Below are 43,839 nucleotides of genomic sequence, written 5' to 3' on the forward strand. Positions count from 1 at the left end.
CCGTCGAAGAGCAGCGGGTTGTCGGTGCGCCAGGAGTACTTGTCGGTGACGCCCCAGACGGTGATGCCGGTGCAGCGGGCGACGGCCATGCAGGCGTTGGTGACGGTGCCGTAGGTGTTGGCCTGGCCGGAGCCCTGGCCGACGTCGAGCTCGGTGATCTCCACGTCGACGCCGAGGTCGGCGAAGCGCTGGAGGTTGGCCTGGTAGCTCGACAGGTTCTCGTTGTGGGCGATGTGGGTCTGGAAGCCGACGCAGTCGATGGGGACGCCGCGCGACTTGAAGTCGCGCACCATGTTGTAGATCGCGGTGCTCTTGGCGTTGATCGCGTCGGTGCCGTAGTCGTTGTAGCAGAGCCTGGCGGCCGGGTCGGCGGCGTCGGCGGCGCGGAACGCCTCCTCGATCCAGCCGTTGCCGAGCTGCTGCTGGAGGTTGGACTGGCGGCGGCTGCCGTCCCACTCGAACGCCTCATTCACCACGTCCCAGGCGAAGACCTTGCCCTCGTAGTGGTTCGCGACGCCCGCGATGTGGTTGTTCATCGCGTTGCGGAGGTTCTGGCCGGTCAGGCCCTGGACCCAGCCGGGTTGCTGGGCGTGCCAGACGAGGGTGTGGCCGCGGACCTTCATGCCGCGGGCCTGCGCCCAGTTGACGAGCTGGTCGCCGCCGGAGAAGTTGAACTGGCCCGGGTTGGGCTCGGTGGCGTCCCACTTCATGGCGTTCTCGGCGACCACGGAGTTGAACTCGGTGCCGAGGGTGTTGGCGTAGGCGGACTCGCTCAGGTACTGGGTGGAGACGGCGGCCCCGAAGTAGCGGCCGGACTCGGCCGCCGAGGCGCCGAGCGTGGTCGCGGCCTGTGCGGGGCTGGTGAAGATCAGCGCGCTCGCGGCGGCGATCCCCGCTGCGGCGACGGCGGCCGTCGCCAGTGCCAGGCGGCGTCGGACGCTGCGCGGCCTCGGTCGTGGTTCGGTCATTGCGACTCCTTACGTGCTGACGGTGAATCGGTTGACGGTGACGGCACCGCCGAGGGTCTGGGTGGCGTGGTTGAAGACGGCGAAGCGGTAGCCCATGAAGAAGGTCCAGTTGCTGTGCAGGGTGAACGCGGGCCCGAGCGGGGTGAAGGCCGTGCCGTCCTCGCTGTAGGAGAAGAGGGCCTGGCGGCCGGAGCCGGGGCGGATGTCGGCGGTGACGCGGAGCCAGACGCGGTTCGAGCAGAGTTCGGCGCTCGCGCGTTCGGTCCCGGTGCCGGTGGTGTTCCAGTTGGCGTCCATGGTGAGGCCGTCGGTCATCGAGAGGCGGGTGACGCCGTTGTCGCGGCGCAGGCCGATCCAGGCGGAGACGTCGCGGAGCATGGCGAGGCCCGCGCGGTCGCCGTTCGCCATCGCGGACGGGTCGAGCTCGACAGTGGCGGTGGAGGTCGGGCCCTGGATGCGGTGGGTGAGGGTGTTGCGGGCGTTGTAGAGGTCGCTTGTGACGGTGGCGGTCTGGAGGCGCAGGCCGTTGCCGGTGGTCCACTTGGTGTCGTCGGGGTTGTGGTTCCACTCCCACTTGGCGGCGAGGGTCGATGCGGTGAAGGCGTCGGTGCCGATGAGGGAGGGCACCGGGGCCGGGGTGAGGTTCGGGAACGGGTAGCTGCTCCCCCAGGCGCCGTTCACGGTGGTGACCTGCGGCCAGCCGTCCGCGGTCCAGGTGATCGGGGCGAGGGCGGGCATGCGGCCGCCGGGGTAGGCGTCGACGAAGGCCATGTAGTACCAGGCGCCGCCGGGGGTGGAGACGAGGCCGCCCTGGTGGGGGACGCCGCCGCCGCTGATCGGGCCGGGCATGTCGAGGAGCACTTGGCGGAGTGTGTAAGGGCCCCAAGGGGACGAGGCCTTGAGGATGTACTGGCCGTTGGCGGGGCGGGTCAGGAAGATGTAGTAGGAGCCGTTGATCTTGTAGAACCGGGACCCTTCGAGGGTGCCGATGTTCGACGGGGTGGAGAAGACCTGCTGGTTGCGGACCTCGGTCTTGCCGTCCGCCGAGAGCTGGGCGACCGAGATCTGGGTGTTGCCGTAGGCGACGTAGATGGTGTTGTCGGTGTCGACGAGCATCCCGGCGTCGTAGTAGGCGCGGGCGAGCTGGGCGTACTGGGTCCAGGGCCCGGCGGGGTTGGTCGCGGTGTACATGTAGGAGCGGGCGAAGTCGATCTGGCCGAGCCAGTAGTAGCGGTTCTCGCTGGGGCGGTGAGCGATCGTGGACGCCCAGATGCCGCGCACGTAGCCGCGGGCGCCGTTCAGGTCGTACTTGGCGCCGAAGTCGAGGCGCGGCACCGAGTGGCCGATGAACTCCCAGTTGACGAGGTCCCTCGAATGGAGCACGGGCGCGCCCGGCGAGTAGTGCATCGTCGAGGCGGTCATGTAGAAGTCGGACCCGACGCGGATGACCTCGACGTCGGCGAAGTCCTGCCACACCACCGGGTTCGCGTAGGTCTGCTGGGCCTCGGCGCCGGTGAAGGGGACGAGGGCGGTCGCGGCGGCGGCGCCGGCGAGCACTCCCGCCCCGCCGATGAGCAGCCGCCGGCGGCTGCCCGGGTGGTCGAGCCAGCGTTCGATCGGTTCGGTCATGAGAGATCGGCCTCCCAGACGATGCCGCCGCCCGTGGCGTCGGAGGCGAGCCGGTCGCGGGCGGCCGTGTCGCCGTAGAGGGCCCAGCGCATCCAGTCGAGGCTGGTCGCGACGGTCTGGGGGTAGGTGGGGCCGTTCCAGATGAACTCGTCGTGGCCCTGCCCGGTGTGGGTCATGAAGGCCTTCGGCGCGGGGAGTTCGGCGTGGGCCCGGCGGGCGAGGTCGTAGTCGCAGATGGGGTCCTGGTCGCCGTGGACGAACAGGACCTTCGCGTCCACGGTCCCGGTGGGGTTGCCCATGTCGACGCACGCGTACGGGATCGCGGCGGTGATGCGGGGGTCGGGCCAGGCGGTGAGGAGGCCGTGGGTGGTCATGCCGCCCAGGGAGTGTCCGGCGGCGCCGACGCCGAGGTCGGTGTCCATGCGGCCTTCGAAGGGGTCGCCGGAGCCGGGCTCGCCGAGGGCGAGGGTCTGCGTGAGGACCTCGGTGACGTCCATGGACTGGTTGCCGTTGTAGACGTCGCCGACGTTCCCCTCCGAACCTGTTGTGGTGGTCGGGAAGACGGGGGCGGGGACGATGAAGCCCGCGGCGGCGAGGGGCCGGATGAGCACGCCGTAGCTTTCGGGGTTGCCGCCGAGGCCGTGGCTCCACTCGACGACGGGGAACCGGCCGTCCGCGATGGGGGCGTTCGGGACCGGGTCGGCGCCGGGCGTGCCGGAGGCGGCCGGGTAGAAGATGCGGGTGACCAGGGTGCGCCCGGCGCGGCCCCAGGTGAACTCGCGGACGCCCAGCGGGAACGTCTGAGTCGGGGCGGGCCGCGCGAGGGCCGGTGCGGCGGCGCCGATGAGGGTGCTCGCGCCCGCGGCGGCGGCGAGGCCGATGACGGTTCGGCGGGGGACGGTCATGCTTGCTCCTTCGTTCGTGCGGAGGGGGACCGGGACGGGGCGGTCGCGGACCGGCGGGTGCGGCGCCCCGCCCCGGTCCCGGTCGGTCAGCTCCCGGCGATGTCGGCGAGGACGGTGTCCGCGCCGCAGGTGGCCCCCGCGGGGACCAGGGAGAACTGCTGGTTGTTGGCCCCGGTCGGGGTCCACTGGACGATCGAGGAGCCCGCGGTGGTCGAGAAGTTGTAGACGTCCAGCGCCTTGGCGGAGTGGCGGTTCACGAACGTGTAGTAGCCGGCCGAGTTCCTGGAGACCGTCCACTGCTGGTTGTTGCCGTTGAGGTTCGTGTACTGGGCGATCGTGCCGCCGTTCGCGGTGCTGAAGTTCCACACGTCGAGCACCTGCCCGGTGTGGCGCACCTGGATGCGGTAGTAGCCGTTCCCGGAGTCGATGAACCGGAACTGCTGGTTGTAGCCGTCGTGCTCGGTGTACTGGGTGAGGATCGCGCCGGTCGCGGTCGACGCCCCCTGGATGTCGAAGGCCAGACCGGAGTGCCGGGAGACGATCGTGTACCAGTCGCTGGTGTTCGGGGGCTGCGCGTCGGCCCGGTCGGCCTGGAAGGCGACCAGTCCGGCGGTGGCGACCACGACCGCGGCGACGAGCGCGGCGAGGCCGCGCACCCACCGGGTGAGGATCGAGAGATCGGGTGCGGCCGAGGCCATCGGGTACTCCTTCGCGGGTTCGGGGAACGGGGGGTTCACGGGGTTCAGCACGTGGAGCCTCCTCGCAGGGTCAGGAGGCCGAGCCGGTACGGCAGCTGCGAGTACTCGCCGCCGGAGTTCGGGTTCCGCCCCTGGTAGAGCATCTGGATGTTGTTGGTGTTCAACGTCATCGTCTGGTCGTTGCCGGCCCTGATCAGCTCGCCGTGGCTGATGTCGGCGGTCCACCGGCCGCCGGGGAACGTGACGTTCGCGGGCCCGGCGAACGGCGCGTTCTGGGTCGCCCGGTGCGGCTGCCACTGCCCGGTGAGCCCGTTGGCGGTGTAGGAGCGGTAGTACCTGACGCCATCGGAGCCGATCGACTCCCAGATGAGCAGGTACTGGTTGGTGTTGTCGAGCTTGTAGACCGCGCCGCCCTCGAAGAGGTTGAACTGCGAGTCCTGGAGGACGATCTGCGTGTTCCGGAAGCCGTTCGGGAACTCGCCGATCGTCGTCTCGGAGCGGTAGACGTGCCCGTTGTCGTCGCCGGCGAACAGGTAGCACATGGTCGCGTCGCAGATGTTGTAGAAGTCCAGCCAGAAGCCGTTGCTGTTCTGCTGCACGATCGGCGGCGTGCTGGAGATGAAGTTCCGCGGCGCCGACCAGCTGTTGGGGTTCGTCGGGTTCGTGCTGACGGAGTAGGACGGCGGCCCGGTCTGGTAGACGAGGTACCACTCGTTCCTGGGTGCGAAGTAGAAGATCTGCGGGGCGGCGGCGTACCGGCCGCCGATGTTCGGGTTGTTGTCCAGGAAGGTCAGCGGCGCGGCGGAGGCCTGGGACCAGTCCGAGAAGTGGGTGTAGGCCAGGCTCCAGTTCCCGGCCGTGTTCGCGGTGGTCATGTAGACCAGCCACTCGTTGCCGTGGCGCACCACCGTGGGGTCCTTGACCGACACGATGTTGTGCGCCGCATCGGGTTTGGGCGAGACGAGGATGCCGCTGGAGTCCCAGTTGTAGGACGTCGGCAGCGCCTGGGACCCGACCGGGCCGTCGTCGACCGTCGAGGCGCTCGCGGTGAGCGAGCTGGAGGCGAGGGCCGCGGCCGCCGCGAGGACGGCGAGCGCTCCCAGCACCCGGGTGCGAAGCGTTCGTTGCATGAATCGCCTTTCCATGTGAGGAACCGTGCCGGTGGTTACCGATCACAGGATGAAACCGGTACCGAAACGTTCGGTGCGGGTTTCGAAAATTAGATGCATCGAATCATAGAGAATCGTCGATATTGTGTCAACGGTGAGATCGAAGGCGGTGCGCATGGGGCGCAGGGCGCTAGACTGCCGCGATGGACCCCGCCCCCGCCGCTTCTGACGGCCCACTGACGATCGCTCAGCTCGCGGCGCTGGCCGGCGTCTCGACCGCGACGGTCTCGAAGGTCGTCAACGGCCGCTCGGACGTGGCCGCGACGACGCGCGGGCAGATCGAGGAGCTCATCCGGGCCCGCGGGTACCGGCGGCAGCGGCGCCCGGCGAAGGCGGCGGCGCTCGTCGACGTGCTCTTCCACGAGCTGCGCGGCTCGTACGCCATCGAGATCCTCAACGGCGTCCAGGCCGTCGCCCGCGAGCACCGGCTCGGCGTGGTCGTGTCCGAACTGGGCGGACGCCACGTCCCGGGCCATGACTGGGTCGAGGACGTCATGGCGCGCAGGCCCCTCGGCGTCATCTCCGTCTACTCGGGACTGAAGCCGGGCCAGAGCGACCGGCTCTACAGCCGCGACATCCCGCTGGTCCTGGTCGACCCCACCGGGGACCCCGACCACGACGCGCCCTCGGTGGGCGCGGGCAACTGGAACGGCGGGCTCTCGGCGGCTCGCCACCTGCTCGCGCTCGGGCACCGGCGCATCGCCGTGATCACCGGACCGGACGACATGGAGGCCGCCCGGGCGCGCCTCGACGGCTTCCGGTCCGGGCTCGACCTCGCGGGCGCGCCGCTCGACCCCGCGCTGGAGCGCCACGGCGACTTCGCGATCGCGACCGGCCGGGACCTGGCTTTGGACCTGCTGCGGGCCGAAGGCCGGCCGACAGCGGTCTTCGCGGCCAACGACGGCATGGCGATCGGGGTCTACCACGCGGCGGCGGCGCTGGGCCTGCGCATCCCCGCCGACCTCAGCGTCGTCGGCTTCGACGACCTGCCCAAGGCCCGCTGGTCGGTGCCGCCGATGACCACGGTCCGCCAGCCCCTCGCCGACATGGGCGCCGCCGCGGCCCGGATGGTCGTGGACCTCGCCGCGGGCGGGGCCCTGCCGCAGCAGCGCGTCGAACTCGCGACCGCCCTCGTGGTGCGCGAGAGCACCGCACCGCCGCGGGACTGATCAGGGCCGGTCGGTGCGCAGCGCCCGCGGCGAGCGGCCGAACTCGCGGCGGCAGGCCTTGTTGAACGCCTGGAGGTCGGGGATGCCGACCGAGGCGGCGACGGCCGGGATCGAGAGCGTGGACTCGCGCAGCAGGTGCGCGGCGCGTTCGAGGCGGCGGCGCCGGATGTGCGCGACCACGGTCGTGCCGGTCTCGGCGCGGAACAGGCGCGTGAGGTGGTTGTGCGAGAGGCCGACCGCCGCCGCGACGTCGGGGACCGAGATCGGTTTCGGCAGGCGCCCTTCGATGTAGGCCAGCGCGGCGGCCACGGCGGGTCGGCCGCCGGGCGCGGGCGGGCGCAGCTGGGTCAGGCGCCACAGGACGGCCCAGACCTCGGCGTTCGCGCGGGCGGGGGACGCGGCGGTGATGGCCTGGCGGAGCATGGCGTCGAGGACCGGGACGGCGGGCCCGGCGTCCTGCATGAGCGGGAACGTCTGCGCCGCTCCTCGGTCGGCGAGGCGCAGGTGGAAGTAGAGGTGCTCGGAGGGCCCGCGGTAGCGGTAGTGGACCTCGGCGTCGGCGGGGATGAGGCTCACGTGCCCGGGGCGGATGGGGTGGAGGGTGCCGCCGACTTCGAGTTCGCCTTCGTAGTTGTAGAGGTGGAGCTGCCACAGGTCGGGCAGGCGGAAGCTCTCGGAGGGCACGGTCCGGCCGTGGACCGCGACGCCCGCGTTGGAGACGGCGGGCGGTTGGTCGAGGGACGCCTTGACGGTCTGCACAGTGAAAACCAACCACTAGTCGGTGATTCGAACCCATTACAGCGGGCACGGTACTCCATACGCTCGTCGCATGACAACCACAGCACCACTCCTGTCGTCGGTCGAGGTCGCGCGATTCGTCGCGAACGGCTTCCACCGCATGGACGCCGTCGTCCCGGCAGAACTCAACGAGCAGGCGATCGGCGTCCTCGACGCCGGCATCCCCCACGTCCCGTACGGGACGCCGGTGGCGAAGGCGTTCGAGGAGGGGTCGTTCGCGCGGCGCCTCATCGAGGTCCCGGCGGTGGCCGGGGCGATCCGGAGCCTGGTCGGGCCCGACCCCACGGTGGACCACCACGCGGTGCACATCCGCGAGCCGCACGAGGGGTCGGCGCAGCCGCTGCACGGGGACGCGATCATCGACACGCGCGCCGACGCGTTCGACGTGCAGCTCATGTACTACCCGCAGGAGGTCACCGGGACGATGGGCGGGACGCTGTCGGTCCCGGGCTCGCATCTGCGGCGCACCAACGAGTCCGACACGGGCCGCTACCAGAACCTGCGCGGGCAGACCCGCCTGACGTGCCCGGCCGGGACGGTGGTGCTGCTGCACCACGGGATCTGGCACGGGGGGCGGCGCAACGACTCCGACATCCGGCGGTACATGTTCAAGATCCGCTTCAACCCGACGGTGCCGCAGGTGCGGCTGTGGGACGTCGCGGACCTGGACGATCCGCGCATCCCGCAGGAGCTGTCGCGGTACTTCCCGTGGTGCGAGCACGCGACGGCGCGCCTGGAGATCTTCAACCGCATCAAGCTGTGGCGGGCCCTGACCGGGGACGCCTCGTTCGACATCGACTACTGGGCGACCCGGGTCGCCAACCGCCCGGGGAGGGCCGCATGAAGCAGCAGGTTCTGGTTCTGTACTTGAACACTTCAGCGCTGGACTCGGAGGTGCTGGCCTGGGCGTTCTACGACGGCACGGGCAAGACCGACCCGACGACGGGCGACAGCGACCTGCCGCCGTACGACTCGGGGACGGAGGCGCTGCGCGACGGGTGGCGGCTGTTCCAGGCGTCGCAGCTGCTGCCGCCGTACCCGGGGCACGAGTACGACACCTCGTTCATGAAGCACGAGTTCTTCTTCGAGAAGCTGGAGTAGTCCGCGGGCCCTCGGGGCGGTGCGTTCGCCGCACCGCCCCGGGGGTCTGCGTTCGTCAGGCGGTGCCGGTGACGGCGGTGCCGGTGCGGGTGACGGTGTACTCCAGGGTCTTCCCGCTCCAGAAGTGGAACGTCAGGGTGACGGGGTCGCCGTCGCGGACGTTCTCGAAGAACCGCGCGGGCAGCTCGATCTCGCCGTCCTCGTGGTCGGGTCTGAAGGCGTCCCAGTACTCCTTGAAGGAGGTCCAGTCGTGCGGTCCGGCGAACGTGCCGTCGGCGTAGAAGGCCTCCATGGTGGCCACCCGGTCGCCGTTGAACTCGGCGGGGATGACGAGCGAGGCGGTCGTGCCGGCGGCGTCGGCCAGGACCGGGTCTTCGGCGGCGATGACGTTGAGGGTCCACGGGACGCCGGCGGAGAAGCGGACTTCGAGCCGCGCGGTGGTTCCGGGCTCGCAGCCGTCGCCGAGGATGCGCTTGAGGAGCTTCTTCTTGAGCGTCAGGGTGGTGCCGTCGAGGGTGTAGTCGCGGCCCTCCTTGAGCTTGGAGTTGCCGAAGTAGAGGTTGCGGAAGTCGAGGCCGTTGAGGTTGAGCTCGACCGACTGGTTGCGGACGCGGGAGGCGTCGACGAACACGAGGTCGGAGGAGGCGGTGCCCGAGCGGGTCTCCCAGCCGGAGGAGATGTAGTCGAACTGCTCCTCGTCGCGCCATTCGCGGACGAAGCGGTCGAAGTGGGTGCCGTTGTCCCACCACATGGTGGTGATGCCGGTGGTGCGGGCGAGGTAGGAGAAGTGCTCGAAGAACTTCATGGCCTCGCCGCGCTCGACCTTGACGTCGTAGCCGTCGAGGAGGCCGTACTCGCCGATGATGACCGGGATGCCCTTGGAGACGAAGGTGTCGACCTGGCTCTGGAAGTTCTCCTCCAGCATGGCCTGGACGGACTCGTCGTAGCGGATGACGCCGGCGATGTTGACGCTGAAGGGCCAGTAGCTGTAGTTGTGGGTGGTCGCGGCCAGCATCGGGTCGTCGAGGGCCTCGATCTCGGCGGCGAGGGCGTCCATGTGGACCTGGTCGGCGCCGGTGTGGAGCGTGGGCAGGACCAGGAGGCGGTCGGCGTTCTCGCTGCCGGAGGAGCGGACGATGTCGTGGAAGGAGCCGTTGAGCTCGGCCATGAACCGGTGGTCCTCTTCGGCGCCGGAGGAGCCGGTGAAGCCGACCTCGTTGACGGACTCGAAGACCAGCTCCTTCGGGTGGTCCTTGAACCGCTCGGCGATCTGGGTCCAGGTGGCGTCGTACTGGGCCATGACCGCGTCGTGCTGGGCGGGCATGTCGGTGATCCACTGCCACGAGTCGTGGTGGGTGTTGATCATGACGTAGAAGCCCTCGTCGAGGGCGAGGTCGACGACCTCTTCGACGCGGTCGAGGACCTCGGGGTCGATCGTGTAATCGGGGGCGGGGCCGGTGTGGTTGCCCCAGCTGACGGGGATGCGGATCGAGTTGAAGCCCTGCTCGCGGACGGCTTCGAGCAGGCCGGCGTCCGTCCGCGGGTTCCCCCAGGCGGTCTCGTCGTCGCCGCAGCACATGGAGTCGAAGGAGTTGCCGAGGTTCCAGCCCGGCTGCATGGCCGCGACGATCTCCTGCGCGGTCTGCGGTTCGGCGGCCGGCTCCTCGGATTGCGCGGCGGCCGGGAACGACAGCAGCGCGAGCGCGGTGGCGGCCGCGGTGAGCAGCCTGGACGTCTTGCGTATCAACGGATGTTGCCCCTTTCGGCGCACCTGGGGGTCCCGCGGTCGGCCGCGGTCGGTGCTCGGTGACCGGCGCCGTCCACAGGGTCCGGAGACCGCGCGGCGCCATCGACAGACTGCAATATTTCGACGGCCGTGTCAACTAAAGGTTCAATCTTTGACACGGATGCATGGAAGAACGGAGGTCGAATGACCGCTCATGACCGTTTTGACGGGAAGATTCATCGCATGACCGGCGGCGTGAGGTACGCCGTGGGAGCGGGGGCACCCCCTCACCGGCCCCTCGCGCCTCGGACATACTTGCTTCCATGTCACGCACCGATGACGTCGTCAACGGCATCAAACACATGATCCTCAGCGGCGAGCTGCACCCCGGCGAGCGGCTGCCGGTCGAGAAGGAGCTGGCCGAGACGCTCGGCGTCTCGCGCGGGTCGCTGCGCGAGGGCGTCCGGGCCCTGTCGATCCTCGGCGTGCTCGACACCCGCCAGGGGGACGGCACCTACGTGACCGGGCTCGACGTCTCGCGGCTGCTGGCGCCCATGGGGTTCGTGGTCGAGCTCCAGGGCGAGGGGCAGGCCCGCCACGTCCACGCCATCCGGCGCCTGCTGGAGGCCGAGGCCGTCCGCCTGGCGGCCTACAGCATCACCGACGAGGCCCTGGCCGAGGCCGAGGCGCTGCTGGCGGAGGCCGCGCACCTGCTCGACACCGCGCCCGAGGAGCACGAGCGGATCATCGAGATCGACATCGCCTTCCACCGCATCATCGCCGCGCACACCGGCAACCCGGTGCTGGCGGGGATGATCGAGGCCCTCGCCGGGCGCACCGTCCGCGAGCGGCTGTGGCGGAGCCTGCGCGAGGCCGGCGCCGACCGGCGCACCCATGAAGAGCACCTTGCGATCTGGCGCGCCCTGCGCGACCACGACCCCGACGGCGCCCGGGTGCGGATGGCCAATCACCTTCTGGGCGTTGAGGAGTCGCTGCCGAGCCTGGACGACGAGGCTCGGCCGGCGTCCGATCCGGCGGAGTGACCGGACGGCCCGGACGGCAGATTCATTCGATCAATCTGCGTCGCGGCCGAAACTTTTTTCGCGAGTTATGACGTTTGAACGGTATTTTCCGGACACCTTCGGCTTGACGAAGCCGTAACGAACGAGCGATGATCAGAAACATCTGACTTTTGGGGCCTTGGGCGCTTGCGACTTCGCCCCGTCGTGACTATCGTTTGTTTATCCAGACATCCAAATTTAGTGATGCCTCGTGCCGCCGCACCCTACGGCGGCCCGTTCGGAAGGACCGCACCGTGACAGACCCCTCCCCCTCGCCCCGCCTCCAGCGCCGCTCGATCTTCAAGGCCACCGGGCTCATCACCGCGGGGGCCGCGGGCCTCCCGGCCGTCGCCGCCTGCTCCGACATCGCCTCGCAGGAGGGCACCGCCCAGGTCACCGAGGGCTTCGACTTCCTGCCCACCTACAAGGAGTGGCCGCTGCCGGTGGAGCCCGACCTGGTCGGCGAGCCGCCGAACCACCCCTCGGCGTTCACCTCCTATCCGGAGCCGGCCCCGGCCGTCACCGAGCTGCCCTCGGGCAGCGGCACGTACGAGCTGACCGTGCCGATCTGGGGCGACACCCCGTCCTCGGACGACCCGTACTACGCCGCGGTCGCCGACGCCTGGGGCGGCACGAAGATCGACCTGCGGCACGCCGACGGCAACACGTACGCCGACACGTCCGTGCAGTGGCTCAAGGCGAACGAGTACGGCGACGCCATCCAGCTGTTCGGCTGGATGCTCGGCTCCCACTCGAACTTCCGCGAGACGGTCGTCAACAACTTCTACGACCTCACCGAGGTCCTCAAGGGCGACATCGCCGAGCGCTGGCCGCTCCTGGCCGGACTCCCCAGCGCCTCCTGGGGCCAGTCGGTGTGGTCGCGGGACCCCGATGACCCCGACACCGCCGGGATCTACGGCATCCCAATGAACTACAGCGGCGGCCAGGGCAACGGGATCCTGGCCCGCGTCGACCTCATGGAGGCCGCGAACCTCGCGATGCCGACCACCGTGGAGGAGCTGCTGGAGGTCTGCCGCGCCTGGTCCGACGACGCGAACGGCAAGTGGGCCTTCGCGGGCCTGGACTGGTTCGTCGGGCAGTGGTTCGGCCTCGGCGGGACCGACGGCTGGAACTGGGACCCCGAGCAGCAGAAGATGGTCAACAACGTCGAGCGTCCCGAGTTCACCGAGATGCTGACGTTCCGCCGCACCCTGTGGGACGAGCAGCTCCTTCATCCCGACGCTCCCACCGGCACCCTCGACCCCGGCGCGATGCAGGAGGCCGGGACCGTCCTGTTCACCCAGGACAACCTGGTGCGCTGGAACGACTTCAACCTCAAGGTCAAGCGCGGCGAGGCCGAGGGCGAGGTCGCCCCGCTCCCGGCCCTGGCCGCGAACGGCCGCGAGCCCCTGGTCTACATGAGCGCCGGCGTCGACGGATGGACGTTCCTCAACAAGGACCTCAGCCGCGAGCAGGTCGAGGAGTTCCTCGACGTCGCGAACTGGGCCGCGGCCCCCTACGGCACCACGGAATACCAGCTCCTCCAGTACGGCGTCGAAGGCGAGCACTTCACGATCGGCGCGGACGGCTCCCCGGTCTACACCGAGTTGGGCTCCAGCCTGATCCAGGCCCCCATCAACTACAAGCAGCTGTGCGGACAGGTCCAGACGTTCCTGACCGGCGACCCCGACATGGTCGCCAAGCGCTTCGAGTACAACGCCTCCATCAAGGACTACGCGGCCGAGAACGCCTTCGAGGGCATCCGGATCGAGGGACCGGCCGACTTCAAGGCCGCCGGTTCGACGCTCTGGGACCAGCAGCAGGACATCGCCTACGGGCGCGCCGAGCTCTCCTCGATCCCCGAGATGGTCGAGACGTTCATGTCCAACGGCGGCGAGAACGCCCGCCAGTACTACACCGACGCCTACCTGTCCGCCCACGGCGAGTAGCGGCCATGGCGACGCTTCAGACCACGGCGCCGACGGAAGCCGATCACGCACCCGACCGGCCCCGCGTGCGGCGCAAGCGCACCGTCGCGCAGCGGCTGCGCCACGACTGGCCGCTGCTCCTGCTCGCGCTGCCGGTGGTCGCGCACCTCATGGTGTTCCACTACTGGCCTTCGGCGTGGAACATCATCGCATTTCTCGACTACAGCCCGTACCGGCCGTTCTGGGAGAACCCGTTCGTCGGCTTCGCCTGGTTCGAACGGCTCTTCAACGACCCGTACTTCACGCCGGCGCTGCTGAACACGCTGAAGTTCTCGGCCGCGAACCTGCTGTTCATGTTCCCGCTGTCGATCGTGCTGGCGCTGGCGATGAACAGCATCGTCTCGATCCGGCTGCGCAGCGCGTTCCAGTCCGTCGTCTACCTGCCGCACTTCTTCTCGTGGGTCCTGGTCGTCACCGTGTTCGTCCAGGTCCTCGGCTCTGACGGGCTGATCAGCAACTGGCTCATGGGGATGGGCGGGGAGCGGCTGAACTTCACGTCCAATCCGGACACGTTCATGCTGCTGGTGTGGATGCAGTGGGCGTGGAAGGACGCCGGCTGGGGCATGATCATCTTCCTCGCGGCGCTCGCGTCGATCAACCCGAGCCTGTACGAGGCCGCGGCGGTGGACGGCGCGAACCGGTGGCGACGCATGTGGCACATCACCCTGCCGAGCATCCGGCCGGTCATCATCCTGCTGCTCATCCTCCAGATCGGCGGCATCCTCTCCGTCGGCTTCGAGCAGTACCAGCTGCAGCGCTCCTCGATCGGGTACCAGTCGACCGAGGTCCTCGACACCTTCGTGTACTACCAGTCGATCGTCGGCAACCAGGGCGAGTCGTTCGGCACCGCGGCGGGCCTGTTCAAGGGCGTCATCGGCCTGATCCTGATCCTCGTCGCCAACAACATCGCGCACCGCCTCGGAGAGCAAGGGATCTACCAGAAGTCATGACCGCCACCGACGTTCGCAAACCCCGCCGCCGCAGCGCCCGCCCCGTGTGGGACGAGGAGCCGTCGATCCTCGGCAAGCTCGTCAAGGCCGCGTTCCTGCTCTGCTACGCCGCCGCGATCGTCCTCCCGATCTGGGCCGTGGTCGCCACCAGCTTCGCGAGCGAGCGGGCACTGACGCGCGCCGGGGGCAACCTGCTGCTCCTGCCCACCGACGTCAGCCTCCAGGCCTACCGGGAGATCTTCTCCGGCGGCGCGCTCACCGACTCCCTGATCCTGACCGGCCTGCTCACCCTGTGCGGCACCGCCATCAGCATGGTCCTGACCATCTGCGGCGCGTACGCGCTCTCGCGGACCGGGTCACTCCTGCACCGCCCGATCCTGTGGCTGATCCTGCTGACGTTCCTGTTCGGACCGGGCATGTACCCGAGTTTCCTGGTCGTCCAGCAACTCGGCCTGTTCGACAGCTACTGGTCGCTCATCCTGCCGGGGGCGGTGGGGACGTTCAACATCATCATCCTGCGCGCGTTCTTCCAGAACTCGATCCCCGGGGAGCTGCTGGACGCGGCCAAGATGGACGGCGCCGGGGAGTTCCGCACCCTGTTCCTGATCGTCCTGCCGATGTCGAAGGCCATCCTCGCCGTCATCGCCCTGTTCTACGCGGTCGGCTACTGGAACCTGTACTTCCAGGCCGTGCTGTACACCCCGGGCCTGGACACGCAGCCGATCCAGGTCGTGCTCCAGCGGATGCTCATGTCCAGCCAGGGGCTGCCGGAGGGCGCGCAGGCCGCCGCCCAGTACCAGGCCCAAGGCGAAGCCGCCCCGACCGCCGCGCTCAAGATGGCCGTCGTCGTCTGCACCATCATCCCGATCGTGATCATGTACCCCTTCATCCAGAAGCACTTCACCAAAGCCGTCATCACCGGCGCCGTGAAGGGTTGAGAGGAATCCAGTCATGAACAGCGCCAACGAGTTCGAGTGGAGCCGACCCGGCCTGCACCTGCGGTTCGCCCACGGGGACGGACCGGTGCGGCTCGTCCGGCTCGCCACCGGGACCGAGGCGCCGTCCGCGGCGGCGCCGTGGCCGATCGTCGAACTCCACACCGCGGGCCGGGCCCGCGAGAACAACACCCAGGTCTACAAGCAGTCGGCGACCGGGGTGCGGCTGCGCCACGTCGACCACGAGTCCAAAGGGGACGAACTGCGGATCCGCCAGCGCGAGGAGGGGTCGGTGATCGAGGTCGTCAGCGTCTTCCGCGCGGCCGGGCCGGGACTCCAGATCACCCAGACCGTCCGCAACACGGGCGAGCGGGACCTGGTGCTGACCATGGTGACCTCCGCGGTGTTCTCGGTCGCGGGGACCGACTTCGACGTGCTGTGGGGCCGGGCCGAATGGCTCGGCGAAGGGCGCTGGGAGCAGCGGCCGCTCGCCGAGCTCCTGCCGGACCTCTCGTTCGGCAAGTACGGGTTCGCGAGCCGCGGGCACTTCCCGGTGACCAGCCACGGGTCCTGGTCGAGCGGCGAGGTGCTGCCCACGGGCATGCTCGCGTCGGCAGAGGGTCCCTCTGTGGCGTGGCAGGTGGAGACGAGCGCGGGCTGGCATTGGGAGCTGTCGCGCGACGCCGGGACGGTCACGGTCGGCGTCCTCGGCCCGACCGACCTGGAGCACCAGTTCGCCGAGCGCCTGGAGCCGGGACAGGAGTTCACGAGCGTGCCCGCGGGCCTGGTCGTGGCCGACGGCGGCAGGGATGCGGCGTTCGGGGCCCTGACGGCGTACCGGCGGGCGATCCGGGTGCCGCGGACCGCGCACGAGCGGTTCCCGGTGGTCTACAACGACTACATGAACACGCTCATGGGCGACCCGTCGACCGAGAAGCTGCTGCCGCTGATCGAGGCGGCGGCCGCGGCGGGCGCGGAGTACTTCTGCATCGACGCGGGCTGGTTCGGGGGCCCGGACGAGGGCTGGTGGGACCGCCCGGGCGAGTGGCGCGAGGGCGCCGGCCGGTTCACCGGCGGGCTGCGGTCGGTGACGGACGCGATCTTCAGTGCGGGGATGCGGCCGGGCCTGTGGCTCGAACCCGAAGCCGTCGGCACGCAGTCGCCGGTGGCCGGGCTGCTGCCCGACGAGGCGTTCTTCTGCCGCTTCGGCGAACGCGTCGTCGAGGGGAACCACTACCAGCTCGACCTGCGCCATCCGGCGGCCCGCGCGCACCTGGACGAGGCGGTGGACCGCCTCGTTGAGGAGTTCGGGGTCGGGTTCTTCAAACTCGACTACAACTCGAACATCGGGGCGGGGACGGACGTCGGCGTCGCGGCGCCGGGGGCCGGGCTCCTGGGGCACACGCGGGCGCTGCGGGACTGGCTGCTGGACGTGCAGGAGCGCCATCCGCGGCTGCTCCTGGAGAGCTGCTCGTCGGGGGGCATGCGCATGGACTACCACCTGCTCTCTGCGGTGCACCTGCAGTCCACGAGCGACCAGCAGGACTACCGGATGTACCCGGCGGTCGCGGCGACGGCGCCGGCGAGCGTCCTGCCCGAGCAGGCGGGCAACTGGGCGTACCCGGACACCTCGATGACGCCGGAGGAGACCGCGTTCGCGATGGCCTCGGGCGTCATGGGCCGGATGTACCTGTCGGGGTTCCTCAACGAGTTGAGCGAGGAGCAGACGGCCCTCGTGCACGAAGCCGTTGCGCTGCACCGAGACCGGCGCGACGCGATCGCGACCTCGGTGCCGGTGTGGCCGCTGGGCCTGCCGGGGTGGGACGACGAGGTGATCGCGGTGCTGCTGGAGTCCGGGGCCGGGTCGCTGCTGGCGGTGTGGTCGCGGGGCGACGGCGCCGAGCTGGCGCTGCCGGACCTGAAGGGGCGCAGCCTGACGCAGGTGTATCCCGCGGCGCTGCCGGAGTGGACGGTCCGGGACCGGGACGGCGTCCCGGTGGTCGACGTCCCGCCGGGCCTGAGCGCCCGGATCTTCGAGGTCGCCCCGCACTGAGTTCGCCGTAAGCACTGAACACTGAAGGAAACCGCATGTCCGACTGGCCCGAGCCGATCCTCTTCGGCGCCGCCTACTACTACGAGTACCAGCCCGACGTCCTGGGCGGCTTCGACTCCGAGGCGGCGAAGCGCCGCCTGGAGGAGGACCTCGACCTGATGGCCGAGGCCGGGTTCTCGGTGATCCGCGTCGGCGAATCCGTGTGGAGCACTTGGGAACCGGAGAACGGCCGGTTCGACCTCGACTGGCTGGGGCCGGTCCTGGACGGCGCGCTCGACCACGGCATCGGCGTGGTCCTGGGGACGCCGACGTACGCGGTGCCGCCGTGGCTGGCGCGCCTGTACCCCGAGATCGCGGCCGAGGACCGGACCGGGCACCGCGTGGGCTGGGGCGCTCGCCAAGAGGTCGACTACACGCATCCGGCGTTCCGCTTCCACGCCGAGCGGGTGATCCGCAAGATCCTGGCGCGGTACGCCGACCACCCGGCGGTCATCGGGTTCCAGGTGGACAACGAGCCGGGCGTGCAGCTGTACCACAACGAGGGCGTGTTCCAGCGATTCACCGACCACCTGCGGCACAAGTACGGCGACGTGGAGACGCTCAACCGCGAATGGGGCCTGGTGTACTGGTCGCACCGGCTGTCGACGTGGGCGGACCTGTGGCGGCCCGACGGGAACGCGCAGCCGCAGTACGAGCAGGCGTGGCGGCGGTTCCAGGCCGAGCAGACGACCGAGTTCATCGGCTGGCAGGTGGGGATCGCCTGCGAGTACGCGAACGTGGACCAGTTCGTGACGACCTGCATCTGCTACGGCAGGCCCGGGATTGACGAGCGCGCGGTGGCCGACGAGCTGTCCGTGACGGCCGGGAACCCGTACTACCGCATGCAGGACGGCCTCGCCCTGCCGCAGGATCCGAACCCGACGCCGCACTGGACGCTGCACGGGACCGCGGCGCTGTACCGGGCCGCGGACGCGATGTACGGGTCGCGGCAGGAGCCGTTCCTGGTCACCGAGACGAACGCGCAGGCCATCGGCGAGCCCTCGCACAACATGCCCGCCTACGACGGGCAGTGGCGCCAGGCGGGCTGGGCGCTGGTGTCTCGCGGGGCGCGGATGATCGAGTACTGGCACTGGCACACGCTCCACTTCGGAGCGGAGACGTACTGGGGCGGGGTCCTCCCCCACAGCAGAAAGCCGGGCCGGACCTACCGGGAGCTGGCGCGACTGGGCGCCGAGCTCCGCAAGGCGGGACCGGCGCTGGAAGGGCTGGTGCCGCACGCCGACGTCGCGATCCTGTACTCCAAGGAGAGCGAGTGGGCTTTGACGGCGCAGCCCGCCTTGGCGCACGCCGACGGCTCCCCCGACCGCGACTCGTTCCACTCGATCTCCGGGCCGTTCTACAAGGGCGCCTTCGACGCCGGGCTCCAGGTGCGCATCGTCCACACCGAGCAGCTCGGCACACCGGAGCAGGCGGTCGCCGACCTGCCGGTGCTCGTGGCGGCCGGGATCTACGCCGCCGACGACGACCTGCTCGATTGGCTGGGGCGGTACGCGGCCGCGGGCGGGCACCTGGTGCTGGGCCCGCGCACCGGGTACGGCGACCAGGAGGCGCGGGCGCGGCTGGAGTTCAAGCCCGCGCGCCTCGCCGAGGCCGCCGGGGTCTGGTACGACGAGTTCGCGAACCTGTCCGGGGAGGTCGCGGTGCGGGCGGCGAAGGACTCGCCGCTGGAGCCCGGACCCGATGCGGCGGCCGTGAAATGGGCCGACGGCCTGGTCCTGGACGGCTCGCAGGCGCTCGTCGAGTACGTGCACCCGCACTACGGGCGCTTCCCCGCCGTCGCCTCGAAGGCGCACGGGCAGGGCCGGGTGACCTATGTGGGCACCGTCCCCAACGACGCGCTCGCCGAGGCGCTGTTCGGCTGGATCGCACCAGAGGACCCCTGGCGGCCCGCGCACCCGAGCGTGACCGCGACGAGCGGCACCGCGGGCGACGGCCGCACGGTCCGGTTCGTGCACAACTGGTCCTGGGACGAGGTCGAGTTCGTCGTCCCGGCCGCGGCCGTCGATGCACTCGACGACACCGCGTACGAGGCCGGTGCTTCGCTGCGGCTGGGACCGTGGGACGTCAAGGTGCTCTTGGAAGTCCGCTGAGCGTGCGGCCCGCCGGTCCCCCGGCCGGCCGCACCGCCTCACAGCTGCGGGGTCACGCCGATGGTCAGCAGCAGGTTCGCGTAGGCGCGGCGGTCGCCCGAGGCGATGACCAGGGCGACGTCGCCGCCGCGGGACTCGGCGTAGAACGGCTCGCGGTCGAGCTGGACGATCTCCACGCCCGGCATCGCGGCCTGGAAGCCCGCATGCGCCGCGACGGGCCGCCGGTCGGGCGGCGACATGACCGCGGCGGACTCGATCACGACCGCCGTCAGCAGCGGATCCAGGATCTCGTCCACGGTCAGGACGCCGGGCCGCAGGTTCAGGTGCACCAGGGCCGCAAGGGGATTCCTCGCGGTGGCGGCCGGGTAGTTGCCGTCGGCGATGAGGACCCGCGAGCCGTGGCCGGCGGCGGCCAGCGCGGCGAGGATCGGAGGGTGGATGAGCTCGGTCGTCAGCATGGCGGAGGGTTCCCGTCTCTCGAATCGTTGAACAGCATTTCGTTTTTCCGTATGACAGCACTCGAAAGGGAGCCGACGTGACCGACCACCTGCCGCCGCTGGACCTTGGGGCCCTGCCCGACCCAGTCGACGTCTCCGACAACACCGAAGCGCTGGCGGCCGTGCGCGCCGTGATCGACGCCGGCCCCTACACCGACACCTGGGAGTCCTTGCGGGCGTACGAGCCTCCGCAGTGGTACCAGGACGCGAAGCTGGGGATCTTCATCCACTGGGGCGTCTACTCGGTGCCCGCGTTCGCCAACGAGTGGTACTCCCGCAACATGTACAAGGAGGGCACGGCCGAGCACGCCCACCACGTCGCGACCTACGGTCCGCACAAGGAGTTCGGGTACAAGGACTTCATCCCCTCGTTCACCATGGAGCGGTTCGACCCCGACGCGTGGGCGGCGCTGTTCAGGCGCGCGGGCGCCCAGTTCGTCGTGCCCGTAGCCGAGCACCACGACGGGTTCGCCATGTACGACACCGACCGCTCGCGCTGGAGCGCGGCGCGGATGGGCCCCGAGCGGGACGTGTTCGGCGACCTCGCCGCGGCCGTGGACAAGGCGTGGATGGTGCGGGGCGCCTCGACGCACCGCGCCGAGCACTGGTTCTTCATGAACGGCGGCGCGAAGTTCGACTCCGACGTGCTCGACCCCCGCACCCAGGACTTCTACGGACCCGCGCAACGCGAGGAGACCGCCCCGAACGAGCGGTTCATCGAGGACTGGCTGCTGCGCACCGTCGAGGTCATCGACAAGTACCGCCCGCAGGTGCTGTGGTTCGACTGGTGGATCGAGCAGCCGGTCTTCAAGCCGTACCTGGCGATGCTCGCGGCCTACTACTACAACCGGGCCGCGTCCTGGGGGCGCGGGGTCGTCATCAACTACAAGTGGGAGGCCTTCGCGGAGGGCTCGGCGGTGTACGACATCGAGCGGGGCACGACCGGGGACATCCGGCCCGCGGTGTGGCAGAACGACACCTCGGTGTCGAAGACGTCGTGGTGCTGGGTGCCCACGCACGAGTACAAGTCCGCCGAGGACCTGATCGCCGAGCTGGTCGACGTCGTGGCGAAGAACGGGGTGCTGCTGCTGAACGTCGGCCCGAAGCCGGACGGCACGATCCCCGAGGCCGAGCAGGAGCTGCTGCTGCGGCTCGGGCAGTGGCTGTCGGTCAACGGCGAGGCGGTCTACGGGACGCGGCCGTGGGCGATCGCGGTGGAGGGGCCGACCGCGGTGGCGGCCGGGTCGTTCGTCGACGGGGAGGCGCGCGAGTTCACCGGCGCCGACTTCCGGTTCACCGCGAAGTCGTACCCGGCCGGGGACTTCGTGTACGCGATCCCCCTCGGGGAGCCGGAGGACGGGGCGCTTCGCGTGCGCGCCTTCGGGAGCGGGGCCGGGCTGCTGACGCGCGCGGTCAAGGACGTGGCCCTGCTCGGGGAGAGCGGGCCGGTCGAGTGGGAGCAGACCGCGGGCGAACTGGTCGTCCGGACCGACCGGGCGGCGGTCGTCAGGATCGCCCTGGCGCCGGAGGCCGTGCAGCCGCGGCACGAGTTCCTCCACTAGGGACTGCGGTGGTGGCGCCCCGTGCCGGGTGGCGCCGCCGCCGCTCCTACCGGCCGAGCCAGCCGCCGTCGACGGGGATGACCGTGCCCGAGACGTAGTCGGCCGCGGCGCTGGCGAGGAAGACCGTGGCGCCGGCGAGGTCGCCGGGCCTGCCCCAGCGCCCGGCGGGGATGCGGTCGAGAATCGCCTTGGAGCGGTCCGGGTCGTCTTGCAGCGCTTGGGTGTTGTCGGTGGCGATGTAGCCGGGGGCGATGGCGTTGACGGTGACGCCGCGGGCGGTCCACTCGTTCGCGAGGGCCCGGGTGAGCCCGGCGATGCCGGACTTGGCGGCGGCGTAGCCGGGGACGTTGATGCCGCCCTGGAAGCTCAACAGCGAGGCGGTGAAGATGATCTTCCCATGCCCGCGTTCGAGCATGGTCCGGCCGACGGCGCGGGCGAGGGCGAACTGGCTGGTGAGGTTGACCTGGAGGACCTCGTCCCAGTAGGCGTCGGGGTGCTCGGCGGCGGGGGCGCGGCGGATGGTCCCGGCGTTGTTGACGAGGATGTCGACGTCGAGGCCCGCGAGGGTCTCGCCGAGGGCGGCGACGGCCTCGGGGTCGTTGAGGTCGGCGGGCAGGGCCCGGAAGGTGCGGCCGAGAGCGGTCACGCGCTGCTCGATCGCGGAGCCTTCGGGTTCGATGGTGGCGCTGACGCCGACGACGTCGGCCCCGGCTGCGGCGAGGGCCTCGGCCATCGCGAAGCCGATGCCGCGCTTGGCGCCGGTGACGACGGCGAGGCGGCCGGTGAGGTCGAAGGGGTTCACGCGTTCTCCTGGCCTGCTTGGACGTCGATGAGGATCTTCATGGCCTCGCCGGCGGTGAGGGCGTCGAACGCGGACTGGATCTCGCTCAGCGGCACCGTGGCGGTGATGAGGGCGTCGGCGGGGATGTCGCCGGCGTCGAGCAGCTCGATGGCCTTCTCGAAGTCCTCCCTCTGGTAGACGCGGGCGCCGAGGAGGCGCAGTTCGCGCCAGAAGACGCGCTGGAGGTTGACCGGGCGCGGCTCGGGGTGGATGGCGACGACGACGAGGGTGCCGCGGACCTTGGCGTAGTCGACGGCGCCGAGGACGGCCGCGGCGGCGCCGGAGACCTCGAAGACCACGTCGGCGCCGGCACCTTCGGTCCACTCCTCGACGTACGCGACAGTGCTCTTTTCAACGGCAGTGTCGTCGCGGGGGTCGAGGACGGTGAAGCCGAGGTCGGCGATGCGCTCGCGGCGCTTGTCGTCGAGTTCGATCACGACGACCTCGGCGCCGAAGGAGCGGGCGACGGCGGCGATGAGGACGCCGATGGGGCCGCCGCCGATGACGACGGCCTTGTCGCCGGGGGCGAGTTCGGCGCGGCGCACGTCGTGGACGGCGACCGCGGTCGGCTCGACGAGGGCGGCGTGCTGGAGGGAGAGGGTGCCGGGCAGGCGCACCAGGAGGTTCGCGTCGACGTTCCAGCGGCCCTGGAGGGCGCCGGGCGAGTCGATGCCGACGAAGTCGAGGTTCTGGCAGATGTGGCGGTTGCCCGCGAGGCAGGCGGGGCAGGTCCCGTCCCAGGCGAGCGGCATGACGGTGACCGGGTCGCCGACCGCCCAGCCCTCGACGCCCTCGCCGAGCGCGGCGACCGTGCCGCTCATCTCGTGGCCGATGATCGCGGGGACGTCGACGCGGGCGTCCATGTGCCCCGAGAGGATGTGCAGGTCGGTGCCGCAGATGCCGTTGTAGGCCACGGCGATCTGCACCTGCCCGGGACCGGGCGGGGCGGGCTCGGCCTCCCCCACGGTCATGGTCCGGTTTCCTGCGTAGTGCGCGGCGAGCACGGCTGCCTCCTCAGGGCGGGTACGGATCGATCGTTGGTGAGGATCGCACAGATTCCCCGTTTGCGCAATCGTTTGATCATCGGGTGGGCGCATAGGCGATACTGGACCGATGGCGAAACTCAGCGATGTGGCCGCCCGCGCGGGCGTCTCGGTGTCGGCGGTGTCCAGGGTGCTCTCGGGCGACCCCGCGGCGCGGGTCAGCGAGGCGACCAGGGCGCGGGTCCGCAAGGCGGCCCTGGAGGTCGGCTACCACCCGAACTTCGCCGGGCGGGCGCTCAAGCTCGCGCGCACCGACGTCATCGCGCTCATCGTGCCCGACGTGACGAACGCGCTGTTCGCCGAGCTCACCCGCGGCGTGGAGGACGAGGCGGTGGCCCGCGGCTGCGTGATGCTGCTGGCCCGCAGCGAGGACATGCAGCCGGGCGGGAAGATGTTCGACCGGCTCGTCGGCGAGGGCCGGGTGGACGGCATCGTGCTCCAGCCGCGCGACGGGTCCGACCCCGAGGAGCTGGCGCGGACCGTGGGGGTGCGCGCCCCCGTGGTCACCATCCACCAGCGCATTCCCGGCGCGAGCTCGGTGGTCGTCCCCGACGCGCTCGCCGCCCGGCGCGCCACGGAGCACCTGATCGCCTTGGGGCACCGCAGGATCGGCTTCGCCGGCGGCCTCGCCGCCTCCCCGGCCGCGCAGCGGCGGGCCGAGGGGCACCTGGCGGCGCTGCTGGAGGCGGGCCTGCCGGGCGAACCGGGCCTNTGGCGCGGCTTCCGCGAGTCGGACGGGCGCGCCTCGGCGGCCGAGCTGCTCGCACTCCCCCAGCGGCCCACCGCGATCGTGGCCGCCAACGTCAACGCCGCCGTCGGGGTCCTCGCCCAGGCGCGGGCCCAGGGCGTCGCCGTCCCGCAGGAATTGTCGGTGGTCGCCGTCCACGACGCGTGGACCGCCGAGCACACCTGGCCGCCGCTGACCTGCGTGCGCATGCCGCTGTACGAGCTCGGCCGGGCCGCGGTGGCCACGCTCGCGGAGGTCGTCGACGGCGGCCCGGTGGTGCACCGGGCGGTGGACGAGCCCGAACCGGTCGTGGTCGCGAGGGCCTCGACGGCGCCTCCGGCGGCCTGACGGCGGCGGCCCCTTGCGCCGGGCTGAGGGGGCGGCTATCGTCGTCGTTTGATCAAACGTTTGCGCAACCGGCGGCGCGCCCGCGTGCGCGGAACCGAGGAGACCCCCATGACCGTCATCGAAGCCGTCGAGGCCCACGACATCCGCTTCCCCACCTCGTCCACCCTGGACGGCTCCGACGCGATGAACAAGGACGGCGACTACTCCGCCGCCTACATCGCCGTCCGCACCGACGACCCCGGCCTGTCGGGGTACGGCTTCACCTTTACCATCGGGCGCGGCAACGACATCGTCACCGCGACCGCCCTCCAGTGGGCCGTCAAGCTCATCGGCCGCGACCTCGGCACCGTGCTGGCCGACCCCGGGGCCCTCTACCGCGAGCTCCAGTCCGACTCGCAGATGCGCTGGCTGGGACCGGAGAAAGGCGTCGTCCACATCGCACTCGCGGCGGTCATGAACGCCGTCTGGGACCTCGCGGCCCGCGCCGCCGGCAAGCCGCTGTGGCGCCTGCTCGCCGACATGACGCCCGAGCAGCTCGTGGACGCCGCCGACCTGCGCTACCTCTCCGACGCCCTCACCCGCGACGAGGCCCTGGCGATCCTGCGCGCCCAGGCGCCCACCCGCGCCGCGCGCATCGCCGAACTCGAAGCCCGGGGCGGCTATCCGTGCTACACCACCAGCGCCGGGTGGCTCGGCTACAGCGACGACAAGCTCCGCCGGCTCCTCCAGGAGGCGGTCGACCAGGGCTACCGGCACGTCAAGCTCAAGGTCGGGGCCGACCTGGAGGAGGACCGGCGGCGCCTGCGCATCGCCCGCGAGGTCATCGGCTGGGACGCGAAGCTCATGATCGACGCCAACCAGGTCTGGGACGTCCCGGAGGCGATCGAGTGGGTCAACGCGCTCGCCGAGTTCAAGCCGCACTGGATCGAGGAGCCCACCAGCCCCGACGACGTCCTCGGGCACGCGGCCGTGCGCCGCGCGGTGGCCCCGGTCCGCGTCGCCACCGGGGAGCACGGCATGAACCGGGTCCTGTTCAAGCAGTTCCTCCAGGCCGAGGCGATCGACTACCTCCAGCTCGACTCCGCGCGCCTGGCGAGCGTCAACGAGATCATCGCCGTCTACCTGCTGGCCGCGAAGTTCGGCGTGCCGGTGTGCCCGCACGCGGGCGGCGTGGGCCTGTGCGAGCTGGTGCAGCACCTCTCGGTCTTCGACTTCGTGGCCGTCTCGGGGTCCTTGGAGGACAGGGTGACCGAGTACGTCGACCACCTCCACGAGCACTTCACCGACCCGTGCCTGGTGGAGAACGGCAGCTACCTGCTGCCGTCGCAGCCCGGGTACTCCGCCGAGATGCACGCCGCCTCGATCGAGGAGTTCGCGTACCCCGACGGGACCTACTGGGCGCCCCGGGTCTGACCTCACCTCCAGGCGGCCGCCAACCGCTCGTACTCGGCGGCGGTCACGGGGAGGACCACGCCGTGGCAGGGGTCGTCCGGCAGCCGGGAACCGGCGGCGGGCGACCACTCCCCCGCGGCGAGGTCGGTCGTCTCGAACGGGACGTAGCGCCGCTCGGCCGTGAACTCGTCGATCCACAGGAACCACTTGTCCTCGGTGTTCGACTTGTAGACCAGCGGGCCCTCGCCCTGGCTGATCGCGCCCAGGCCGATGCCCTCGGCCAGCGGCTTCCAGTCGGCCGCGGTCAGTGAGGCCGCGGTCTCGGAGAACACCGTCTTGCCTTTGGGGACAACGGAAGTGCGGCTGCGCTCGTCCTTGAGGAAGCGGTAGTAGACGCCGCCGTGCTCGATGACGGTGGCATCGATGGTGTGCCAGCCGCGGTCGATCCACACCCGCGGTTCGGAGAAGGTGCGGAAGTCGCGGGTGGTCGCGCACAGGATCCGGTGGTACGCCTCACCGGTGTGCGCGGCGTCCTCGTAGAGGGTCGAAGACCAGTGGACGAGGTAGGCGTCCTGCTCGGGGTCCCAGACGGCCTCGGGCGCCCACGTGTCGCCGGCCTCGGGCGGGGCGACCTCGACCAGGCGGCCCTCGCCCCAGTCCACGAGGTCCGTCGACTCCCACACCATGATGGAGCGGCTGCCGTGCCGCTGGTGGCGGTCCCAGTCGAGGCTCTTGTACAGGCACAGGTCGGTGGCGACGAGGTAGAACCGGTCGCCTTCGGGCGAGCGGACGATGTGGGGGTCGCGGACGCCGCCCTCGCCGAGCGTCGAGCGCAGGACCGGCTTGCCGCCGTTGAGATCGGCGAAGCGGAGCGGGTCGTTCCCCTCGCTCAGGGCGAAGTGGATCTGCTCGCCGTCCTCGTCCTCGCGTTTGAAGTGCGCGTAGAGGTACCCGGCGTACTCGGGTTCAGTGGACACGGATCTCCTCGATGTCGATGGGCTGCTCGGGGAAGGACACGCGGACCGCCAGCGCGGTCCGCGTCGCGAACTCGATGCGGACGGAGCGCTCGCCGCCGGGCCCGGACCGGTGGACCTGCGTGAAGGTGCGGCCGTCCGCTGCGGTCTCGACGGTCCACGGGTGGGTCGGCGGCTCGGCGAAGTCGATCTCGATCCGGTTGACCGGGTACTGGTACTCCAGGCTCGGGGCGATCCATTCGCCGGGTTCGCGGCGTGCCGCGCGCCAGGTCGAGGCGCCCGGTTCGGTGGCGTTGCCGCCCGTGTGGCCGGGGGCGGTGCTGCTGGTCTTGACCGGGCGGTAGGCCGCGAGCGACATGAAGCCGGGGACGGACGGCGGCTCGGCCAGGAACGGGGCCGGGGGCGGCAGCCGCCGCTCCGGTCCCCGCCCGGGCGTCGCCGGGCCGGTCGCGGTGAGGACGATCTCGGCCGGGGGCAGGCCCTCGACCTCGGCGCGGATGCGCTGGGGCCCTGGGAGGTAGGAGCGCATCTCGATCGCGCCGGCGCCGTCCCAGACGCTGTTGGTCTCGGGGGACAGGGTGAAGCCCGGCCCGGAGGGGAACAGTCCCCCGCCTTCCACGACGCGGAGTTCGATGGTCCGGTCGTCGGCGACGCGGACGCCGCGCTCGTCGACCAGTTCGACCTCGATCCGCGCGTCGCCGGTGCCGTCGGTCGGGATCGTCGCGGTGTCGGCGCGCAGCCGGATCCCCGCGGCCGTGCCCGGCTGCGGGAACGCGGGCGGGGCGATGCCGCGCAGGAGTTCGCGGTACCAGTAGTAGGCGCGCTTGGGCCGGCGGAAGTAGTCGGCCAGGCCCATGAGCCCGGATCCGGGGGCGACGGTCTTGTAGTGGAAGGCGCACCAGAAGATCTTCCCTGCGCGCCACGGGTAGTCGACTTCGACGCCGTGCTCCCATGCCACTTCGTACTCGCCGGGGCCGTTGCCGAGCACGCCGTGGTACTCCGACACGACGCTCGGGAAGCCGGGGTCGTGGTAGAGCTCGGCGCCGTCGCCGTTGTACCCGGCGATGTCGCCGAGCACGTCGAAACCCTTGCGCTGGGCGCCGCCGACCGCGGCGGGCCGGGTCGGGTCGAGTTCCTTCGACAGGGCCACGAGTTCGACGGTGAGGGCCTTGGCCTTGTCGGTGACCCGGTCCTCGGAGAAGAACGCCTCGTTGCCGATCGACCAGGTGATGATGCTCGGGTGGTTGCGCTGGGTGCGGATCATCTCGCGGAGCGCCCGGCGCAGGCTCTCCTCGAACTCGGGCTCGTCCTCTTCGTGGACGGGGTAGGCGCTGGCGAACCAGTAGCCTTCGACGTCTTCGCCGCCGACGCCCCAGAAGTGGAGTTCGGACCAGAACAGGACGCCTTGGCGGTCGCACTCCTCGGCGAAGAACGGGTGGTGGGGGTAGTGGGAGCCGCGGATGATGTTCATCCCCAGCTCCTTGATCATCGCGACGTCGCGGCGGATCGAGGACCGAGTGCCGGCGTCGCCCCAGCCGCCGCGGTTCTGGTGCACGTTGGCGCCGTGGAGGTCCAGGTGCTCCCCGTTGAGGAAGAAGCCCCGGTCGGCGGTGAACTCGAACCAGCGCACGCCGAAAGCGGTCTGCTGCGAGTCGCGGACGGACCCGTCCGCTGAAACGGAGGCGGTCAGGCGGTAGCGGTGCGGGTGGTCGGGGTGCCACAGGAGCGGTTTCTCAAGGGCCCCTTCGAGTTCGACCAGGATGCGGGAGCGGGCCGGGATGTGGCGGCGCACCGGGGCCATGGTCGCGACCGCGCGGTCGGGGTCGGCGATGACGGCCGCGACGGTGACCTCGACGGCGTGCGGCTCGTCGTTGACGACCTCGACTACGGCCTCCACGGTGGCGCGCTCGCGGCTCACTTCGGGGGTGGTGACGCCGACGCCGTACCAGTCGATGCGGACCCGGTCGGCGACGATGAGGCTCACGTCGCGGTAGATGCCGCCCGCGAAGCTGTAGTCGCCGCCGCGCGGGGCCAGGCGCGGGTTCCACAGGTTGTCGACCCGCACGAAGACCTCGTTCGCCCCGGCGGTGACGACCTCGGAGAGGTCGACGGTGAACGGGGTGTAGCCGCCCTCGTGGCGGCCCGCCTTGCGGCCGTTGACGAAGACCTCGCAGACCTGGAAGACGCCCAGGAACTCCAGGGCGATCCACGAGCCCAGCCAGGACTCGTCGATGGCGAGGGTCCGCCGGTAGCAGCCGTGGCCGACGTAGATGCGGTGCTCGCGGTAGTCGGGCTGCTCGAACGAGTGGGGCAGGCCGACGTCGTACCACTGCGGGTCCGGCGGTTCGAGTTCGGCGCCGGGGTGGTCCCCGTAGTCGAACGTCCAGCCGTCGTTGACGAATCGCTGCTCGCGGATCATGCGGTGCGGTGCCTTTCGGTGCGGTGGGGTGGCGGGCCGCCTCGTCGTCTTGCCCCGGAGGCGGCCCGCCCGATCAGAGGGACGGTCCTATTCGGACTCGTCCCAGGCCTGCTGGTAGATCTCGACGTACCGGTCGGCGCCGAGGTCGGTCAGGTTCTGCTGGAACTCGGCCCAGTCCTCGTCGCTGGAGATGTCGCGGACTCCGGTGACGAACTCGGCCGACGCCTGGACCACGAAGTTCTCGATGTTGGTCTGGACCGTCGCCAGCTCGGTCGCGGTCTCGCCGGTGACGCCGACCTCCCAGTACGGGAACAGCTCGTCGGACTCGTGGCCCTCGTAGAGCTTCGTGGCCTCGAACAGGCGGCGCTCGTAGCCTTCGGGCGTGTAGATGTCGGTCGCGGTGACCTGGCCGTTGCGGAACTCGGCGTCGCTGAAGAACTGCGCCATCGGACCCCAGGAGTTCTTCAGGCCCTCGCCGCTGGGCGCGGGGACGACCTCGAAGTTCGGTGCGAGCGTCTCGTCGAGCGCCACGTCCCCTTCTTCGGGGCGGACCCAGTTCTCGCCCTCGATGCCGAACTCGGCCTGGAGGTGTCCGTCGTAGGAGACCATGAAGTCCACGATCTGCATGAGCTTCTGCTGCTTGGCCTCGCTGGAGCGGTTGGTGATGACGAACGTCGCGCCGGGCGCGGCGCCCGCGCCGCCGGCGCTCCAGAACGTGTCGTCGCCGGCCGGACCGGTCAGCGGGGCGACCGCGTCGTACTGCGTGTAGCGCCCGTCCTCCTGGTTGCTGTCGACGAACCACGGGTGCATGACGGCGACCGATCCGAGGATCACGCCCTCCGCGCTGTTGCCCTTGGCCATGAGCGCTTCGCCGTTCTGCGTGAAGGCGCCCTCGTCGATCAGGCCGTCCTCGTACAGGGAGGTGACGTAGGCGATCGCGTCGCGCCACTCGTCGCGGGTCGGCTGCAGCACGACCTCGCCGTCCACGGCGCCGAGCGCCGACGGGGTCGCGGCCTCGGCGTTCGCGTACATCTCCGGGGTGTAGACGTACGGGTTCATCAGGTACGACAGGAGCGAGGCGCCGCCCGCCGCGGACAGCGGGATCTCGTCGGCCTCGCCGTTCCCGTTGGGGTCCTGGGTCTTGAAGGCCTCAAGCACCGTGCGCAGCTCGTCGGGCGTGGTGGGCTGCTCCAGGCCGAGCGTGTCGAGCCAGGCGGAGTTCATCCACAGCTTCGACGGGTACGAGCAGTGGTAGCAGTCGTTCCACGCCGGGATGCCCCAGATGTTGCCGTCCGGGGAGGTCGCCAGCTCCTCGAACCCGGGCTCCTTCTCGAACGCCGCGGTGAGGTTCGGGGTGTCCTCGCCGATGAGGTCGTCGAGCGGGACGATCACGCCCTGGCCGCCGAGCTTGACGAGTTCGTCGGCGCTGAACTGGTCGACCCACGGGATGAGCATGTAGGCGTCGGGGTAGTCGCCGCTGGCGAGGGAGATCTGCCGCTTCTCGGCGGCCGCGGTCCCGTCCCAGGTGGTGGTCTCGAACTGGAGGTCGACGTCGAACTTCTCTTCGATCACCGTCGTGAACGCGTTGTCCTCCAGGTCCTGTCCGTTCCCGGCGTCCTGGGGGGCGAAGATGGTGATCACGTCGTCCGGAGTGGTCTCCGGTTCCGAAGAGCATGCGGCGAACGCGCCGGCGGACACGGCGAGTGCCGCCCCCGCCGCTGCCGCACGGACGAATCTGCTGGTCATCGTTGACTGCCTTTCATCGAGGAGTTGCCGGGAACAAAAAGGGGTCGAACGCGAGGTCAGCCCTTCACGGAGCCGAGCATCACGCCCTTGGTGAAGTGCCTGGCCACGAACGGGTAGACGAGCAGGACCGGCACGGTGGAGACCACGATGAGCGAGAACTTCATCAGGTCGGCCATCTGCTGGGCCGCGAGCTGGTCGGCGAGGTTCGAGCCGCCGCTGTTGTTGACGATCAGGAGGTCGCGCAGCACCAGCTGCAATGGATAGAGGTCTTCGCTGCGCAGGTAGATCAGGGCGCTGAAGTAGGAGTTCCACTGCCCGATGCCGTACATGAGCGCGATGACCGCGAGGAGCGGTTTCGACAGCGGCAGCACGACCGACCACAGGAAGCGGAGGTCAGAGGCGCCGTCGAGTTGCGCCGCTTCGTAGAGCTCCCCGGGGATGGAGGAGCGGAAGAAGGTCATCGCGATGAGGACCTGCCAGGCGGCGATCGCGGTGGGCAGGATGATCGCCCAGCGGGTGTCGAGCAGGCCGAGGGCGCGCACGACCATGTAGGTCGGGATCAGCCCTCCGGAGAACAGCATCGTGAACAGGACGCCGCCGATGAGGACCTTGCGGCCCACGAGTTCGGTGCGTGAGAGCGGGTAGGCGATCATGACCGTGAGGGAGACGCTGACGAGCGTGCCGACCACGGCGTAGAACACCGAGTTGGCGAACCCGGTGAGGATGGCGTCGTTGCTCAGCACCGCCTCGTAGCCGACGAGGGTGAAGTCCACCGGCCACAGGAACACCCGCCCGCCGGAGACGGCCGCCGGGCTGGAGAAGGAGCTGGCGACGATGTTGGCGAGCGGGACGAGGACGACCAGCAGGAACGTGGTCAGGAGGATGTAGACGCCGACCATGAAGACGCGGTCGACTCGGGTGTCCTGGACCTGGGTGGACTTGCGGCGCTTGGGTTTCCGGGGTTCGGCCTCGGGCTCGGCGCGGTGCGCGGTCGTGAGGGTCATTGCAGGCGCTCCTTTCACCACAGTCCGTTGCCGGTCACGCGCTTGGACACGGTGTTGACGGCCAGGAGGAGGATGAGGTTGATGACGGAGTTGAACAGCCCGACCGCGGTCGCGAGGCTGAAGTCGGCGCTGAGCAGGCCGATCTTGTACGTGTAGGTCGCGATGATCTCGGACTGCGAGAGGTTGAGCGGGTTCTGGAGGAGGAACGCCTTCTCGAAGCCGATCGCCATGACCGATCCGACGCTGAGGATCATCACCACGACGACGGTGGGCGCGATGCCGGGCAGGTCGACGTGCCAGATCTTGCGCAGGCGGCTGGCGCCGTCGAGCCGGGCGGCCTCGTACAGGCTCGGGTCGATCCCGGCCAGCGCGGCCATGTAGATGATCGCGGAGTACCCGGCGGTCTGCCAGACGTCGCTCCAGACGTAGACGCTGCGGAACGCGTCGGGGTCGGCGAGGAGGTTCGAGTCGACGCCGAAGAAGCCCATCACGTCGGCCATGAAGCCGATCCGGGGCGAGAAGACCAGGATGAGCATCGACACGACGATCACGGTGGAGATGAAGTGCGGGGCGTAGGTGACCATCTGGACGGTGCGCTTGAAGAAGCGCGCCCGCACCTCGTTGAGGGCGAGGGCGAGGATGATCGGGACGGGGAACCCGGCGAGGAAGCCGTAGAGGCTCAGCATGAGGGTGTTGCGGATGAGGTCCCAGGCGACCGGGTTGGCGAAGAACCGCTCGAAGTGGTCGAAGCCGGCCCAGGGTGAGCCCCAGATGCCTTGGACCACGTTGTAGTCCTTGAAGGCGATCACGTTGTTGGCCATGGGGATGTACTGGAAGATGACGAAGTAGGCGACCGGCAGGACGAGCAGCGCGTACAGCTGCCAGTGCCGGCGTACGTTCCTCATGCGCGCCGCACGGCGGCGCTCCCCGTTCATGACATCCACGCCCGCTCCTTCGCGATCCGGCTCCGTGAATGTTCACGGTAAACGGAGCACTGAAGGGCGTCAATACGCGAGCGCCATAAACATCAGATCTTTAGGTGAATGATGGTATCGACCGAGTAACAGAACTGTCAATTATGACGCTTTGTCCATTGAAACTGACACTGAGTTCACCATTGATCGGATGTTTCGACGCCCGATGCCGCCGATCTTGATATCGATCTATTTACATATAGAACGCTCATCGCTACCCTGGGCTCAGGCTTCCTGACGTTTCGCTGAAAATATCGAACGTTTCGGAGCCCTGCATCCACGAGCGACCCCAGGGCGCGCACGGGCGCGGCCGGAGAGGTTCCCCCATGACCACACCGATCCTGAGGCGGAGGCGGCGGTTCACCGCGCTCGCGCTGGCGTTCGCGTTCGCGGCGGCCGCGCTGAGCCCGGTCGCCGAGCCGTCGCCCTCCCCGGCACAGGCCGACAACCCGATCGTCCAGACCATCTACACCGCCGACCCCGCGCCGCTGGTGTACAACGGCCGCGTCTACCTCTACACCGGGCACGACGAGGACGGCTCGACCTGGTTCACCATGAAGGAGTGGCGGGTCTGGTCCTCCGACGACATGGTCAACTGGACCGACCACGGCTCGCCGCTGAACCTAGACACCTTCAGCTGGGCCCGCCAGGACGCCTGGGCCGGCCAGGCCGTCGAGCGGAACGGCAAGTTCTACTGGTACGTGCCGGTCATCAATGACGCCACCGGCAGGCCCGCCATCGGGGTCGCCGTCGCCGACAGCCCGACCGGCCCGTTCCGGGACGCCCTCGGGCGGCCGCTGGTCCAGAACGGCGAGATCGACCCGACGGTCTTCATCGACACCGACGGGCAGGCGTACCTGTACTGGGGCAACCCGAACCTGTGGTACGTGAAGCTCAACGCGGACATGATCTCGTACTCGGGCTCGCCCACCCAGATCCCGCTCACGACGCAGGGCTTCGGCACGCGGCCCGGGAGCACCGAGCGGCCGACCCTCTACGAGGAGGGGCCGTGGGTCTACAAGCGGGGTTCCCTGTACTACAACGTGTTCGCGGCGAAGTGCTGCTCGGAGTTCATCGCGTACTCGACGGCGCCCAGTCCGACCGGGCCGTGGACGTACCGGGGGACGGTCATGCCGACGCAGGGGTCGAGCTTCACCAACCATCCCGGGATCGTCGACTTCAAGGGGAGCTCGTACTTCTTCTACCACAACGGGGCCCTGCCGGGCGGCGGCGGTTTCACGCGGTCGGTGGCCGTGGAGAAGTTCACGTACAACGCCGACGGGACGATCCCGCAGATCAACATGACCACCGTCGGGGTGCCGCAGGTCGGGGTCCTCAATCCCTATGTGCGCCAGGAGGCCGAGACGATCGCCTGGGAGACCGGGGTGGAGACCGAGCGCGCCGGTGCGGGCGGGATGAACGTCGGCTGGATCGAGAACGGCGACTGGATCAAGGTGAAGGGCGCCGCGTTCGGGACCGGTGCGACCTCGTTCACCGCGCGGGTGGCCTCGGCGACGGCCGGGGGCCGGATCGAGGTGCGGCTCGACGGTTCGAACGGGCCGCTGGTCGGCACGTGCACGGTGTCGGGCACGGGCGGCTGGCAGACCTGGTCGAGCGTGTCGTGCCCGGTGAGCGGCGCGACGGGGACGCATGACCTGTACCTCCGGTTCGCCGGCGGCAGCGGCTACCTGTTCAATGTGGACTGGTGGCGGTTCGCCGCCTAGGGGCGCAGCGGAGCGGGCCTCCCGCGAGGGAGGCCCGCTCTGCGGCGCCGGGCACTGAGTCGGCGCCGTTCATCAGGTCAGACGAGGGTCCACTTCTGCGCGGCCGAGCCGTTGCAGCTCGCCAGGACCACGAGGGTCCCGTTGGCGGTGCCGCCGCCGGAGGTCCCCAGGCACAGGCCCGAGGCGACGCCGGTGACGGTGCCGTCGGAGTTGACGTTCCACTGCTGGTTCGTCCCGCCGTGGCAGTCCCAGATGATCACCCGCGTGCCGGGGGCGGTGGCGGCGCCCTCGGCGTCGAGGCACTTGCCGCCGTAGACGCTCAGCTGCCTGGAGGCGGTGACGGTCCACTGCTGGTTGGAACCGGTGTGGCAGTCCCACAGCTGGGTGGTCGCGCCGTTCGCCGTGGACTGGGCCGAGACGTCGAGGCAGCGGTTCGCCGCGTTGTTGCGGACCTGGTCGGTGTTCGCGGGCGGGGTGGAGCCGAACTGGCTGATGAACGACCAGACCTCGCCCTTGACCCAGCTGCGGGCGCCGCTCTCGCAGCCGGTGCAGCCGTCGACCGGGCCCTGCTGGTGCCCGCCGTCGAACGCGGCCCAGCGGACCGGTTCGCCTGCGCGGCACGAGTAGTTGGTGGTGATGTGGCGGCCGCTGCCGGAGGCGGGCTCCTGCGGGCTCAGCGACGAGCAGCCGTTGTTGGCGACGAACCGGTCGCGCATCGACCGGGCGTTCGGCATGCTGTCGGTGACGCCCTGGATGCCGAAGTACGCCACCGAACCGGTGCCGCCGCTGCAACCGCTGACCGGTCCCGGGACGGCGATCGCGATGACGGCGCGGAACACGTCGGGCCGGGCGCACGCGAGCGCGTAGCTCATCGCCCCGCCGTAGCTGAAGCCCAGGGAGAACCGCTGGGTCTCGTCGACGCAGAGGTCGGCCTCGATCCGGCGGATCATGTCGTCGAAGAAGACGACGTCGCGGCCGTTGGTGTTGGCCCAGGCGTTGTCGAGGCCCTGCGGGGCGACGAAGATCGCCGAGCCGCCCGCCAGCGCGTCGAGCCCGTAGTGGGCGTAGACGGCGCCGTCGGAGCCGCCGGAGGCGACGTCGTTGGCGGTGCCGCCCCACCAGTGGTTGCCGAAGATGAGCTTGTGGGGCTTGTTGCGGTCGTAGCCGGCCGGGACCTTGAGGATGAACGTGCGGTTCTGGCCGCTGCTCTGGATGGTGTGGGTGCCGCTGGAGAGGGTCGGGGCCTTGCCGCAGCCGGTGCTGGCGGCGGCGGACACGTCGGCCGCGGGCGCGGCGGGGGTGTCGGCGGCCGTCGCCGTCGCACCCCCGGTCAGCGCCAGGACGGTCGCGGCCGCGAGGCACGCGAGGACGGATCTGAATCTCGACATCGGACGAAACTCCTTGGTGGTCAGGCTCGTAGGAGACTGCGCGGTGGTCGGGCATCGCATGAGAGGTCCGTCAGGAGGGCGCGGCCGGGTATCGACTGGAATCGCTCCCAATCGAGGCGGGGATCTGGCCGTGCAATGCCTTGAATATTGACGCTAGTCTATATAGATTGGATGTATGCGGTCAATACCCGAGCGGTTTCCGATATCTGCGGCCCTATGTCCGTGCGCTGCAGCGGGATTCATCGGATCTTTGCGCGGTCGTTCAGCGCGCGAGGCGGTCCGGGTCGCCCTGCTCGCCGCGGCGCACCAGCCACGCGTCGGTGATGTGGGCGAACATCGCCGCGGCGGCGCCCTCGCTGTCGCGGGCGGCGATGCGCTCAAAGATGCGCCGGTGGCCGCGGTTCGAGGCCGTGCACAGGGACCGGTCGGTCCGTCCCATGTAGCTGGCGGTGTTGATGACCTGGCTCTCCAGGGAGCGGACGACGGCGCGGGCGATGCGGTTGCCGGAGGCGCGCATGACGGTGTCGTGGAAGGCGCGGTCGTGCTCGTGGTAGGACTCCGGGTCGTCCACGAGCTGGTCCATGCGGTCGACGAGCTCCCTCATCCGGTCGACGGCCGCCGAGTCGGCGACGCGGGCGGCCACGTCGGCCATGTCGGACTCCAGGAGGCGGCGGGTGACGACGAGGTCGTCGAGGACCCCGAGGGTGTCGTCCTCGTCGATGGTCGCGGCCAGCACCAGCTCGTCGATCATGTTCCAGGAGGTCGAGGGGAGCACCTGGGTGCCGGACCCCTGCCTGATGCGGACCAGGCCCTTCTCCTGGAGGACCTTGACGGCCTCGCGGACCACGGTGCGGCTCACCGAGAACGCCTCGCACAGGGCGTGCTCGGCCGGGAGCGCCGAGCCGGCGGGGTAGTCGCCGCGGACGACGCGCTGCACGAGTTCGGCGGTGACGGCCTTGGCCAGGTTGGTCGGTCGCCGCGCCCAGTCGGGCCGCACCGGACCGTCGGTCGCCGGTGGCTGCACTGTCGTCATCGGACCTCCGTGGGTCGCCGCGCCGGTCGGACGCGGTCGAGACATCAATATACATCACTCCATTGACGTAAGACGTCATACAAGTTACGTTCATTGGCGACCCTGCGAGCCGGACCCCCCGGCCACCCCCACGGAGAGTGAACCTGCAATGAAGCGACGAGCACTGTGGTCGACCGCCCTCATCGCGCCGCTGGCGCTGTACGGCTGCGGCAGCGCCGCGGCACCCGACTCCTCCCCCGGCGGGGGCGACGGCACGCTGGTGGTCTGGGACTGGAAGTCCGGGGACGCGACCGCCGAGTCCTACATCGAGGCGGCCAGGGCCGACTTCGCCGAGCAGCACCCCGACGTCGAGGTCGAGTTCGTGGCCCAGCCGTTCGACCAGTACTACAACCTGCTGGGCACCGCGATCCAGTCCGGCGAGGGCCCGGACGTCATGCTCTTCAACGGCGGCGGCCAGCTGCGCGACCGCACCGACGCCCTGCTGCCCCTTGAGGACTACCTCGCCGAGGACACCGAGCGCCTGGCCGGGTGGGAGGCGTTCTCCGACGGCGGGCACGTCTACGCCGCGCCCGTCACCTTGCAGGGCCACCCGCTCTACTACAACAAGGCGCTCTACGAGCAGGCCGGCCTCGACCCCGAGGCGCCCGCCGCCACCTGGGAGGAGTTCCTCGCCGACTGCGCCCGGATCGAGGAGGCCACCGGCGCCACCTGCTTCGCCATGGGCAACAAGGAGGGCTACGGGATCCAGTTCTTCCTCTCAGGGCTGGGCCCGGGCGTCCTCACCCCCGAGGAGTACGACGCGTGGATCGCCGGGGACCGCGACTGGACCTCGCCGGGCGTCAAGCAGGTCTTCGAGATGTGGGTCGAGGCCGAGACGGCCGGGCTCAACAACGACGGCGTCAACTCCACCGCGATGTTCAACGACGAGTTCGCGCTCTTCGACTCCGGAGAGGCCGCCCACGTCATCGGGCTCATGTCCGACGTGGGCCACTGGAAGGAGTTCGGCGAGTTCATCGGCGCCGAGAACGTCGGCGTCATGCCGGCCCCGGTCGCGAGCGCCGGTGCGGTGCCGGTCATGCCGTACGACGGCGGTATCGGCTACGGCGTCGCCGAGTGGACCGAGGACCCCGAGCTCGCCGCCGACCTCGTCCGGTCGCTGACCTCGACCGCGGCACTGGAGGCGTTCTACGCCGACGCCGGCGCGATCGCGGCCGACACCACCATCGACGCCTCCGGCGCCGGACCGGCCACCGCCGCCATCGTCGCGCAGCTGCCGACCGGCAGGCCCGCGCTGCACGTGGCGCTGTCGGCCGAGACGCTGGAGCTCATGGGGCGCCTGTCGCAGCAGCTGCTGAGCGGCTCGGTCACCGTCGACGACGCGCTGGCGCAGCTGGCCGAGAGCGACCAGTGACCGTGCTCAACGAAGACGTGCCGATCGGAACTCCGCCGCCCCCGGCCGGACCCACCGTGGTCGGGCCCGCCGGGGAGACTGCACGAGCGGCGGACCGAGAGGCTCGGGGGCGTCGGCGCGGGAAGAACCAGCGATTCCCCCGCGCCGACCGCCTCGCCCCCTACGTCCTGGTGGCGCCCGCGGTCCTCATCATCGCCGGACTTCGCCTGTACCCCTTGGCACTCGGCGTCAACTTCTCCTTCACCGGGGACGGCGACCGCAACGGCCAGAACGTCGGGCTGGACAACTACGCGGCCCTGTTCGACGACCCGCTGTTCCGCGAGTCCATGGGGAACGTGGGCCTGCTCGTGCTGCTCCTGCCGGTGGCCGTGGCGGTCCCGGGCGCCCTCGCGACGTTCGTCTACCTGCGGGTGCCCGGGCACCGGGTCTACCGCAGCGTCTACTTCTTCCCCGCGGTCCTGTCGCCGGTGATCATCGGGGCGATCTTCAACCTCCTGCTCGCCTTCGACGGCCCGGCCAACACCGTCCTCGGGACCGTCGGGCTCGGGCCGGTCGACTGGCTCGGCGACCCCGACGTCGCCATGTTCGCCGTCGTGGGCGTCCACATCTGGGCGACCTTCGGCATGGGCCTGGTGGTGTTCCTCGCCGGGTTCGCCACCTTGGACACCTCGCTCATCGACGCCGCGCGCGTCGACGGCGCCTCGCTGCCGCTGGTGGTCAGGCACGTCATCGTCCCGGGGCTGGCGCGCACCATCCAGTTCGTCGTCGTCACCACCATGATCGGGATGCTCACCTCGATGTTCGGGCTGCTGTACGTCATGACCGGCGGCGGGCCGGAAGGCTCGACCTACCTGCCGGAGTACTACATCTGGTTCCAGCAGGGCCAGATGAGCCGCCCCGCGCTCGCCTCAGCCGCGTCCACAGTGCTCTTCGCCGTGATGCTCGTGGTCGGGATGCTCCAGCTCGCGATCCTGCGCCGCTCGGGGAGGGAGGACTGATGGCACCCCTGCGCGCGGGGCGATGGCTCGCCGCGATCCCCATGGCCGCCTTGGCGATCGCCACCGTGTACCCGCTGCTGTTCACCGCGAACGTCGCCATGAAGACCCGCCACGAGTACGTGCTCGACCGCTTCGCCCCGGCCGAGGGGCTCCGGTGGGACGCGTTCGTCACGGCCTGGACGAGCGCCGACATGGGCCGCTACCTCCTGAACTCGGTCATCGTCGTCACCGGCGCGGTCGCACTGCTGCTCCTGGCCGGGTCGATGGCGGGCTTCGCGCTGAGCCGCCTGCGGTTCCGCGGCTCGCGGGTGCTGTACCTCGGCTGCCTCGCGGCCCTGTTCATCCCGTTCCAGGTCATCATGGTCCCGTTGGCGCGCACCATGGGCCAGGCCGGGCTCATCGACACCTACCCGGGGCTCATCCTCGCGTACACCGCGCAGTTCCTGCCGTTCACGGTGTTCCTGATGACCGGGTACTACAGCGGCATCCCGGCCGAGATCGTCGACGCGGCCCGGATCGACGGGAACTCGCTGTACGGGGTCTACGGGCGGATCATGCTGCCGCTGGGGCGGCCCGCGCTCCTGTCGGTCGGCATCCTCGACGCCCTGTTCTGCTGGAACGACGTGCTCATCGCGCTGCTGATGATGCCCTCGGCCGAGCACCGGACCCTCATGGTCGGCGTGACCTCGCTGCGCGGGCAGTACTCCGCGGACATCCCCACGTTCGCCGGCGGCGTGCTCATCGCCGCGGTGCCGGTCCTCGTCCTCTACCTGTTCTTCCAGCGCCAGATCGCCTCCGGCGTCACCGCCGGCTCCACGAAGGGATGACATGCGGATCACCGGTTACCGCACGCTGACGACCATCCAGGAGTGGGCGCGGCCCGTCGGGGACGCCAACGGCGTCTTCGAGGACGGCGTCACCACGCTCCCGGTGGTCCTGGTCGACACCGACGAGGGCGCAACCGGCGTCGGACTCGGCTCGCACGCCGGACTGGAGGGCGTCTTCGCCGCCATCGAGGGCGAGGACCCGCGGGCCGTCACCGCGCTGTACGACCGGATGCTGCGCCGCGCCTTCAAGGCCGGGCACGCGGGCGCGGTGTTCGGGACCATCGGCGCGCTCGACACCGCCCTGTGGGACCTCAAGGCGCAGGCCGCGGACGAGCCGCTGTGGCGGCTGCTGGGCGGGCGCGACCGGGTGGTGCCCGCTTATGCGTCGGGGCTCGACATCGGACTGGGCGACGAGGACCTGGTCGCGGCCTACGGCGTCTACGCCGAGCGGGGCCTGCGGGCGGCGAAGCTCAAGGGCGGCTTGGACGTCGAGGCCGACCGGCGGCGGCTCACGCTGGTGCGGGACGTGCTCGCCGAGGCGGGCGGCGGCGCGCGGCCGGGCCTCATGCTCGACGCGAACGAGGCGTGGTCGCGCAAGCAGGCCGTCCGCCACGTCCGCGAACTCGAACGGACCCTTGACCTCGCGTGGATCGAGGAGCCGGTGCGGCGCTGGGACGCCGAAGGACTCGCCGTCGTCCAACGTGGAGTCAAGGCCGCGGTGGCGAGCGGCGAGAACCTCACCGGCCTGGAGCAGTACGGGCCGCTGCTGAAGGCCGGGGGGCTCGACATCGTCCAGACCGCCGCGGTCGGGGGCGTCACCCACTTCCTGCGCGTCGCCGCGCTCGCGCACGCGCACGACCTGCCCGTCAGCCCCATCGGGAACATCCCGGTCGGGCTCCTCCACGCCGCCACCGCGGTCCCCAACCACCTGGTGAGCGAGCTCCAGGACCTGCGGCCCCCTGTCGGCATCACCGCCGACCTCGACATCGAGGACGGCGCGTTCGTCCTCGGCGACTCCCCCGGCCTCGGCCTGACGGTCTACAAGGGCGCGATCGCCGAGCTCGGCCTGCGCCCGGCCCCGGCCGACCCCGCCGGACCCGCGGTCCGGCCCGAACGCGCCGGACTGCGCCTGCTCGCGAGCGAGCACTGACGATCCCCGATCCGACACTCTGGAAAGGACAAGCAATGCGGCACTCAACGCCGAGGCGCCTCCGCGCACCCGCCATGGCGGCGGCCCTGCTCATCGCCACCACCGGCCTCCTCGCGGGCCCGGGCGCTTCCCCGGCACTCGCCCAGACCCAGTACGACTTCCACGTCTCCCCCACCGGCAGCGACACCAACGCCGGAACCTCCGCCCAGCCGTTCAAGACCCTGACGAAGGCGCAGGAGCGCGCCCGGCAGGCCGCCGCCGCAGGCGACGGCGACGTCACCGTCACCCTCACCAATGGGACGTACCGGCTCAGCGCCCCGCTGCGGTTCAACGCCGGCGACTCCGGACGCAACGGCCACACCGTGACCTGGCAGGCCGCCGCCGGGGCCGACCCCGTGATCACCGGGGCCCAGGCCGTCACCGGCTGGGTCCTCGACGACGCCGCGACCGGGGTCTACCGGGCCGACGTCGGCACCGGCTTCGACACCCGGCAGCTCTACGTCGACGGCGTCCAGGCCCAGCGGGCCCGCACCGGCATCGCCGCCTCGGACCTGACGCTCAACGCCACCGGGTTCACCCTCAACAACGGGAACTTCGACTACCTCGCGTCGCTGCCCGCGCAGCAGCGCATCGAGTTCCAGGCGCTCCTGTCCTTCACCAACCGGTTCGCGCCCGTCCAGAGCGTCAGCGGCCGCACCGTGACCATGCAGCAGCCCGCCTGGAACAACAACACCTACGGGTACGACGCGATCCAGAACCCGTTCCGCACCCCGCAGTTCTTCCTGCTCAACTCCAAGCGCTTCCTCGACCAGGCCGGCGAGTGGTACCTGGACACGGCCGCCGGGCGGCTCTACTACAAGCCCCTTGCGGGACAGAGCATGTCGACCGCGAAGGTCGAACTGCCGCGCCTGGAGACGCTCATCGAGGTCGGCGGCACCTACGACCAGCCGGTACGCGCGCTCGAATTCTCCGGGCTCACCTTCACCGGCACCTCCTGGCTCGACCCCGGCAACGCCAACGGGTACGCGAACCAGCAGACCGGCACGTTCATCACCGGCGTCCAGGCCAACCGGCCCGCCGACGCGTTCACCTCGTGCCGGTCCGGCTGCCGCGGCTTCGAGGCCGCGCGCAACGGCTGGGCGCAGGTCCCCGCCGCCGTCCAGGTCTCGGCCGCCGATGGGATCACCTTCGCGGACAACACCTTCACCAACCTCGGCTCGGTCGGCCTCGGCGTCGGCAACGACGCCAACGCGCACAGCACCGGCGTCGGCCTCGGCGCCAGGAACATCCTCGTCTCCGGCAACACCTTCACCGCGAGCGCCGGCGGCGGCATCGTGGTCGGCGGGGTCAGACCCGACGCCCACCACCCCTCCGACACGCGGATGCTCAACAGCGACATCGAGATCAGCGACAACAGCGTGTACGCGACCGCGGTCGAGTACCTCGACCACGCCGCGATCCTCGCCACCTACGGCACCCGGATCACCATCGCCCACAACTACGTCTCCGACATGCCCTACAGCGGCATCAACGTCGGATTCGGCTGGGGCGCCAACGATCCGGGCGGCAGCCCCGAGTACCAGGCCCGGGGCCTGTACGACTTCCAGCCGGTCTACCAGACCGCGACGACCCTGCGGGAAGTCCACGTCACCGGCAACCACGTCCGCAACGTCGTGGAGACGCTGTGGGACGCCGGGTGCATCTACTCGCTGTCGGCCCACCCGGCCAGCACCATCAGCGGGAACTACTGCGAGAACAGCGGGCAGCTCGGCCTGTACTTCGACGAGGGCTCGCGGTACTTCAGCGCGACCGGGAACGTCTTCCGCAACACCGCCGGGCAGTGGGCCCACGCCAACAACCAGAACAGCAACCGCACCGGCGACATGGTGCTGACCGGGAACTACACCACCAACTCGGCGATCACCGGGCTCGTGGACGGCCAGCGCGGCAACACCGTCCGGAGCAACACGACGTTCAGCGCGTCCAACATCCCGGCCGGGGCGGCCGCGATCATCGCGGCGGCGGGACCGGACGGCGACGGCGGGGGGACCACCACGGGCGGGCTGCGCTCGGTGAGCGCGGGCCGGTGCCTGGACGTGCCGAACCAGTCGACGACGAACGGGACGCAGCTCCAGATCTACGACTGCTGGACCGGGGTGAACCAGCAGTGGACCTACACGGCCGCAGGCGAGTTCACCGTGTACGCGGACGGGTCGCGGCGCTGCCTGGACGCGTCGGGCGGCGACACGGCCAACGGCACCGCGGCCATCATCTGGACCTGCCACGGCGGCACGAATCAGCGGTGGAACCGGGGCGTCGACGGCACGATCACCAGCGCCGGGTCGGGGCTGTGCCTGGACGTGAACAACAACGGCACCGCCAACGGCACGCAGGTGATCCTGTGGACGTGCAACGGCGGCGCGAACCAGCGGTGGACCGCTGTCTGAGTCCTTTGAGGGCGCCTGCGGCCCCGCGCGAGGC

General features: G+C 70.3%; 35 protein-coding genes. 18 read left to right on the plus strand and 17 right to left on the minus strand.

The window, feature by feature from the left end; all coding sequences use genetic code 11:
* From DI269_RS08230 to DI269_RS08250, 5 genes are all read right to left on the minus strand, one after another.
* A partial coding sequence (locus DI269_RS08230) for an endo-1,4-beta-xylanase (protein ID WP_112134691.1) occupies window positions 1-968 on the minus strand: 968 nt, incomplete at its 3' end.
* Between the two features lie 9 nt (window positions 969-977).
* Entirely contained in the window at window positions 978-2,597 is a 1,620-nt protein-coding gene (locus DI269_RS08235) for a glycoside hydrolase family 43 protein (RefSeq protein WP_112134611.1), read from the minus strand.
* Complete coding sequence (locus DI269_RS08240) at window positions 2,594-3,502, minus strand: alpha/beta hydrolase family protein (RefSeq protein WP_112134612.1); 909 nt, start codon at window positions 3,500-3,502, stop codon at window positions 2,594-2,596. Before DI269_RS08240 ends, DI269_RS08235 begins: the two co-directional genes overlap by 4 nt.
* Before the next feature lie 86 nt (window positions 3,503-3,588).
* Window positions 3,589-4,251: an RICIN domain-containing protein gene (locus DI269_RS08245; protein WP_112134614.1), complete on the minus strand. Its 663-nt coding sequence runs from the start codon at window positions 4,249-4,251 to the stop codon at window positions 3,589-3,591.
* Entirely contained in the window at window positions 4,245-5,330 is a 1,086-nt protein-coding gene (locus DI269_RS08250; RefSeq protein WP_112134616.1) for a non-reducing end alpha-L-arabinofuranosidase family hydrolase, read from the minus strand. The genes DI269_RS08245 and DI269_RS08250 overlap by 7 nt, the downstream gene beginning before the upstream one ends.
* A 182-nt stretch (window positions 5,331-5,512) precedes the next feature.
* Here DI269_RS08250 and DI269_RS08255 point away from each other — a divergent pair, with 182 nt between their 5' ends.
* Window positions 5,513-6,538, plus strand: coding sequence for a LacI family DNA-binding transcriptional regulator (locus tag DI269_RS08255; protein WP_112134618.1), 1,026 nt, complete (start codon window positions 5,513-5,515; stop codon window positions 6,536-6,538).
* Here the strand turns inward: DI269_RS08255 and DI269_RS08260 are convergent, their stop codons facing one another.
* Entirely contained in the window at window positions 6,539-7,297 is a 759-nt protein-coding gene (locus DI269_RS08260; protein ID WP_112134620.1) for a helix-turn-helix domain-containing protein, read from the minus strand.
* A 70-nt stretch (window positions 7,298-7,367) separates the two neighbouring features.
* Between DI269_RS08260 and DI269_RS08265 the strand changes: the two genes are divergently transcribed.
* On the plus strand, window positions 7,368-8,180 hold the full coding sequence (locus DI269_RS08265) for a phytanoyl-CoA dioxygenase family protein (RefSeq protein WP_112134622.1): 813 nt from the start codon (window positions 7,368-7,370) through the stop codon (window positions 8,178-8,180).
* A complete protein-coding gene (locus DI269_RS08270; RefSeq protein ID WP_112134624.1) occupies window positions 8,177-8,437 on the plus strand; it encodes a hypothetical protein in 261 nt (86 codons plus the stop codon). The genes DI269_RS08265 and DI269_RS08270 overlap by 4 nt, the downstream gene beginning before the upstream one ends.
* A gap of 55 nt (window positions 8,438-8,492) precedes the next feature.
* On the opposite strand, the gene DI269_RS08275 is transcribed toward DI269_RS08270, so the two are convergent.
* Window positions 8,493-10,184, minus strand: a complete 1,692-nt coding sequence (locus tag DI269_RS08275) for a cellulase family glycosylhydrolase (RefSeq protein WP_198667257.1) — start codon at window positions 10,182-10,184, stop codon at window positions 8,493-8,495.
* Window positions 10,185-10,486: 302 nt separating this feature from the next.
* On the opposite strand from DI269_RS08275, the gene DI269_RS08280 reads away from it, so the two are divergent.
* From DI269_RS08280 to DI269_RS08305, 6 genes are all read left to right on the plus strand, one after another.
* Entirely contained in the window at window positions 10,487-11,206 is a 720-nt protein-coding gene (locus tag DI269_RS08280; protein WP_112134628.1) for a FadR/GntR family transcriptional regulator, read from the plus strand.
* Between the two features lie 272 nt (window positions 11,207-11,478).
* Window positions 11,479-13,173 (plus strand): type 2 periplasmic-binding domain-containing protein, encoded by a 1,695-nt coding sequence (locus DI269_RS08285; RefSeq protein WP_112134630.1) that lies wholly within the window; start codon window positions 11,479-11,481, stop codon window positions 13,171-13,173.
* Window positions 13,174-13,178: 5 nt separating this feature from the next.
* Entirely contained in the window at window positions 13,179-14,162 is a 984-nt protein-coding gene (locus DI269_RS08290) for an ABC transporter permease (protein ID WP_112134632.1), read from the plus strand.
* A complete protein-coding gene (locus DI269_RS08295) occupies window positions 14,159-15,100 on the plus strand; it encodes a carbohydrate ABC transporter permease (protein ID WP_112134634.1) in 942 nt (313 codons plus the stop codon). The genes DI269_RS08290 and DI269_RS08295 overlap by 4 nt, the downstream gene beginning before the upstream one ends.
* A 13-nt stretch (window positions 15,101-15,113) precedes the next feature.
* The gene (locus tag DI269_RS08300) at window positions 15,114-17,150 is read left to right on the plus strand and encodes an alpha-galactosidase (RefSeq protein WP_112134636.1); all 2,037 of its coding nucleotides are present in this window, start codon (window positions 15,114-15,116) and stop codon (window positions 17,148-17,150) included.
* Window positions 17,151-17,185: 35 nt separating this feature from the next.
* Window positions 17,186-19,300 (plus strand): beta-galactosidase, encoded by a 2,115-nt coding sequence (locus DI269_RS08305; RefSeq protein WP_112134638.1) that lies wholly within the window; start codon window positions 17,186-17,188, stop codon window positions 19,298-19,300.
* Between the two features lie 38 nt (window positions 19,301-19,338).
* On the opposite strand, the gene DI269_RS08310 is transcribed toward DI269_RS08305, so the two are convergent.
* Window positions 19,339-19,758 carry an RbsD/FucU domain-containing protein gene (locus DI269_RS08310; RefSeq protein WP_112134640.1) on the minus strand — a complete coding sequence of 140 codons (420 nt, stop codon included), beginning with the start codon at window positions 19,756-19,758 and terminating at the stop codon, window positions 19,339-19,341.
* A gap of 77 nt (window positions 19,759-19,835) precedes the next feature.
* Between DI269_RS08310 and DI269_RS08315 the strand changes: the two genes are divergently transcribed.
* Window positions 19,836-21,359, plus strand: coding sequence for an alpha-L-fucosidase (locus DI269_RS08315; protein WP_112134642.1), 1,524 nt, complete (start codon window positions 19,836-19,838; stop codon window positions 21,357-21,359).
* 46 nt (window positions 21,360-21,405) lie between these two features.
* Here the strand turns inward: DI269_RS08315 and DI269_RS08320 are convergent, their stop codons facing one another.
* Complete coding sequence (locus DI269_RS08320) at window positions 21,406-22,161, minus strand: SDR family oxidoreductase (protein ID WP_112134644.1); 756 nt, start codon at window positions 22,159-22,161, stop codon at window positions 21,406-21,408.
* The gene (locus DI269_RS08325; RefSeq protein ID WP_112134646.1) at window positions 22,158-23,204 is read right to left on the minus strand and encodes a zinc-dependent alcohol dehydrogenase; all 1,047 of its coding nucleotides are present in this window, start codon (window positions 23,202-23,204) and stop codon (window positions 22,158-22,160) included. The genes DI269_RS08320 and DI269_RS08325 overlap by 4 nt, the downstream gene beginning before the upstream one ends.
* 109 nt (window positions 23,205-23,313) lie before the next feature.
* Between DI269_RS08325 and DI269_RS08330 the strand changes: the two genes are divergently transcribed.
* Both DI269_RS08330 and DI269_RS08335 read left to right on the plus strand, forming a co-directional pair.
* Window positions 23,314-24,318, plus strand: a complete 1,005-nt coding sequence (locus DI269_RS08330) for a LacI family DNA-binding transcriptional regulator (protein WP_112134648.1) — start codon at window positions 23,314-23,316, stop codon at window positions 24,316-24,318.
* Between the two features lie 108 nt (window positions 24,319-24,426).
* On the plus strand, window positions 24,427-25,731 hold the full coding sequence (locus DI269_RS08335) for an L-fuconate dehydratase (protein WP_112134650.1): 1,305 nt from the start codon (window positions 24,427-24,429) through the stop codon (window positions 25,729-25,731).
* 2 nt (window positions 25,732-25,733) lie between these two features.
* On the opposite strand, the gene DI269_RS08340 is transcribed toward DI269_RS08335, so the two are convergent.
* The 5 genes from DI269_RS08340 to DI269_RS08360 all read right to left on the minus strand — a co-directional run bounded on the left by DI269_RS08340 (window position 25,734) and on the right by DI269_RS08360 (window position 32,788).
* On the minus strand, window positions 25,734-26,687 hold the full coding sequence (locus DI269_RS08340; protein ID WP_112134652.1) for a glycoside hydrolase family 43 protein: 954 nt from the start codon (window positions 26,685-26,687) through the stop codon (window positions 25,734-25,736).
* Window positions 26,677-29,103, minus strand: a complete 2,427-nt coding sequence (locus DI269_RS08345) for a glycoside hydrolase family 2 protein (protein ID WP_112134654.1) — start codon at window positions 29,101-29,103, stop codon at window positions 26,677-26,679. Before DI269_RS08345 ends, DI269_RS08340 begins: the two co-directional genes overlap by 11 nt.
* An 87-nt stretch (window positions 29,104-29,190) precedes the next feature.
* Entirely contained in the window at window positions 29,191-30,849 is a 1,659-nt protein-coding gene (locus DI269_RS08350; protein WP_112134656.1) for a type 2 periplasmic-binding domain-containing protein, read from the minus strand.
* Between the two features lie 56 nt (window positions 30,850-30,905).
* On the minus strand, window positions 30,906-31,853 hold the full coding sequence (locus DI269_RS08355; protein WP_112134658.1) for a carbohydrate ABC transporter permease: 948 nt from the start codon (window positions 31,851-31,853) through the stop codon (window positions 30,906-30,908).
* Between the two features lie 14 nt (window positions 31,854-31,867).
* Window positions 31,868-32,788 (minus strand): ABC transporter permease, encoded by a 921-nt coding sequence (locus tag DI269_RS08360; RefSeq protein ID WP_112134660.1) that lies wholly within the window; start codon window positions 32,786-32,788, stop codon window positions 31,868-31,870.
* 365 nt (window positions 32,789-33,153) lie between these two features.
* Between DI269_RS08360 and DI269_RS08365 the strand changes: the two genes are divergently transcribed.
* Window positions 33,154-34,551 carry a glycoside hydrolase family 43 protein gene (locus DI269_RS08365; protein ID WP_112134662.1) on the plus strand — a complete coding sequence of 466 codons (1,398 nt, stop codon included), beginning with the start codon at window positions 33,154-33,156 and terminating at the stop codon, window positions 34,549-34,551.
* 77 nt (window positions 34,552-34,628) lie between these two features.
* On the opposite strand, the gene DI269_RS08370 is transcribed toward DI269_RS08365, so the two are convergent.
* The gene (locus DI269_RS08370) at window positions 34,629-35,939 is read right to left on the minus strand and encodes a ricin-type beta-trefoil lectin domain protein (RefSeq protein WP_112134664.1); all 1,311 of its coding nucleotides are present in this window, start codon (window positions 35,937-35,939) and stop codon (window positions 34,629-34,631) included.
* Between the two features lie 262 nt (window positions 35,940-36,201).
* Complete coding sequence (locus DI269_RS08375; RefSeq protein ID WP_112134666.1) at window positions 36,202-36,972, minus strand: FadR/GntR family transcriptional regulator; 771 nt, start codon at window positions 36,970-36,972, stop codon at window positions 36,202-36,204.
* Window positions 36,973-37,120: 148 nt separating this feature from the next.
* Between DI269_RS08375 and DI269_RS08380 the strand changes: the two genes are divergently transcribed.
* The 5 genes from DI269_RS08380 to DI269_RS08400 all read left to right on the plus strand — a co-directional run bounded on the left by DI269_RS08380 (window position 37,121) and on the right by DI269_RS08400 (window position 43,805).
* Window positions 37,121-38,383 (plus strand): ABC transporter substrate-binding protein, encoded by a 1,263-nt coding sequence (locus DI269_RS08380; RefSeq protein ID WP_112134668.1) that lies wholly within the window; start codon window positions 37,121-37,123, stop codon window positions 38,381-38,383.
* A 167-nt stretch (window positions 38,384-38,550) separates the two neighbouring features.
* A complete protein-coding gene (locus tag DI269_RS08385; protein WP_408612278.1) occupies window positions 38,551-39,381 on the plus strand; it encodes a carbohydrate ABC transporter permease in 831 nt (276 codons plus the stop codon).
* On the plus strand, window positions 39,381-40,208 hold the full coding sequence (locus DI269_RS08390) for a carbohydrate ABC transporter permease (RefSeq protein ID WP_112134670.1): 828 nt from the start codon (window positions 39,381-39,383) through the stop codon (window positions 40,206-40,208). The genes DI269_RS08385 and DI269_RS08390 overlap by 1 nt, the downstream gene beginning before the upstream one ends.
* A gap of 1 nt (window position 40,209) precedes the next feature.
* Window positions 40,210-41,358, plus strand: a complete 1,149-nt coding sequence (locus DI269_RS08395; protein WP_112134672.1) for a mandelate racemase/muconate lactonizing enzyme family protein — start codon at window positions 40,210-40,212, stop codon at window positions 41,356-41,358.
* Between the two features lie 35 nt (window positions 41,359-41,393).
* Entirely contained in the window at window positions 41,394-43,805 is a 2,412-nt protein-coding gene (locus DI269_RS08400) for an RICIN domain-containing protein (RefSeq protein ID WP_112134674.1), read from the plus strand.
* The last annotated feature ends 34 nt before the right edge of the window (window positions 43,806-43,839 follow it).

The organism is Glycomyces dulcitolivorans (genome assembly GCF_003265355.1).
In the GTDB taxonomy this organism is placed as follows: Bacteria; Actinomycetota; Actinomycetes; order Mycobacteriales; family Micromonosporaceae; genus Glycomyces; species Glycomyces dulcitolivorans.

Bases quoted from the DNA above. Each gene is read 5' to 3' on its own strand.
- DI269_RS08235 (WP_112134611.1), bottom strand. From the start codon at position 2,597: ATGACCGAACCGATCGAACGCTGGCTCGACCACCCGGGCAGCCGCCGG.
- DI269_RS08240 (WP_112134612.1), bottom strand. From the start codon at position 3,502: ATGACCGTCCCCCGCCGAACCGTCATCGGCCTCGCCGCCGCCGCGGGC.
- DI269_RS08250 (WP_112134616.1), bottom strand. From the start codon at position 5,330: ATGCAACGAACGCTTCGCACCCGGGTGCTGGGAGCGCTCGCCGTCCTC.
- DI269_RS08255 (WP_112134618.1), top strand. From the start codon at position 5,513: ATGGACCCCGCCCCCGCCGCTTCTGACGGCCCACTGACGATCGCTCAG.
- DI269_RS08265 (WP_112134622.1), top strand. From the start codon at position 7,368: ATGACAACCACAGCACCACTCCTGTCGTCGGTCGAGGTCGCGCGATTC.
- DI269_RS08270 (WP_112134624.1), top strand. From the start codon at position 8,177: ATGAAGCAGCAGGTTCTGGTTCTGTACTTGAACACTTCAGCGCTGGAC.
- DI269_RS08280 (WP_112134628.1), top strand. From the start codon at position 10,487: ATGTCACGCACCGATGACGTCGTCAACGGCATCAAACACATGATCCTC.
- DI269_RS08290 (WP_112134632.1), top strand. From the start codon at position 13,179: ATGGCGACGCTTCAGACCACGGCGCCGACGGAAGCCGATCACGCACCC.
- DI269_RS08295 (WP_112134634.1), top strand. From the start codon at position 14,159: ATGACCGCCACCGACGTTCGCAAACCCCGCCGCCGCAGCGCCCGCCCC.
- DI269_RS08300 (WP_112134636.1), top strand. From the start codon at position 15,114: ATGAACAGCGCCAACGAGTTCGAGTGGAGCCGACCCGGCCTGCACCTG.
- DI269_RS08305 (WP_112134638.1), top strand. From the start codon at position 17,186: ATGTCCGACTGGCCCGAGCCGATCCTCTTCGGCGCCGCCTACTACTAC.
- DI269_RS08310 (WP_112134640.1), bottom strand. From the start codon at position 19,758: ATGCTGACGACCGAGCTCATCCACCCTCCGATCCTCGCCGCGCTGGCC.
- DI269_RS08335 (WP_112134650.1), top strand. From the start codon at position 24,427: ATGACCGTCATCGAAGCCGTCGAGGCCCACGACATCCGCTTCCCCACC.
- DI269_RS08345 (WP_112134654.1), bottom strand. From the start codon at position 29,103: ATGATCCGCGAGCAGCGATTCGTCAACGACGGCTGGACGTTCGACTAC.
- DI269_RS08350 (WP_112134656.1), bottom strand. From the start codon at position 30,849: ATGACCAGCAGATTCGTCCGTGCGGCAGCGGCGGGGGCGGCACTCGCC.
- DI269_RS08355 (WP_112134658.1), bottom strand. From the start codon at position 31,853: ATGACCCTCACGACCGCGCACCGCGCCGAGCCCGAGGCCGAACCCCGG.
- DI269_RS08360 (WP_112134660.1), bottom strand. From the start codon at position 32,788: ATGAACGGGGAGCGCCGCCGTGCGGCGCGCATGAGGAACGTACGCCGG.
- DI269_RS08365 (WP_112134662.1), top strand. From the start codon at position 33,154: ATGACCACACCGATCCTGAGGCGGAGGCGGCGGTTCACCGCGCTCGCG.
- DI269_RS08370 (WP_112134664.1), bottom strand. From the start codon at position 35,939: ATGTCGAGATTCAGATCCGTCCTCGCGTGCCTCGCGGCCGCGACCGTC.
- DI269_RS08375 (WP_112134666.1), bottom strand. From the start codon at position 36,972: ATGACGACAGTGCAGCCACCGGCGACCGACGGTCCGGTGCGGCCCGAC.
- DI269_RS08380 (WP_112134668.1), top strand. From the start codon at position 37,121: ATGAAGCGACGAGCACTGTGGTCGACCGCCCTCATCGCGCCGCTGGCG.
- DI269_RS08390 (WP_112134670.1), top strand. From the start codon at position 39,381: ATGGCACCCCTGCGCGCGGGGCGATGGCTCGCCGCGATCCCCATGGCC.
- DI269_RS08395 (WP_112134672.1), top strand. From the start codon at position 40,210: ATGCGGATCACCGGTTACCGCACGCTGACGACCATCCAGGAGTGGGCG.
- DI269_RS08400 (WP_112134674.1), top strand. From the start codon at position 41,394: ATGCGGCACTCAACGCCGAGGCGCCTCCGCGCACCCGCCATGGCGGCG.